Annotated in this window: 36 protein-coding genes and 2 pseudogenes; 11 read left to right on the top strand and 27 right to left on the bottom strand. The window is 60.8% G+C overall.

Annotated elements, in window-relative coordinates:
- Both E1N52_RS38790 and E1N52_RS38780 read left to right on the top strand, forming a co-directional pair.
- Positions 1–254 (top strand): annotated as a pseudogene (locus tag E1N52_RS38790) (IS256 family transposase); the annotation flags it as partial.
- A gap of 289 nt (positions 255–543) precedes the next feature.
- Positions 544–1,383 (top strand): SAM-dependent methyltransferase, encoded by an 840-nt coding sequence (locus tag E1N52_RS38780; RefSeq protein ID WP_133189908.1) that lies wholly within the window; start codon positions 544–546, stop codon positions 1,381–1,383.
- Positions 1,384–1,506: 123 nt separating this feature from the next.
- On the opposite strand, the gene E1N52_RS38775 is transcribed toward E1N52_RS38780, so the two are convergent.
- From E1N52_RS38775 to rfbB, 16 genes are all read right to left on the bottom strand, one after another.
- Entirely contained in the window at positions 1,507–2,226 is a 720-nt protein-coding gene (locus tag E1N52_RS38775) for a TylF/MycF/NovP-related O-methyltransferase (RefSeq protein WP_133189906.1), read from the bottom strand.
- A 388-nt stretch (positions 2,227–2,614) separates the two neighbouring features.
- Entirely contained in the window at positions 2,615–3,391 is a 777-nt protein-coding gene (locus tag E1N52_RS38770; RefSeq protein WP_165979549.1) for a TylF/MycF/NovP-related O-methyltransferase, read from the bottom strand.
- Between the two features lie 271 nt (positions 3,392–3,662).
- Positions 3,663–5,294, bottom strand: coding sequence for a hypothetical protein (locus E1N52_RS38765; RefSeq protein ID WP_133189902.1), 1,632 nt, complete (start codon positions 5,292–5,294; stop codon positions 3,663–3,665).
- A 359-nt stretch (positions 5,295–5,653) separates the two neighbouring features.
- Positions 5,654–6,661: a glycosyltransferase family 2 protein gene (locus tag E1N52_RS38760; RefSeq protein ID WP_246089406.1), complete on the bottom strand. Its 1,008-nt coding sequence runs from the start codon at positions 6,659–6,661 to the stop codon at positions 5,654–5,656.
- A 247-nt stretch (positions 6,662–6,908) separates the two neighbouring features.
- Positions 6,909–9,608 (bottom strand): glycoside hydrolase family 99-like domain-containing protein, encoded by a 2,700-nt coding sequence (locus tag E1N52_RS38755; RefSeq protein WP_133189900.1) that lies wholly within the window; start codon positions 9,606–9,608, stop codon positions 6,909–6,911.
- Between the two features lie 75 nt (positions 9,609–9,683).
- A complete protein-coding gene (locus E1N52_RS38750) occupies positions 9,684–10,937 on the bottom strand; it encodes an FkbM family methyltransferase (RefSeq protein ID WP_133189898.1) in 1,254 nt (417 codons plus the stop codon).
- Between the two features lie 87 nt (positions 10,938–11,024).
- Positions 11,025–12,014: an ADP-glyceromanno-heptose 6-epimerase gene (rfaD, locus tag E1N52_RS38745; RefSeq protein ID WP_133189896.1), complete on the bottom strand. Its 990-nt coding sequence runs from the start codon at positions 12,012–12,014 to the stop codon at positions 11,025–11,027.
- A complete protein-coding gene (rfaE1, locus tag E1N52_RS38740; protein ID WP_133189894.1) occupies positions 12,011–13,000 on the bottom strand; it encodes a D-glycero-beta-D-manno-heptose-7-phosphate kinase in 990 nt (329 codons plus the stop codon). Before rfaE1 ends, rfaD begins: the two co-directional genes overlap by 4 nt.
- A gap of 55 nt (positions 13,001–13,055) precedes the next feature.
- Complete coding sequence (locus E1N52_RS38735; RefSeq protein WP_133189892.1) at positions 13,056–15,992, bottom strand: glycosyltransferase; 2,937 nt, start codon at positions 15,990–15,992, stop codon at positions 13,056–13,058.
- Positions 15,973–17,472: an ABC transporter ATP-binding protein gene (locus tag E1N52_RS38730; RefSeq protein ID WP_205965740.1), complete on the bottom strand. Its 1,500-nt coding sequence runs from the start codon at positions 17,470–17,472 to the stop codon at positions 15,973–15,975. The genes E1N52_RS38735 and E1N52_RS38730 overlap by 20 nt, the downstream gene beginning before the upstream one ends.
- A complete protein-coding gene (locus E1N52_RS38725) occupies positions 17,357–18,136 on the bottom strand; it encodes an ABC transporter permease (protein ID WP_246089405.1) in 780 nt (259 codons plus the stop codon). The genes E1N52_RS38730 and E1N52_RS38725 overlap by 116 nt, the downstream gene beginning before the upstream one ends.
- A gap of 109 nt (positions 18,137–18,245) precedes the next feature.
- On the bottom strand, positions 18,246–19,673 hold the full coding sequence (locus E1N52_RS38720; protein ID WP_133189888.1) for a mannose-1-phosphate guanylyltransferase/mannose-6-phosphate isomerase: 1,428 nt from the start codon (positions 19,671–19,673) through the stop codon (positions 18,246–18,248).
- Positions 19,674–19,837: 164 nt separating this feature from the next.
- Complete coding sequence (rfbD, locus tag E1N52_RS38715) at positions 19,838–20,734, bottom strand: dTDP-4-dehydrorhamnose reductase (RefSeq protein WP_133189886.1); 897 nt, start codon at positions 20,732–20,734, stop codon at positions 19,838–19,840.
- A gap of 7 nt (positions 20,735–20,741) precedes the next feature.
- Entirely contained in the window at positions 20,742–21,293 is a 552-nt protein-coding gene (gene rfbC, locus E1N52_RS38710; protein WP_133189884.1) for a dTDP-4-dehydrorhamnose 3,5-epimerase, read from the bottom strand.
- The gene (rfbA, locus tag E1N52_RS38705) at positions 21,278–22,171 is read right to left on the bottom strand and encodes a glucose-1-phosphate thymidylyltransferase RfbA (RefSeq protein ID WP_133189882.1); all 894 of its coding nucleotides are present in this window, start codon (positions 22,169–22,171) and stop codon (positions 21,278–21,280) included. Before rfbA ends, rfbC begins: the two co-directional genes overlap by 16 nt.
- Positions 22,172–22,182: 11 nt before the next feature.
- The gene (rfbB, locus tag E1N52_RS38700) at positions 22,183–23,244 is read right to left on the bottom strand and encodes a dTDP-glucose 4,6-dehydratase (RefSeq protein WP_133189880.1); all 1,062 of its coding nucleotides are present in this window, start codon (positions 23,242–23,244) and stop codon (positions 22,183–22,185) included.
- A gap of 417 nt (positions 23,245–23,661) precedes the next feature.
- Between rfbB and E1N52_RS38695 the strand changes: the two genes are divergently transcribed.
- The gene (locus tag E1N52_RS38695) at positions 23,662–24,513 is read left to right on the top strand and encodes a symmetrical bis(5'-nucleosyl)-tetraphosphatase (RefSeq protein ID WP_133189878.1); all 852 of its coding nucleotides are present in this window, start codon (positions 23,662–23,664) and stop codon (positions 24,511–24,513) included.
- Between the two features lie 21 nt (positions 24,514–24,534).
- Here E1N52_RS38695 and E1N52_RS38690 read toward each other — a convergent pair whose 3' ends face one another.
- The 9 genes from E1N52_RS38690 to E1N52_RS38650 form a co-directional block, all read right to left on the bottom strand.
- Positions 24,535–25,350 (bottom strand): 2OG-Fe(II) oxygenase, encoded by an 816-nt coding sequence (locus E1N52_RS38690; protein ID WP_133189876.1) that lies wholly within the window; start codon positions 25,348–25,350, stop codon positions 24,535–24,537.
- Between the two features lie 49 nt (positions 25,351–25,399).
- Positions 25,400–26,176, bottom strand: coding sequence for a lysophospholipid acyltransferase family protein (locus tag E1N52_RS38685; protein WP_133189874.1), 777 nt, complete (start codon positions 26,174–26,176; stop codon positions 25,400–25,402).
- A gap of 72 nt (positions 26,177–26,248) precedes the next feature.
- Positions 26,249–27,532, bottom strand: coding sequence for a dihydroorotase (locus E1N52_RS38680; protein WP_133189872.1), 1,284 nt, complete (start codon positions 27,530–27,532; stop codon positions 26,249–26,251).
- A gap of 26 nt (positions 27,533–27,558) precedes the next feature.
- Positions 27,559–28,578, bottom strand: coding sequence for an aspartate carbamoyltransferase catalytic subunit (locus E1N52_RS38675; RefSeq protein ID WP_133189870.1), 1,020 nt, complete (start codon positions 28,576–28,578; stop codon positions 27,559–27,561).
- 92 nt (positions 28,579–28,670) lie between these two features.
- Complete coding sequence (gene pyrR, locus E1N52_RS38670; protein ID WP_133189868.1) at positions 28,671–29,192, bottom strand: bifunctional pyr operon transcriptional regulator/uracil phosphoribosyltransferase PyrR; 522 nt, start codon at positions 29,190–29,192, stop codon at positions 28,671–28,673.
- Positions 29,193–29,211: 19 nt separating this feature from the next.
- Complete coding sequence (gene ruvX, locus E1N52_RS38665; protein WP_133189866.1) at positions 29,212–29,646, bottom strand: Holliday junction resolvase RuvX; 435 nt, start codon at positions 29,644–29,646, stop codon at positions 29,212–29,214.
- A complete protein-coding gene (locus E1N52_RS38660; protein ID WP_133189864.1) occupies positions 29,643–30,221 on the bottom strand; it encodes a YqgE/AlgH family protein in 579 nt (192 codons plus the stop codon). The genes ruvX and E1N52_RS38660 overlap by 4 nt, the downstream gene beginning before the upstream one ends.
- A 233-nt stretch (positions 30,222–30,454) precedes the next feature.
- Complete coding sequence (locus E1N52_RS38655; RefSeq protein ID WP_133189862.1) at positions 30,455–31,960, bottom strand: hypothetical protein; 1,506 nt, start codon at positions 31,958–31,960, stop codon at positions 30,455–30,457.
- Between the two features lie 196 nt (positions 31,961–32,156).
- Positions 32,157–32,327, bottom strand: coding sequence for a rubredoxin (locus tag E1N52_RS38650; protein WP_008342674.1), 171 nt, complete (start codon positions 32,325–32,327; stop codon positions 32,157–32,159).
- A gap of 284 nt (positions 32,328–32,611) precedes the next feature.
- On the opposite strand from E1N52_RS38650, the gene E1N52_RS38645 reads away from it, so the two are divergent.
- Positions 32,612–33,457, top strand: coding sequence for a hydroxymethylpyrimidine/phosphomethylpyrimidine kinase (locus tag E1N52_RS38645; protein ID WP_133189860.1), 846 nt, complete (start codon positions 32,612–32,614; stop codon positions 33,455–33,457).
- 154 nt (positions 33,458–33,611) lie between these two features.
- On the opposite strand, the gene groL is transcribed toward E1N52_RS38645, so the two are convergent.
- Both groL and groES read right to left on the bottom strand, forming a co-directional pair.
- Positions 33,612–35,252 (bottom strand): chaperonin GroEL, encoded by a 1,641-nt coding sequence (gene groL / locus E1N52_RS38640; protein WP_133189858.1) that lies wholly within the window; start codon positions 35,250–35,252, stop codon positions 33,612–33,614.
- A gap of 44 nt (positions 35,253–35,296) precedes the next feature.
- Positions 35,297–35,587, bottom strand: coding sequence for a co-chaperone GroES (gene groES / locus E1N52_RS38635; RefSeq protein ID WP_110857043.1), 291 nt, complete (start codon positions 35,585–35,587; stop codon positions 35,297–35,299).
- 891 nt (positions 35,588–36,478) lie between these two features.
- Here groES and E1N52_RS44400 point away from each other — a divergent pair.
- From E1N52_RS44400 to E1N52_RS38605, 7 genes and pseudogenes are all read left to right on the top strand, one after another.
- Complete coding sequence (locus E1N52_RS44400; protein ID WP_165979548.1) at positions 36,479–37,336, top strand: hypothetical protein; 858 nt, start codon at positions 36,479–36,481, stop codon at positions 37,334–37,336.
- A gap of 60 nt (positions 37,337–37,396) precedes the next feature.
- The gene (locus E1N52_RS38625) at positions 37,397–38,485 is read left to right on the top strand and encodes a TAXI family TRAP transporter solute-binding subunit (RefSeq protein WP_133189856.1); all 1,089 of its coding nucleotides are present in this window, start codon (positions 37,397–37,399) and stop codon (positions 38,483–38,485) included.
- Between the two features lie 406 nt (positions 38,486–38,891).
- A complete protein-coding gene (locus tag E1N52_RS44395) occupies positions 38,892–39,041 on the top strand; it encodes a hypothetical protein (protein ID WP_165979547.1) in 150 nt (49 codons plus the stop codon).
- On the top strand, positions 39,038–39,463 hold the full coding sequence (locus tag E1N52_RS38620; protein ID WP_133189854.1) for a GtrA family protein: 426 nt from the start codon (positions 39,038–39,040) through the stop codon (positions 39,461–39,463). The genes E1N52_RS44395 and E1N52_RS38620 overlap by 4 nt, the downstream gene beginning before the upstream one ends.
- Before the next feature lie 150 nt (positions 39,464–39,613).
- Positions 39,614–41,044 carry a UbiA family prenyltransferase gene (locus E1N52_RS38615; protein ID WP_133189852.1) on the top strand — a complete coding sequence of 477 codons (1,431 nt, stop codon included), beginning with the start codon at positions 39,614–39,616 and terminating at the stop codon, positions 41,042–41,044.
- Positions 41,045–41,414: 370 nt separating this feature from the next.
- Positions 41,415–42,083: a hypothetical protein gene (locus E1N52_RS38610; protein WP_133189850.1), complete on the top strand. Its 669-nt coding sequence runs from the start codon at positions 41,415–41,417 to the stop codon at positions 42,081–42,083.
- 77 nt (positions 42,084–42,160) lie between these two features.
- A pseudogene (locus E1N52_RS38605) lies at positions 42,161–42,333 on the top strand (IS5/IS1182 family transposase); the annotation flags it as partial.

The raw sequence follows: 42,333 nt of genomic DNA, 5'->3' as shown, positions 1-42,333 counted from the left end.
GGCAGCATGTGCGGACCACGAATCCAATCGAATCGACGTTTGCGACGGTACGCCATCGCACGAGCCGCACGCGTAACTGTCTGTCGCGCGCGACCTTCCTCGCCATGGCGTTCAAGCTGATTGAAGCGGCCGAGCAGGGCTGGAGGAAGATTCGCGGTGCCGAGAAAATTGATCAGCTTCTGAAGGGTGTTCCCTTCAAAGACGGAACCCCGGTGATTGATAGCACACCGGCTCCTCAAGCGCTGGCCGCCTGATCATGCCGTCCCGCCCGCGTACACCACTATTGACGATTGCTCGCCTCCGTAGCTGCCCCGACACGCGTCGATATGGATGTCGCCTGTGCCGGTTGCCCCCAGACGCGTCTGTAACGGCACAAACCACCTGCTGGACCGCATCACCGCCGCCCACATCGTGTAGAACCTGTCCAGTTCAAATTTAGTTGGACACGATCGTCGCCTGCGTACCCGACGCTAGCAAGATGCCCTCCCCTGGCGCTTACCGGTAAAATACTATCCTTGGAAATAGGAATTTCGGAGAGGCCAAGTGCAGATCGAACAGTTGATCGAAAATATTCGGGATCCCCTGTATCGGACCAAATTCGTCAACGTACCCGACATCATTGCAGACTGGCTATCAGATAGTGGTGGCCTACATAAAAAGGACGTGCTCGAGTTCGGATGCGGTGAGGGAACAATGGCACTCGGCGTGGCCCTTCGCAAAGAGGCTCAGCGTGTGGTCGGCGTGGAGATTCTGGATGTACACGAGCAGTGTCGGACGCTCGCGCAGTCGCAACTCGGCGTCCGCGAGCTTCCCCGTAACCTGTTCCTGCGCAAAATCGCCCCGGGCGCCGACCTGACCGAATTCGGAGCGTTTGATGTCGCATATAGCTGGTCGGTCTTCGAGCACGTCGCGCAAGACATGCTTCCTCAGGCAATGACCTCAGTTTTCAACGCGCTCAAACCAGGTGGCCACTTTTTCCTGCAGATCGATCCGCTCTACTACTCACCGAACGGATCGCACATGATGCCCTGGCTCGTCGAGCCGTGGGCTCACCTGACGATGCAGGCTGACACGTTCAGGCGCCGCCTGTTCGAGGCGCCTGAAACACCTGCCAAGGTCAGAAATGAGTGGGCCGTTTATATCCCGCTGAATGCCGCCACTGCAGACGAACGCAAGACGCTTTGGGAAACATACGACACGCTCAACCGCATGACGGCACCACAACTCCGAAGGCTCGCGGAATCCGCTGGCTTTGAAGTGATCCGGGACTATCGGACCACGGCCGAACGCGAAATCCCGCTAAATCTTCTCGAGGCCTACGACCGCGAAGCCCTCCTGACCGAACAGATAGTGTTGCTCCTTCGGAAACCCGCAACAGCTTGAAGTTCGGGTCGACAACGAACCTGTGAAATCGCTTATAAAGTGGGGCACTCTTACACTTCGCCAAACGGTTTAGGGTAACTAGTACAACCCGGACCGGCATGCGGCCGGCGGGTTGATGGCAATCTAACTGTAATAAGTCTCTTTGTTCTTTCGCACGACTACCGAGCCACATAAATCCGGCAACGGAACAATGCTTTCCGGCTTATCCGCAAAGAACCTATCAATGGCCGTTTCAGCCCCGTCCCAATATAGACTGTTGTAATCGTGCATGATAATGAAGCCGCCGGGCCGAACGCGAGGATAAAAATAGTGAAGTCCTGCAGCCATGGGTTCGCCAAGATCGCAATCAATATGGACGAGCGAATACGTACCGGCGGCTGGCAACTGCGGGGCGGTATCAGGGAAGCGACCCTTGATAAAAACCGTTTGATCGTCGCCAACCTTTTCGCGAACTGCATCAAGGCTTGTATCAGCGAATGCCCCATTCAACTGCGACTCGTTTTCGGAGAGATCCATCGCATCAAACCCTTCAAACGTGTCCAGCAGATAGGTCGTTCGGCCAAGCCGACGCGCAATCGCCGCCAGGAACTGCGCTGAGTTGCCCTTGAACACGCCGAGTTCCGCAAAGTCTCCGCTGATATTGTCCTTCGCGAGTTGATCGATGATCAAACAGAATGCGAAGAATCTCGCCTGGTCGTTATGGGAGAACTTCAAGATATCCGTCTGCGGATCGAGAATTCCGCCGCGCGCGCGATATTTTTCAATATTTTCCGTATATTTCTGTGGTGCTTTCGGGATAAGCAAATCTGGCCAACTTACTTCCGCTACAGTGCTTTGCGCCATTACAACTCTCCTTCGTAGAAAGTCTAATTAACGTTGCAGAACTGCGTAACATCCTATCCAAGAACTGAATATACCAAGTACCGTGCCGACGATGTGCAATTCTCGCGCCTGTATCAGCGCCCCATACTTGCCTTGGTACGCGGCGTGTGAGTCGATGCGACCAGGGAAGCGCAACGCGCCGCATACCTTGGATCAGATAACTCACCCTCGCTATACGTAAATCACGACCATTAACTGCAAGTCGAAAATTCTCAGAATCCCCGCTTATTTTTTGTCGGCAAGGTGGATATATATTGATTACCCCCTAGATCGTTTTAAATAGGCGACAGTGCAAACGGTCGTGACGACCGCTCTTGTAATCGCATGCAATGCATGCGCGAATTGGAATTTATCGGTAGCGAGCTTTCTTATTCTTCCGCACGACTACAGTACTGCAGAGATCGGGTAATGGCATGATGCCCTCTGCCTTATCGGCAAAGAATTCCTCCACGGCCTTTTCTGCCCCATCCCAACAGAGGCTTCCGTAGTCATGCATGAGGATAAAGCCGCCCGGTGCCATACGCGGATAAAAATACTCCAAAGCCGCAACCATCGGGACGTATAGATCGCAGTCGATGTGCACGATCGCATATTGGCCGTCGTCAGGCAATTGCGATGCCGTTTCAGGAAAGTGGCCCTTGACGAATACGGTCCCCTCCTCACCAACGCGACCTTTTACGGCCTCAAGGCTCGTATCTTTGAACGTCCCAGTCAGATGCTTTTCGTCCTTATCGAGATCTTCGTCCGGAAAGCCCTCGAAGGTGTCGAGCAAGTAGAGGGTTCGTTGCTGCCGACGCGCGAAGGCGGCCAAAACTTCGGCGGTATTACCTTGCCAGACACCGAATTCGACGAAATCACCCGGTACCTTATGCTTTGCTACCAGGTCGGAGATGAGACAGAGCGAATAGAACCGACCCATGTCGCCGTTGTGAGAGTCCTGACCGTTTGCAAACCTCGCGGCATCCTCTTCCGGTTCGACCAGCCCGCCCAAGGCAACGTACTTCGCATAGTTCTGTGTGTATCGCTGCGGGTGCGAAAACTTACGCTCAACTTTCCAGTCTGGTTTCGAATCCGTTACAGGGGCATCGTCTTTCAAGAACTTCCGAGCGACGTTCAAAAGCGACATAACCTTCCTCCACGGTAAGGAAGGCCCATTATAGGTGAAGGAAGGCGCACTAATGTGCAGCCAATGTGACACCATAAGGGTCAGACTCGCTCCAGCGCGCTCGAAACGGTACGCCATCCACGAAACTGACTTTCCGTAGCTGGCGGAGCGCGCCTCTAGCAAATTGACACTCCCCAGTACGACTGGGAAGTGTCTGTCCCAAGGCCGTTTAATTTTCCTGTGCTGACCGGGAGAAAGCATACTGACCGCTGCCACGAGTCAGTTCAAACCGTCATCGGATCATGCAATACCCGGTGCCGGTCTTCGCAAACACATGAATGTTGGGCGTATCGCGATAGAAAGCCACCCATCCGAGCCGCTTATTCCTCGTGCCAACAGCCGCAGCAGCGTCGGGTCGGTACCCGCCGACCACGCCAGAACCAACAGTCTTTCCAGACGCGTCTGTGATCGCCACAGTGCGAGCCCTTCCGTGATCCGCATAGGTCCATCCTTCTGCGCGCTGCCATCCTGGTGTCTCCGTGGGCTTCGTACTGTCATACGCACCTGGGCAGGTCTTAGTTGAATCTATGTGATCGGGCGGTGTGTCGTAGCCGGTTGCATTGGGGCGCAAAATGCTGATCGACTCCTTCTGTGCCTGAAGGACGATCGGCTTGATTGCATCGCCGTTCGGCCCAGCGAACCACAACGCTTGCATGTACTGCCGATCGAAAATATCGTCGCGCATTGCCTGACCAGCTACCAGCCTTCCGTAGAGCACGTCGGGATTGCCGGTAAACGCTGCTGGCTGAACGACCAGAACGGACAGGAGACCGACGCCGATGCCACCATAAACCAATGGGCGCATCGTCTCCCGCTTCAGATTCACCGCCCAGAACAACAGGATCGATGCCCAGGCGAGCAAGCCGTTGGTCGCATAGCGCGGCTCAAACACGCTTTCAAGCCCAAGAGTCAGACGACCAATCCCTGTCGCTAGCGCCGTGATGCACATGAATATGGCCGTCGCGAGCAACGGCATGACCTTCATGTCCCGGTTCTTGCACGCGCAAACAAATCCTGTTGCCGTGCCGACTACAACCAGCAAGCCTGCCAGCGTTGCCAGTTTGAACCGATGGAACGGGTGGTAGATGGGCGAACCGAGGTAGGCGACGGCGTACCGCACGAGGCCCACAGGATCATGTCGCAGCACCCATCCCGGGGTACCGTGCTGCAGAGTTCCCATCGCGCCGTCCGCGTGGTGGAAGTAAAAGAAGACTTCCATGAGTGCTACGACTATGGCGACCGCAAAATATCGGAGCGGGAATCGATAGTAGGCCATCAGCAAAATAAATACTGGCCATGCCAAACTCCCGTTTGCCATCGAAAACGCAGATGTGAGTGCTGCGAAAATGCCTGCCGCGAACCAGCGTTTCGAATATCCGCCTGCCGCACTGAGTGCAAGCGCGTGGAAAGCGAGAATCGCGAACATCCCGACGGCAAACCACTGGTTCTGGAACGCCCAGGTAAAGTTGTCCCTCTGCATCCACGAAAAACAAAACGCCAGGATGATCCCGGCCGTCGCAAGCTTCGCTTCCGCAGTCATTCCGCTTCGGAAAATCGCGGCACGCCATAAAGACAGCGCCATCAGGCCACACATCACGACATTGCTGATGAACGAGAGGACGTTCACGCCGCCGAACCAGCGCATGTCAGGATAGAAGATCAGGCGGGAGAACAGCAGGCGGTGCTCGTTGTGCAGCGACCAGAAAGCCGGCCACCAACTCTGATTGGCTTTCATGTACCAGTCAACGTTACCGATCCACTGGTCCCAATATGGGACGGGAGAGTAATTGAGGACGACGCCTGCTGTTGTGACGAGAGCTACTGCAAGACCCAACAGAAAAAGACCGCGAGATAGTACCTTCATTTGTTTGATCGATATCCCCAAAGCTTTCGCGAGCCCACCGCAATCCTAATCGTCACCAGCAAGCGCATCTCGATATGGCCACTCTGGACGAACTCGGATATTTGCCCTTCAGATGGGCCGGCGGAGCACTGCGGTGTAATCTTCTGTGTCGCGAGTGCGAACACATGAGCGTTGCCATTGCAACGAGTCCAGACTTCGCTGACTGATGCTTTTCGCGAGACTTACGCCGAAGAAAGGTGCATTTTATCAAGGATTCCACCCCACGAATTGGATCATCCTGGGAGGGCCCCCTTGTGAAGGCTGCCTGACTTCCAACAAAGCCGCCTATAGTGAGCAAAGCAACTTTCCGGCTCGCAACACTAGCGGTTGATGAGGTCGCGCACCATACCCGCCACTCCATCGGCAAAACGTTGGTAGCTTCTAGTGCGCGCCTCCCTGACAATCGAAGCAACCCGTTGCACCGGATTGCGTGGGAACTCGCGCCGACGGATAAAGTGCTGCTCGGCTTCGGCCAACAGCGCCAACGCATCAGCGCGTACGAACTGTGTTTCGCCCAGTCGCCGGTGCAGCACCCCAAATCGCGAGATCTTGCGCGCCAGATACCGGTCACGCGGCAACGCGATCGCTCGCCTCACGTAAGCGGCGAGCCACGAAATCCTGCCCGTCGGGACGCCAATTGCATTCCGGCCATGTTGTCGATAGCGGACCAGCTTTTCCGGCAGCATCGCGACCGCTTTCCATGCCGCTGCACAGGCCGCAAGCCACTCGTCATGCAGCCATTCGGGGGGAATAGGCAGCGCGACGTCAAGCAATTCGCGCCGGAAAGCAGCGGCCGTCCCTGTCACGAGATTCCGGCGGCAATAGACTTCGAAGAACCGCTGCTGCTGGACCAGCACGCGTTCTGCTGCGGAAAGGTAAAGCGACTGGAAGAGCGTTTGTCCAAGGTCTCGATCATCCTCGTCAACTAACTCCGCGTCGGAATGCACAAGGAGTGCTGACGGGTGTGTTTCGAGGTAGGCGCCCATAATCGCAATCTTATCGTGCGCCCAAACGTCATCCTGGTCCGCAAGAAAAATAATGCAGGTATCGAGCGCGCGTATCGCTTGTTCGAAGTTGCGCGTCACACCCAGCCGCTTCTCATTGCGAAGAAGCGTGACCCGTATGCCCATAGACGAACGCACATACTCGCTCCACTCAACAAGATGCTCCCAGGTGCCGTCGTCGGAGCGATCATCGCTCACAACGATCTGATCTGGTAGACGCGACTGGTCAGTCAAAGACTGCAGTTGCGCATCAAGGAAAGCGATACCGTTGCATGTACACATTGCAATGCCAACGGACGTCGCGGGAGAAGTCGTCACGCTCATCTGGAATGGAGGAAAGTCAGGGGCTGGGCCAACAATCAAGTGCAGAGGGCGCTGCTACGCAAAGCAACGAACCCTCGCTGGTCGGCCGGATATCCGGGCTCGCACGAGGGCTCATTTCGCGTACGAGCCGTGGCACAGCTAGAGCCCCATACGTCGGTTATTCTATTCCCGAGCGTAACTGCAGAAACAACCGGGCACGCAAAGCTGCCTTGCTCACGCAGGCGACTTTGCGCACGCCGCGGCATGGTCAACGTCGGTCGCTAATTATCCGACGCAACCGATGCTTCACTGCCCCCAACGCAGGCCTGCCCGAATTGGCCGGTTCCTCGTTCACGTTCGCCGATCGCGCGGCCGCAAGCTCGGTGCGCAGCGCCTCGCGATCCCGCCACAGTGCGCCGGATTGCGCGCGCGCCGCCTGGAAAATCCGGTACGCGCCCTCGTCCTTGACACGCTGGACCCGCTCGAGCAACGCCAGCGCCCGCGCGTACTCCTCGCTGCCTTGCAGCGCGAGGACGTTCTTTACGTCGGCAATCGCGTCACGCGTTTCTTCAAGATACCGGCGTCCACGCCGGCCGTCCGGCTCGAGGTAGGTTCCTTCGCACCATTCATTCCACGAATGCAGGAACACGATCCGTTCCTCGGCCGGGTAGCGCCTGTAGGTATCGAGCAATGCCTGTGCGAGCCACAACCGGTAAGAGTCGCCTTCCGTATTGACGTGCACAAGTGCACGCGAGCCATAGCGCGGGGTATTGTCCCAAGGCAGCATCACGGTGCGGAACCGGCGGTACTCCGGCGCGGGCCTACTCATGTGGAATCGCGCAAATCTGTCATAGTCAACGATTCGACCCGTGAAATTCTCCGGCAGGTCGAGCGAATCGGTCTCGCGACTGAGCACGTCGGGCGGCACAACATTCGAAGGAATCTCGTAGCTCGCATCGAAACCAAGTTGTCGCGGTTGCGGCGGCTCAGGCGTCCAGTCGTCGACCATCACCAGATAGATTCCAGGGAATCCGCGCCGAGCCATCTCGTCGCGCCAGATCTCGGTTGTGCTGAGAATGTCCGGGAACAAATGCGCCTTATAGATGCACAGCACCGGCTTACCGTTCACCTTCGTGTAGCGGTCATCCTCAAAAAGGGGCATCAGTTCCCGGATGAAAGCAAGGTCATCTTCCTTCGAGTGCTGCTGGGCGATGATGACCTCGTTGTCGCCACCATCCCAGCGCTTGCTCCAGTTCTCGTTTGCCCAAAGGAAGAAGAACGGCATTTTCAGATCGGAATTGATGTAATTCTCGATCGGCTTGTAAAGCAGCTTCTTGCCATGGAAATAGTAGTAGTAGAAGCACAAGCCCGAAATGCCATACTCCGTCGCCAGCTCGACCTGCTGGCGCATGACGTCGAACGAGCGCAAATCATAGTAGCCGAGTTCCCCGGGAATCTTCGGCTGGTAATGCCCCTTGAACAGCGGCTTTGCCTTGATGACGTTGTTCCACTCGGTAAAACCGGGGCCGTGCGCCCAATTGTTCTCTGGAATCGGGTGGAATTGCGGCAGATAAAAAGCGAACGTGCGAGGCAGTTCGGCATCCGGCACCTGGGCCTCTCGCGACGACAGCACGATGGTGGGTTGCTCCAGGGCGTCCGAAAGGCGCGGCGGATCGGCGTACAGTGACCGGCCATTGCTCTCGAGCTTGAGGTCGTGATGCCCACCTGCCGGTTGCGTCTGCACTGCGCCAGCGCGCCCTTCGAGTTCGCCGAAACGAATGTAATGTAGCACCGGGTTCATGCCCGAGGCGGCTACATCCTCATTGCGCTTCAGGTACTGCTTCACATCGAATTCCGGACCGGGGCGATATCCGAGCGCGCCGCCGATGGTCAGATAATGCTCGGCCGGATCCATTTTCGACGCCTCGACTTCTGGGTGGTGCAGCATGTACCAAGCCGCATCGTAAAGCGAAGACTGGCGCAGCAGCGCGATATCCGTGTCGTCAAAGGCAATAGATTTTGGTGGCGCCTTGGGCACCACCGGGCTGCTTTCCGAATTCTCGCCTCGCCCGTCAAGGATATTGGCCACATAGCGCGTGGCCTCGATGACATCCTGAGCCCGCAACTCGTGCGCGGGACCGAGCAGATTGCGGGCGAGCTTAACCTCCGGCGCGTCGCTGCCATAGAGGCCCGTATACGGCGTGTACTGACGAAATGCGCCCATACGGCCGAGCAGGACGACGCCAGGCGTGCATACGGCGTTCGCGAGATGCGACGGGCCGCTGTCGACGCCGATAAAGAAACGCGCACGGCGAATGACCTCTGCCGTTGCGAGGATGCTCGTACGGCTTCTCAGGTCGGTAGCCAGTGCAGCCAGCGGGGACGGTTCGCCCTCCTTGCTCACACCGACCTCCACGATCGGCAGCTTCAGTTCCGTCGCAATCCAGCGCGCCAGTGCCTGCCAGTTTTCACTGGTCCAGTCTTTGTCGACGTTGTTCGACTCGCGGTGGATCACACAGTACTGCGCCGGAAGCCCCAGCGCGTCAACCGCACGGCGGTCTGCATCGCCGATATAGAGCCGTGGAGCCGCCGAAAGCTTCGGCAGCCCGGCGCCCATCGAGAACGCTTCGAGCAACGCGCCATAGTCCAGCCACTCGTAGGCGTTAATGAATGGATTGCCCTGATCCTTGATCAGCGGAACACGGCAATGCGAACAAACACGGTAGTTGACGTGCAGATCGACGACCTTGTCGTATCCCCCATGCCGGGAGATCTTGATCCAGTCCGTCAGGCAATCGACGGCCACCGTCTCATCGACGTGAGGATTCGAATCAATAAGCTCGCGATAGGCTTTGTTGACAACCCACGCCACCGTGCTGTCGGGGTGCTTCATCTTCAGGTAACGGGCAACCGGCTCACACGCGACGATGTCGCCGATATGCTCTACCAGACCGATAACGATTCTCATCCTTTCATCGCCTCAAAAACGTTCCTGCCAGCCCGAAGGCCCCGATGTATCTCTCAATCCCGCGATCGCATTCGGTCAGCGATCTGTATTCTTTTTGCCTAACGCGCGTAGCGGTGCCGTTATGCGCCAGATCATCGACTGCGTGATCTGGTCGGTAGCCCGCTGTAGTTCCGCTGATGCCTCCCGCGCCGAACGCTCCGACTCCATTGCGCGAGTTACTTCTGCCCGGAGTCGGTCCACCTCGGCCAGCAGCTTGCTGTTTTCTTCCTCCGCCCCAGCAATCTTGCGTTCACGGTCGTCGAGTTCTTGCGCGTGGTGCTCTTTCAACTCTCGCACAATTCGCTCTTCCTTCTCCGCTGCCTGCCGCGCCGATTCCCTCAATGCGACCGCAGCGTCCAGCACAGCAGTACCACCTGAGCGCGCCGCCGCGCTGGCGCGCAGCACCTCATGGTCGTACTGCGGCTTGTTCAGCAGGGCAAGCGCCAGATCGTCAGCGGTTTCAATATCGAGCAACAACTCGCACTGACGAACCTCGTAACCTTCGAGCGGATCCGACGCCTCAGGCGTTCCCACCAGAGCCACTTCGCGCGCGCCCATGAAAACGTTCTGACTGCAGTGCAGAAAGTTATCCTCATTGAAGGCTAGTACGACATGTGCCCGAACCCGATAACCGTATTCTCTCAACAGCCTGAAACAGCGCAGCCCATCTTCGAGCGAGTTGCACTCCGCATAAATGGCAGGTCCATGGCGGCGTATCAATTCCCCGGCGCCGCGCAAGACCATGTCCTCCATGCCCTCCACATCGATCTTGATGAGCGCACAGGAAGCGACGGGCAGTTCGTCGAGGGCGATCGACTTCACGCGGAATTCCGATGCACCGCTGGATTCGTGCTGCCGTGCCCCCGGTACGAACACGTCCCGCAACGATGCGCTGCCATAACTCGCAGGCGTTTCGATATCGATGGCGGGAATGTGTTCTTCCTTCGCCACCGCCGAAGCGATCGCATTTTCCGCACGGACATTGGCGAGGCCGTTGTCGCGGATGTTTCGGCTCAACAAATCAAAGCTGCGTGCCTGCGCCTCGATCGTAACGACCTGTCCATGTTCCCCAACGTGACGGGCGAACGCCAGGGTGTGCGTACCGATATAGCCACCCACATCGATCACAGTGTCGCCCGGGTGCACCATGGACAACATGAAACTTAATTCGTTTTGCGCCCATTCGCCATACAGGCGTAACGAATCGCTGATAGCCCCCGTATCGTTAGCGAATAGTGTTACCTGCCCGTGACGGGTACCAACAGTTTCGAACAAATTGTCCGATTGCATCAGCTTCTCCAACACTTCTCTCGGCAAATTATTTGCCTGTTATTCAAATACTCTGAGTGCGCGACTGCGCAGCAGCGCAATTCAGGCTCACTCCTGCGCGAGCCAACGTACGTAACGATCCACCCCTTCCTGCACCGTCAGGAACGGCGCGTCGTAGCCCGCTGCGCGCAGCTTCGACTGGTCCGCTTGCGTGAAGCACTGATACTTGCCGCGCAGCGCATCGGGGAACGGGATGTACTCGATCAGACCTTCCTTGACCTGCTCCGCGAGCGAGAGCGCGGGCTTGCCTTCCATCGCACGCAGCGTGTTCACCACGGTCGTGGCGATGTCGTTGAACGGCTGGGCGCGGCCGCTGCCCAGATTGAAGATGCCCGTCTTCTCCGGATGATCGAAGAAGAACAGGTTCACCTTCACCACGTCCTCGACGGAGACGAAGTCGCGCGTCTGCTCGCCCGGCGCATAACCGTTGTATTCGCCGAACAGCTTCACGCGGCCTTCGGCGCGGAACTGGTTGAAATTGTGGAACGCCACCGACGCCATGCGCGCCTTGTGCGTTTCGCGCGGACCGTACACGTTGAAATAGCGAAAGCCCGCAATCTGGCTTTGCGCCGTGGGCAGCACGCGGCGGATCACCTGGTCGAACAGGAACTTCGAATAGCCGTACACATTGAGCGGCGCTTCCACGTCGCGCTCTTCGACGAAGCGCGTCGAGCCGCCGTAAATTGCCGCCGACGACGCGTACAGAAACTGCACGCGCTGCGCGAGGCACGCGTCGAGCACGGCGCGGCTATAGCGGAAGTTGTTGTCCATCATGTAGCGGCCGTCGGTTTCCATCGTGTCCGAACAGGCGCCTTCATGGAACACCGCGCGCACATCGCCGAAATCGCCGCGCGCAAAGCGCTCGACGAACTCGGTCTTGTCGATGTAGTCGTCGATCTCGCAATCGACGAGATTCCTGAATTTGTCCGCGCGGGTGAGATTGTCGACGGCGATGATGCGGTCTTCGCCGCGTTCGTTCAGCGCCTTGACGATGTTGCTGCCGATGAAGCCGGCCGCGCCGGTGACGATGAGGGTCATGATTGAGTCTCCAGCGCGGTGTCCTGCATATCGGTCACCGCATCGGGAAAGAGTTCGTTAAATTCGACTGTTGCAGTGCCCAGTTTCCCGACCACGATACCGGCCGCCCGGTTCGCAACGGAGACAGCATCGGCCAGCGACGCGCCGGCGCCGAGCATCGCCGCGAGCGTGGCGATAACCGTGTCCCCGGCGCCCGACACGTCATAGACTTCGCGTGCACGCGCCGATTCGTGCATCGCACCCGCATCGGTAAAGAGCGTCATGCCCTCCTCCGATCGCGTCAGAAGGAGCGCCTCTAGCTCGAGCTCCTCGCGCAAGCGTGCGACGCGTGCATGAAGATCGTCTTCGGACTTCCACTGACCAACGACTTGCTTGAGTTCGGCGCGATTCGGCGTAATCAGCGTCGCTCCCCGGTAGCGCTCCCAGTCGTCACCTTTCGGATCGATCAGCACTGGCTTGCCCGCCTCGCGCGCAGCGGCAATCATCTTCGTGACGTGCGTAAGGCCGCCCTTTGCGTAGTCGGACATGAGAATCACGTCGTGCGACGGCAACAGCGCCTCGAAGCGTGCCAGCCCGGCGAGCAGCACCTCGTGGGCCGGCGCGCTCTCAAAGTCCACCCTGAGCAATTGCTGATGACGCGACAGCACACGCAGCTTGATGGTGGTAGGCAACGAAGGATCGCGCTCAAGATGCGCCTGCACACGACTGTCGCGCAGCAAGGAAACGATCTGCTCGCCAGCCTCGTCAGTACCGACCACGCACAGCAGCCCCGACCGCGCATTCAGCGCGGCGATATTGCGGGCTACGTTTGCTGCTCCGCCGAGGCGATCCTCGGCGCTGGAAACGTGCACGACGGGTACCGGCGCTTCCGGCGATATGCGATGAACGTCACCGAACCAGTACCGGTCCAGCATGACGTCTCCGACAACCAGTACGCGCGCCGCGGAGAGGTCGTCCGACAGCCGGGTCCTCGTCACTGCATTCATGGTCCCTTCGCGATCTGTGCTATAGCCCCGAATCGATGTCATCGTCATTCCGTTACTAGTTGCCCTTACGCCTGTTCCTCAAGCGTCGAGCGAAGCGCCAACAACGACGCGCCAGCGGTTTCATGCCCGGTACACGCAGCACGCGTTCAACGCCCGCCTCGACTCTCATGCCGACCCACTTCCCGGGGGTCGGCGCAACAGTGCCACCGCCGCTGATCGCGAGTCGAAGCTGATCGAACTGGCGCAGGCGATCTACAAGCGTACCGTACCTCACAGTTCGTCGCGCCTCTTCCATCGTGGCGAACACCTCCCGCGCCGAGCGATCCCAGCCTCCGCGTTCACCCGTCGTTTCCGGCGTCTTCCAATGCATACCGTTTTCGCGGATATCGGAGATCAGATCTTCGATCGTGCAAAAGAAATGAATGTTCTCCGCGCCTTCGGCACCAGCGGCCAACTCGCGATATAGCGCAGAATCCCGCACGTAAATCGGCCGTCTGCGTGCCAGCGCGTGCAGGACCGGAAAGCCGAAGCCTTCGTAGTGACTGGGGAACACAACTGCGCGGGCGTTTGAATAAAACTTCTCGAACGCCTCGTCCGAGAGATGTCCGGCCTGAAAAACCTCGACGTTTGCGTGCGGTGACGGCTTATCGCCATAGCCCACAGCAACAATGCGCTCACCGGGAAACGCAGCAGCGATAGCGTCCACTGTCGGGCGTACGAACTTATGGTTGAAGTGGTTGCCAATCACGAAAATGTGCGACTTGTCCTCATCGCGCTTTTCGCTCGGCGAGCCGTATTCGGTGATGTCAAGAGAGTGCGCCGACACCTTCTGGATCACAGCTGAACCTATCTCGAAGCGGTTCGTAATGCGATCGAGTGTGAAGCGCGAGTTCGTGAACAGCACGTCGATATGGCGAAGCGCGAAGTGCCAGATACGCGCATCGAAGTTCAACGACAGATAGCCACAGTCATATGCGATCGTATCCAGCATGAAGATGCCGACTACCGGGGCTCGGTTCACGAGCCGTGACATGGCATCGACATCGAACGGCTGGCCAATACGCACGATGGCGGTGACCTTTTCCGATTGTCCGTCGACCTCCAGCCGTGCCACGCCTTCCAGACGTGAGAGACCGTGGAAGTCCCACGCCGCCTTCTGCATGTACACGGCGATCTTGCAATGCCTGGGCCAGGTGCGTACGGCCGCCTCGAGCAGCTTGATGCCCGATTCGAATGTTCCGTTGAAGTACGGACCAAAGCTGGAAAAATCGAACGCGTAGACGAGTTGTCCGTTCGTGCCGCCAGCGTATTCAATCAACGTTTCCGCCCGGAATTCCGGCGACGCGAAATACGAATGGATGAGTTGCGGATACTCCGGATAACGCGCATGAAGAACTGGCGCGTTTTTCGCCTCACGAGCGGCCTTGGCCCGCGAGGACTCGGCGAACGATTGCTCACCCATGTGCCAGACGAAGGCCCGATTCGCGAGAACCGCACGATAGCCGCAGCGGTTCGCGCGCATGACCAGATCGTTTTCTTCGTTGTATCCGGTTCCGTAGACAGGATCGAAACCGCCTAGCTCGCTATGGACAGTCCACTTGATCAACAGACAAAAACCAACCGCCGTGGGTACGAATGAGTAACGCGGCAAAGTCGGTGCAGTCTGCACGAATGCCGCGTAACCCCGCTGCGGAGTCACGTCCTGATCGAGAAATGAATAAGGCAGCGTTGCGATGGTTGCATTGTTGCTCCGCGGCGAAACGAAGCCGATCATCGGATCGAGCGCAGCTACATCGAGTATCTCGCTCAACGCTCCGGGGAACACGATCGTGTCCGAGTTCAGCAGAACGACCTCCGCACGTGCCGCCTTCGCGCGCGCGAACGCCCGGTTGCAGGTTCCGATGAAGCCCAGGTTATTCTCGTTTGTGACCACCTCGAAGCTAATCGCGGGGTCATCGAAACGACAGATCTCGAGTGCTGCCTGGAGGGGTGCGTAGTCGGGACTGTCGTTGTAGAAGAAGACCTTCGCGCCTAGCCGGCGCAGTTCGTCGCCGATCGCATTGAGCGAACCGAACAGTTGCGGAACGAGCTCCTCTTTCTTGTAGAAAGGGACAACGATGTGCAGTTCGTTCTTTGAGCAGACTGCCTCGTAAGGCGGAGAAAAACCGTCGTTGGGTGCTCCCGCGGCAGTCTCGCGCATCCCGGTCCAGGGCGTGAAGTGCCCGGCAAAGGTTGTCGAGCGTGTAACGTTTGTTTGCGCCACCGCCTCCTGCACCCACGCGCGCAGATCCTCGAGGGATGTGACCGGGTGCAAATCATGAGTAAGGAAACGCTCACCCTGCTCGTCCGGCATGAGGATCAGCATGCAATCGCGTGCGTCGCCATACATATTCTCGGTACAGCGACGATAGTTTTCCGGATTGAACGCGAACGCGGCGTGTCCGAATACCGTGTAGCGCTCGCGCTTCGCAGCAACAAGCCAAGCCTCGCCATCCTGCACAGTAGTGGGATCGACGCATATGACCGGTCGGCATCGGCCGATGGTCCCTGTCGCCGAATCGAACAGCGCTGCCGGCGATACGGCCACTCCACGCCCGATGTGAACGAGATCGACGCTCGGTAGCGCCAGCGACTCGAATGCCCCCCAAAGCGCGTCGCCCGACGAAGCGTTTATTCCGCCGTCAACCTCGCGCGTCAGCACTACGTCCTGCAAGAAATTGCGCTCAACGTTGGCCTTCAACGCATCGGCTGTGGCGCCTCGCATCTCAAGCGCGTGAATGCGCCCCGCGTCGTGGGCGTGGCGAGCGAACGCTATCGCGTACGCGCCGACATCGGCCCCGATGTCGGCGACGACACTACCCGGCACGAAAAAGCGCTGCATCATGACGAGCTGACGCTCGGCGAACTCTCCGTACAGCCGCAGCGAATCCACCGCGAGTCCGCGGTTACCGGATATCTCGAAGAAGCCGTACTTACATTGCATTTGCGCCATCGGACAGACTTTCAGATTGAGTCACATCGAAGGTAATGGAAAGCGACGGTGCGCCAAACTTGCCATGTACGAGATTGCTTCCGAGCGCGGTCAGCACCATGACGTCATGCATCAGATGGTGCTGCACGTGATCGTTACCCGGCCCTTCCGCGAAGGCGACGTCGATCGGGTATTCGCCCCGGATGAGCGCTGGGAAGCACATGGAAAACGTCGCCTCGATTTCCGAGCCTGCACTAGCGAAGATCGCGCGCTCGCGCAGATAACTGTCGGTACTCTCGGCGATCAGCTTTTGCCCATGGTTGTCTTTAAGCACGAATCCGATCGACGGATAAGTCATATCCGACTTCACAGTGGCCCGTATCACGAGGCTAAGCATTTCATCGGAGTGGAACTCGCTTACCACCTCCCCGTCGCCGTTCCGGAAGAAGACCGCGGTGATGGTCGCGCCACCGATACCGAAGCTCTCCGCTTCAGCCCGGAACTGCGATGCGTGGTAGCGCACGGGCGCAACGGATTCGACCTCATACCTGCGTGCCTGCCCAGTCCGCTCGCCCGATGAAGCAGCAGCCAGTAATGCGCCGGCGGATCCGCTCGATGCTCCGATTTCAGCGACTTGCGAAGCAGCCTTCTCCGAGTAAAGATCGCGTAGATAGATCATTGCGATCTCTTTCGGCGTTCCCGTTTCGTAGTGGTACTGTGTTCCTTCGCGGCGCAACAGGATCGCGTGCTCACAAAGCGCGTTCACCGCGCTCATGTCGTGGCTGACAAACAGCAACGTGCCGCCGTTCGCCTTGAAGTCGAGCAGGAAGCGCATGCACTTCTGCTGAAAGAACGCGTCACCTACGCTCAGCGCTTCGTCGACGATCAGGATATCGGCGTCGACGTGTGCGATCACGGCGAATGCGAGCCGTACGAACATGCCGCTCGAATACGTCTTGACCGGTTGGTCCACGTAGTCGCCAATACCCGCGAAAGCACTGATCGCCTCAAACCGCGCATTGGTTTGCTCCCGGCTCAAACCGTGCAGCGAAGCAGCCAGATACACGTTCTCCCGGCCCGTGAATTCGGGATTGAAGCCTGCGCCAAGCTCCAGCAATGCCGCTACCCTGCCGCGAACTTCAATATTTCCCTCGGTAGGCGAGAGAGTGCCGCAGATCATCTGCAACAGTGTCGACTTGCCTGCGCCATTGCGCCCGATGATCGCTACCGTCGTACCGCGCTCCACCGTGAACGAAACATCGTGCACGGCCCAGAACTCGCGAAAGTAGGTGCGCCTGCCGCGAAACAGCATCTGCAGCAAGCGGTCCCGAGGACGATCGTAGATGTGATAGCACTTGCTCAGATTGTCGATCTTGATGGCGTAATCAGAGGACATCGGCGAATCCTTTTCGTGTCTTCTCGAACCACCAGAAGCCGCCCAGCAACACGACGATCGACAGCACCAGCACTGGCACATACGCATGAAGGTCAAGACCTTCATGCCACATCAAAACCCGGCGGACCTGCTCGATGAGTGGAACGAGCGGATTCAACTCTGCGACAGGGCGAAATCGCGGCGGGATGGAGTCTGCCGAATAAAAGATGGGCGAAAGAAACATCAACACAGTCGTGAACAGGCCAGTGATCTGCGCGGTATCGCGAATGAAAACACCAAGCGCGGAGAAAAACCAGGCGATACCGAGCGACAGGAAAACCAGCGGAAGCAGAGCGACGGGAAACAGCAGCACGGTGATAGACGGCACGCCAATCGCAATCAGATAAAACGCCAGCCACACCAGGAAGCTGATGAAGAGATGAAAGAGCGCAACTGCGACGGCCACGAGTGGCAGGATTTCCAGTGGAAACACCACGCGCTTTACGTAGTTCACGTTCGACAGGATGATGCTCGGCGCACGGTTCAGGCATTCGGCAAACATGTTGAACACGAGCAGACCAGAAAACAGCACGAGCGCGAATTCAGCGCGCGACCCTGTGCCGCCCGGCCAACGCGAACGGAAAATCACGCCGAACACGAACGTGTACACGGCGAGCATGAGGACGGGTTGAAAGACCGCCCAGAACATGCCAAGCATCGAGCCACGGTAGCGGCCCAGCACTTCACGAACCGTCAGTGCGGCGATAAGGCCACGGTTCGTGACGATCATGCGGAGCATGCGTTTCGGATAGTCAATTAGACGCAGCATATTTCTTCAGGAAGAGACTGTTGGCTCCCCAGCGCGCAGACATGCTGACGATGAAGGGAGCCGCGCAAAATCAGCGGTTGTGCATCCGGCCATAGTTATCTTCGAAACGGACGATATCGTCTTCCCCAAGATAGGCGCCGGATTGGACCTCGATCATCTCCAGCGGCACCTTCCCTGGGTTTTCCAGGCGATGCTGGGTTCCGAGCGGAATATAGGTCGACTGGTTTTCCGAGAGAAGCAGTGTGGTGTCGCCGTTCACGACACGTGCAGTGCCTCGCACGACGATCCAGTGCTCCGCACGGTGGTAATGCATCTGCAGCGACAACGACGCGCCGGGATTAACGACGATCCTTTTCACCTGGAAACGATCGCCGCTATCCACACCTTCGTAAGTGCCCCAAGGGCGTGCCACCTTACGATGCAATTCCGATTCGACGCGGCCAGCCGCATTGAGCCGATCGACGATCTTCTTGACGTCCTGCGCCCGCTCCTTGCTCGCGACGAGCACAGCGTCGGCAGTCTCGACCACGACCAGGTCGTCGACGCCGAGTACGGCCACCATCCGGGACTCACTACGCACGAACGTGTTGGTCGCATCGAACGCGATCACGTCCCCCTGCAAGGTGTTGCCCTGCTCGTCCCGCGGACTGATTGCGGCAAGTGCGCTCCACGTGCCCACGTCGCTCCAGCCAATCCCGGCCGCCGCGACTACCACTGCGTGAGAGGTACGCTCCATCACGAGATAGTCAATCGAGTCCGAACGGCTTGCCGCAAACGCATCACGATCGAGACGCAGGAAATCGAGATCCTGCTTCGCGAGGCCAACTGCCTGCGTGACCTGTTCGAGGACGTCCGGCGCATGCAGAGCCAGTTCGCGCAGGTATGCGTCGGCGCGGAACAGGAACATGCCACTGTTCCAGTAGTAGCCGCCTTCCGCCAGGAAGGCCCTGGCCCGCGCCTCGTCCGGCTTCTCGACGAACGAATCGACCTCGAAAACATTGCCGCTCGCTCCGCGAGCCGCTGCACGCCGGATGTAACCGTAGCCAGTGTGAGGCTCGGTGGGCTCGATGCCGAACGTGACCAGCTTTCCTTCGGCCGCCTGCGGCAGCGCCTTCTCGACAACCGCGCGGAACACATCGTCGTTTTCGATCATGTGATCCGACGGCAGCACCAGCAGGACCGCGTCAGCGTCATCCTTCGATGCAATCAACGCGGCGGCTGCGATCGCGGGTCCCGTGTTGCGAGCGACGGGCTCGAGCGCCACACAACCCTGCACACCGATCTCGCGCAACTGCTCCGCAACGAGAAACCGTTGCTGCTCATTCGAAATGACCAGCGGCGCTGCGGTGTCAGCGAGACCGTCAAGCCTCCTGGCCGTCTGCTGCAACAAGGTCAAATCGCCACAAAGGGACAGAAACTGTTTCGGATATCCACTGCGGGACAACGGCCACATGCGTGTACCGGAGCCGCCACAAAGAATGACCGGGGTAATCGTCATAATCGTTACTGTTGAGCGTACGAGGGCACCGCCCGTGATGTTGAGGTCAAGGGCGGTAAACAGGTCATTATTACATGTACAAACGTCGCTCCCACCGCCCGTGGGTCCGAGTCGCGACAGCGAACCTTACCCTTGTCGGCAGCGGCGGAAGCAAATTGAGTCGGTCAACGTGCCGCCATACACAAACGCAATGCCTCCCGCCATTCCGGCGCCCGTACACCGAACACCTGCGCAAGCTTGTCGTTCGAGAGTTGGGAGTTGCCGGGGCGTTTGGCCGGCGTCGGATACGCAGACGCCGGAATCGCCATGACAGTGGGCTTCTTCGGCAAGCCCGACGCCTCGAAGATAGCCTCGGCGAAGCCGTGCCAGGAGGTCGTGCCGTCGGCCGTAAGGTGATAGACGCCAGAATGCCGCGCCCACCATTCGGCTCCATCTGGAGCGGCAGTCAACTGCGCCAGCACGTTCGCGGTCACCGCCGCTATCGTGCTCGACCAGGTCGGTGAGCCGATCTGGTCCGCTACGACACTCAGTTCATCGCGTTCAGCGCCAAGGCGCAGCATCGTCAGCAGAAAATTCTTGCCTCGCGTGCCATACACCCAGCTCGTGCGGAAGATGAGATGCGCGCAGCCCGACGCCGCAACCGCCTGCTCGCCCGCAAGCTTGCTCTTCCCATACACGTTCTGCGGGTTGGCCTCATCCGTTTCGACGTACGCACCATCCTTCGTGCCGTCAAAAACATAGTCGGTCGAGTAATGCACGAGGCCCGCACCGAGCTGTTTTGCTGCTTCGGCGAGCACGGCGGGCGCGTGGGCGTTCAGGCGCATCGCTGCGTCCGGTTCGCTCTCGGCTTTGTCAACCGCCGTATGTGCGGCCGGATTCACGATGAGTTGCGGCTTCACTTCCAGCACGACACGCCGCACTGCGTCCAGATCGGACAGGTCGAGCATGTTGCGATCGGCCGCGACGACTCGACCCAGCCCCTGCAGGCTGCGCGCCAGTTCGAATCCGACCTGGCCGTTCACGCCGGTGAGCAGAATGGTGGGGTGTTTGCGTAGCGCCATCGCACCCTCACGCAAACACTTCGGCTTCGGCAAGCCGCTTGCCCGCCGCATCCTTCGCCGCCAGCAGCGGTTCGAAGTCGACCGGCCATTCGATGCCGATATCAGCGTCATTCCACACGATGCTGCGCTCGTGCTCGGGGAACCAGTAGTCGGTCGTCTTGTAGAGGAACTGCGCGGACTCCGACAGCACGACGAAGCCGTGCGCAAAGCCAGGCGGCACCCACAACTGACGATGATTCTCAGCCGAGAGGTGCACACCCACCCACTTGCCGAAATTCGGCGAGCTGCGGCGTATGTCGACGGCCACGTCGAACACTTCACCTTCCACCACGCGCACGAGCTTGCCCTGCGCATGCTGGATCTGATAGTGCAAGCCGCGCAACACGCCCTTCGCGGAACGCGAATGGTTGTCCTGGACGAACACGACGCCAGGTTCGACCAGCTCTTCGAACTCGCGGCCGTTGAAGCTCTCGTAAAAGTAGCCGCGCGCATCGCCGAAGACTTTCGGCTCGATGATCTTGACTTCCGGGAGTGCCGTTGCGGTTACCGTGATGGCCATGCGACCTGATCCATAAGAATGTTCAGCAAATATTTTCCGTAGCCGTTCTTGGCGAGCGGCTTGGCCAGCGCCTGAAGTTGCTCCGCGTCGATCCACGACTGGCGATACGCGATTTCCTCAGGACATGCGACCACCAGCCCCTGACGCTTTTGCAGCGTCGCAATGAACGTCGCCGCTTCAATAAGCGAGTCGTGCGTGCCCGTATCGAGCCACGCATAGCCGCGGCCCATGATCTCTACATTCAGCGCGCCATCGCTCAAGTAGCGCGAATTGACGTCGGTAATTTCCAGTTCGCCACGCGCGGACGGTTTGATGTCCGCCGCGATGTCGCACACGCGGTTGTCGTAGAAGTACAGGCCCGTGACTGCGTAATTCGAACGCGGCTGTGCGGGCTTCTCTTCGATCGACAGCGCGCGAAAGCCCTTGTCGAACTCGACCACACCATAGCGCTCCGGATCGTGCACGTGGTACGCGAACACCGTCGCGCCCGACTCCTGGGAGCTGGCACGTTCCAGCTGCTTGGCGAGATCGTGGCCGTAGAAAATATTGTCACCAAGAATGAGCGCCGACGGATCGTTGCCCACGAATTCCTTGCCGATGATGAACGCCTGCGCGAGACCATCCGGCGATGGCTGCACCGCGTACTGGATGTTCATGCCCCACTGGTTGCCATCTCCAAGCATCGACTCGAAACGTGGCGTGTCCTGCGGCGTCGAGATGATGAGCACGTCGCGAATACCCGCAATCATCAGCGTCGAGAGCGGGTAGTAGATCATCGGCTTGTCGTACACCGGCAGCAGCTGCTTCGACACGGCATGCGTGATCGGATAGAGCCGGGTGCCGGAACCGCCGGCGAGAATAATGCCTTTGCGCGCCATATCGACCGCCTTTACGCGCGCTGCGCGTAGTTCGTTTCGACCCACTTGCGATAGTCGCCCGAAGCAACTTCGTCAGCCCACGCCTGGTTGTCGAGATACCAGCGCACCGTCTTCGCAAGACCGGTTTCGAAGGTTTCTGCGGGCTTCCAGCCGAGCTCGCGTTCGAGCTTGCGGGCGTCGATCGCGTAGCGGCGGTCATGGCCGGGCCGATCGGTCACATAGGTGATCTGGTCGCGATACGAACCGGTCGCCTTCGGACGCAATTCGTCGAGCAGGTCGCACAGCGTGTGCACGACTTCGAGATTCTTCTTCTCGTTCCAGCCGCCGACGTTATACGTTTCGCCGCTCTTGCCGCGCGCGAGCACTTCGCGAATCGCGCTGCAATGGTCGCCCACGTACAGCCAGTCGCGCACGTTCTGGCCGTCGCCGTACACGGGTAGCGGCTTGCCGGCGAGCGCATTGGCGATCATCAGCGGAATGAGCTTTTCGGGGAACTGGTACGGGCCGTAGTTATTCGAGCAATTCGTGGTGAGCGTCGGCAGGCCATACGTGTGGTGGTACGCGCGCACGAGATGGTCCGAGCCGGCCTTGGTCGCCGAGTACGGGCTGTTGGGCGCATACGGCGTAGTTTCCGAGAATTGTGGATCGGTTGCGGAGAGCGAGCCGAATACCTCGTCGGTGGACACGTGCAGGAAGCGGAATGCGGCCTTTTCGGGGTCAGGCAGACCGGTCCAGTACTGGCGAGCCGCTTCGAGCAGCGTAAAAGTGCCGACGACATTCGTCTGAACAAAATCGGCGGGACCATGAATCGAGCGGTCAACATGGCTTTCTGCCGCGAAATGCAGCACCGCACGCGGCTTGTGCTCAGCGAAGAGCGCGTCGAGCGCCGCGCGGTCGCAGATATCCACGCGCGCAAACACGTGCTTCGGATTGCCTTGCAGCGACTGCAATGTTCCAAGATTGCCCGCGTAGGTCAGCTTGTCTACGTTCAGAACGGCTTCATCCGATTGACGCAGCCAGTCAAGCACAAAGTTGGCGCCGATAAAGCCGGCACCGCCCGTCACGAGAATCATGGAACTCCTTTATAGCTCTGTTTGATAGCAACTCTGGCCTAGCGCCCCCGGACGCAGAGTGCTCGAAAGAATGCTGTAAAAATGGCTGTTTGGCGAGCAAATGCCCGTCTTTTAACCACTTTGCATACTCTGGCTCTGATTTTATGCCCGACAATTATAAGGCCAGCGAGAGCGAAAACCATACCGCTAACATCTTGAAACAGCTTGACAAATTCCGATTCGACACCGTCACAGGCATGCGCCTCCGGCTAATGCTTGCGCCTGTCGCGCGATAACGACAAATCGGCCGCATCTCCGATGGTCACTTCGGCCGCATCAATGACTCGCGTCACCTACTCTTCACACCACGCGGCAAAACTATTCCTGTGATACCGTCATTGTCTCTTCCCGCGCCGTACTGCAACTGATTCCGATTTAATGACCAAGCATGCGCCCGTTACAGCCCCCCTCGCCTTCGGCGATCTCCAGGGCTGCCTCACACCGTTTCGCGAGCTGCTCGCCAAGGCTGCGCCCTCTGCCCATACGCCGCTGTGGTTTGCGGGCGACCTGATCAATCGCGGACCCGAATCGCTCGAGACACTGCGCGAAGTGATCGCGCTCGGCGAGCGCGGCGTTGCCGTGCTGGGCAATCACGACCTGCATCTGCTTTCGGTGTCGGCGGGAATCCGCAAGTCGAAAAAGGGCGACACCATCGACGACATCCTGAACGCACCCGACGCCGATGACCTGTTGCACTGGGTGCGCCACCGTCCAGTCGCGCACTACGAGAGCGGCATGCTGATGGTGCACGCGGGCGTGCTGCCGCAATGGGATGTCGATCTCACGATGGAGCTCGCGCACGAACTCGAAAAGGCCTTGCGGCGTGACAACTGGAAGGAGACGCTCGCGGGCCTCTATGGCAACGAACCGAACCGTTGGTCGAAGGACCTGAAGGGTATCGATCGACTGCGCGTGACGTGCAGCGCACTCACGCGCATGCGCTTTTGCGATCGAGACGGCACGATGGACTTCACCACGAGCGGCGGCCTCGATTCGGCGCCGCCGGGTTTTATGCCGTGGTTCGATGTTCCCGGGCGCAAGACCGCCGACATCACGGTCGTGTTCGGCCATTGGGCGGCGCTCGGCCTCACCCTGCGCAAGAACGTGGTTGGGCTCGATTCGGGCTGCGTTTGGGGCGAACAGCTTTCAGCGGTGCACCTCCACGCAGATCCGTCCCAGCGCCTCCTCACTCAGGTGCCGTGCGAGAGCTGCCGCGCGACAAGCGGCTGAACGCCACGCAGCCGCGCCATCTCAGCGCTTCTTGTTGTACACGTGCGTGGTGCTCTTCACCCCTTTGGGAAAGACGCGGCGTACGAGTCCGCGCGCCGCGGCGTCGGCCTGAAGCACGACGTCGCGTACAGGCTCGTCGGGTCGCCCCCGAAACGAGGTCGGGTGAAAGTATTCGGCGTCGCCCACCGGGTGATCCGAAAAGTAGTAGTTCGATACGCAGCAGCGCTGCTCCGTGCTCGCGTTCTTCGACACCGAATGCCACGAGTGCTGGTTGGTCACCATCACGGCGAGGCGGTTGAAGCGGCTCACGATCGTCGTGGGTTCGGCTTTCGTGCCCTTCGGCCAGACTTCCAGGTTGCCGCCCTTCTCCAGCGACCAGTCCGGCGAAACGTAATAGAGCAGATTCAGCACGCGGTAACGTTCGCGGTCCTTGTCGTGCGAATTGTCGAGATGCGGGTTGAGGAAATGGCCCGGCCCCATCATCGAGATGCCGCCGGCATAGAGATGCTCGTCCGGATAGAGCGAGCGCAGGCCGGTAATCTCCTTGATGAGCTCGACCACACGCGGCATTTGGAACGCAAAAATGATCTCTTCGAGCAGGGGCGCGTGCGCGTCCATCTGCGCGGACACGTATTTAAGCTCGCGCAAACTCTTGCGCAGCATCATCTTCGACGTGTCGGGGAAGGCCGCGCGGATTGCACGTGCAACGTCCTCCGGAAGTACGTCGTCGATATGGAAGTGGTTGACGGGCGCCGTCTGTGTCCATTGTTCGCGCAATCGCGCGCGCTCTGCTTCGAGGCGCTCCGCAATATGCGCGCCGAGTTCCGTGCGATCCATGATGACTGTCCTGCTTTCGATGTTTTATTTTCGATAACGCGTCGATGCGTCACGATACCTGAACGGCCCCGGGTCCTTGCATATGCTCCGGTTCCGCCCGCATCGTCTCCAACGCCTGCCCCACCGCTTCCTGCGCCCGCGCCGCCAGCTTGCGCCGGTCATCCCCCGCTTCGATCGCCTCACCAACATAAACGTGAGCCGTCAGCGGCCCGGACTTAAGCATCGCGTCGAGCGAATCTTTCAGCGAAAGGTCGTCGATATACGCCGGCGCCACCGACTGCCGCCCCTGTGCATCCTCATACAAAATGCACAGCGGCTGTACGGGCCTCCCTGCCGATACCGCCGCCTGGAACATGTTCGAGTGAAACGGCTTGAGCGCGAGGCCATCCGAGGTCGTGCCTTCGGGAAACACGCACATCAGCTCGCCGCGCTCGAGCCGCGCCGCCAGCTCATGCATGATGCGCTTCGCGTCACTGCGCTTCTCGCGCTCGACGAACACCGTGTCGAGGTTCTGCGCGAACCAGCCAATGAGGGGCCAGTTGCGGATCTCGGCCTTCGAAACGAACGGCGTGGGACGCCACGCGTTGATCACATAGATATCGATCCACGAAATGTGGTTGCTCACGACGAGCGCGCCCGCGTCGAGCCGCGCTGCGTCGTTGTGCACGACGAGCTTCAGGCCGCACAGCTCGAGCATCTTAAGGGACCAGGCGCGGTTCATGGCGTGGCGCTGATCGGCGCTCGCACGCGGAAAGCGCATCGCGACGGTCAAGGCGCCGCGCAGCAGATGCGCGAGCAGCCGGGTCTTGCGAATGAAAAGGCTCATGTTTGACGATAGGCTGAATCGCGAAATCCTAGCAGACCTGCATGACACAAATCTGTCATGCGCGATCGCAACTCAATCGAACCCGCGCTCGAAGGCCACACGGCCCGCTACGAGCGTCGCCCGCACCACGGCGGGCAGTTCGTAACCGAGGAACGGCGTGTTGTGTCCCTGACTCCTGAGCGCGCGCGGCTCGACGCGCCAGTGCGCATGGGGATCGAACACGCAGAGGTCCGCGCTCGCGCCCACGGCGAGCCGCCCCGCGTCACGCTGCATCACGGCTGCCGGCGCCGCCGTCACATGGGCGAGTGCCTTCGCGAGCGGCACGCGCGCTTCCTGCGCCCATTTCACGGTCAGCGAGAGGAATAGCTCGAGGCCCGTCGCGCCCGGCGTCGCTTCGGCGAAGGGCAAGAGCTTCTCGTCGTCGTCCACTGGCGTGTGTTGCGAGCAGATCGCGTCGATCGTGCCGTCGGCGAGACCCGCGCGAATCGCCTCGCGATCGCGCTGCTGGCGCAGCGGCGGGTCGAGCCGGAACTGCGCATCGAAATAGCCGATGTCCATGTCGATCAGATGCAGATGGTTCGCCGTCACGTCGCAGGTCACGGGCAGGCCTTCGGCCTTCGCGGCGCGCATGAGCGCCACGCCCGCCGCAGACGAAAGATGCTGCACGTGCACGCGCGCACCCGTCACGCGCATCAGTTCGAAGAGCGTGTGCAGCGCGATCGTCTCTGCGCTCACCGGCACGCCGGAGAGGCCGAGGCGCGAAGCCAGCGCGCCGCTCGCGGCCACGCCGCCCTTCGAGAGATACGCGTCCTGCGGCCGCAGCCACACGGCGTAGCCATAGGTGCTCGCATACTGCAGGGCGCGCAGCAGGACCTGGGTATCGGCGACCGGCGTGTCGGCCTGCGTGAAGCCGATGCAGCCCGCCTCGGTCAGCGACACCATCTCGGTGATCACCTGCCCTTTCAGGCCCACGGTGAGCGCGCCCAGCGGATGCACATGCGCACGCGCGAGCTTGCCCGCACGATGCTTGAGCATCTCGACCAAGCCGGCCTCATCGAGCACGGGATCGGTGTCCGGCGGGCACACGAGGGTCGTCACGCCGCCCGCGAGTGCCGCGTTCATCTCCGAGTCGAGCGTGGCCTTGTGCTCGTAGCCCGGCTCGCGCAGGCGCGCGCTCAGGTCGACGAGACCCGGCGCGACCACGAGGCCGCGCGCATCGAGCGTGCGGTCCGCCTGGAAGCCCGCGGGCGCCGCGCCAAGCGCGGCGATCTTGCCCGCTTCGATGTACACGTCCTGCTGCTGTTCCGTCCTGGCCGCTGGATCGATCAGCGTGCCGCCTTGAATATGGATCTTCATCTGCTGCCCTTGTCGTTCTCGCCGCTTCAATCGTTGTTACCGGCGACGATGCCCATCACAGCCATGCGCACCGCAATGCCGAAGCTCACCTGGTTGAGGATCACCGACTGCGGACCGTCGGCGACCTGCGAGTCAATCTCGACGCCGCGATTCATCGGCCCCGGATGCATGACGATCGCGTCGGGCGCGGCGAGCGCGAGGCGCTCGGGCGTCAAGCCCCAGCTCTTGAAGTACTCCTGCGCGGAAGGCAGCAGCGCCCCGCTCATGCGCTCGTTCTGCAGACGCAGCATGATGATCACGTCGACGTCTTTCAGGCCTTCATCGAGGTTATGAAACACGCGCACGCCCATCTGCTCGAGGCCGCCGGGCAGCAACGTACGCGGGCCGATGGCGCGTACCTCGGGCACGCCGAGCGTGGTGAGTGCGTGGATGTCCGAGCGCGCCACACGCGAGTGCAGGATGTCGCCCACGATCGCCACGCGCAGGTTCGTGAAGTCGCGCTTGTAGTGGCGGATCGTGTACATGTCGAGCAGGCCTTGCGTCGGGTGCGCGTGGCGGCCGTCGCCGGCGTTGATCACGTGCACGTGCGGCGCGCAATGCTCGGCGATCAGGTACGGCGCGCCGCTCGACGCGTGGCGCACGACGAACATGTCGGCGTGCATCGCCGACAGGTTGCCGATGGTGTCGAGCAGCGACTCGCCCTTGCTCGTCGATGAAGCGTTGATGTTCAGGTTGAGCACATCGGCCGAAAGACGCGTGGCCGCAATCTCGAACGTCGTGCGCGTGCGCGTGGAGTTCTCGAAGAACAGGTTGAACACCGACTTGCCGCGCAGCAGCGGCACCTTCTTCACGTCGCGGTCGGTCACGCTCACGAACTGCGTGGCGGTGTCGAGTACATGCGTGAGGATCGCGCGCGACAACCCCTCGATCGACAGCAGGTGTTTAAGCTCGCCATTCTTCGTGAGCTGCGGATTGCCCTTGAGGAAGCCGTAGCGAAAACGCTTGTCGTCCGCTGTGGACGCGGCGGGCGTGGGCTGTGTGTTCATCGCGTGAATCCTGGATGTGATAGGCGGCGTGTGGACGGCGTGAATGCCTGTGGGACCGCCGTCGCTGCCGCCGAATGTGTTCGATGCGCGCGTCAGCTACCGCTGCCCTGCTCGACTTCAAAGGCGAAGCGGCCGTCGGGGTTGTGCGCAAGTACGAGCGTTTCGTGTGCACCGACGCTCACTGCGCCGCCGGTGAAACGCGCGGACACCGGCAACTCGCGCCCGCCGCGCTCGGCGAGCACCGCGAGTTCGACGGAGGCCGGCCGCCCGTAGTCATAGAGTTCGTTGAGCGCAGCGCGCACGGTGCGGCCCGTGTACAGCACGTCGTCGACAAGCAGGATGTGGCGGCCTTCCACCGCGAACGGCAGCGCCGTTGGGCTCGCTTTGCTGTGCAGGCCCTTTTTCGCGTAGTCGTCGCGATGCAGTGCAACGTTGAGCACGCCCCACTCGAGCGCACCGACGTCCTGCGCGAGCCGCTCGGCGATCCACGCGCCGCCGCTATGAATGCCGACGATCGCCACGCCGCCGGGCGCGCCAAACGCATCGGCGTGATACGCCGCGCGAATCTCGTCGAGAAGGGCGAAGTACAGCGCTTCAGCGTCGGGAATGATCATCGGGCAACTCGCGGGCTAGTCAGAGCGGGAGTTCGTCGAGGTACTGCTGGAGAATCACGGAGGCCGCTTCGGCGTCGACATGCTCGACGCGTTCGCCACGCTCGCGCAGCCGTGCTTCGGCATCGACGGACGAATAGCGTTCGTCCACCCACACCACCCGCAGACCGAAGCGGCCGTTGAGCTGGTTGCCGAAGCGCTTCGCGTGCTGCGTCATGATGTGTGGCGTGCCATCCGGATGGCACGGCAAGCCGACCACGAGCACATCAGGCTGCCATTCACGCAGCAACTCGCCTATCGCTTCGAAACGGTAGTCGCGACTCTTGTTGGGAATGACGGTGAGCGCCCGGGCGCTGCGCGTGAGGGCATTGCCGAGCGCCACGCCGATGCGCTTTTCGCCGTAATCGAACGCAAGCAAGGTGGCCTCGCCGGCCCCTCGCCCAGCGGCCACGCTCATGCGTGACCCGCCTCGCCCGACAGCATCGTCGAGGAAATGCCGAGCAGCGCGAGCGCGGCTTCGAAGCGCTCTTCGGCGGGCACGTCGAATACGATCTTCGGATCGGCCTCGACCGTGAGCCAGCCGTTCTTCGAGATTTCGTCTTCGAGCTGACCTGCGCCCCAGCCTGCGTGGCCGAGCGTGAGCAGGAAGCGCTCGGGGCCGCTGCCGTTGGCAACGGCTTCGAGCACATCCTTCGACGTGGTCATCTCGAGGCCGCCCGGCACCGACATCGAAGACGTATAGCTCGTGCCCTCGGCGGGCGCGTGCAGCACGAAGCCCCTCTCGGTCTGCACCGGGCCGCCGAAATAAACGGGCACGTGCAGGAGCGGCTCGATTTCGAGCTTCAGGTCGATGCGGGAAAAGAGTGCCTCGAGATCGATGTCGGTGGGCCGATTGATGACGAGACCGAGCGCGCCGCGCTCCGAATGATCGCAAAGGTAGACCACCGTTCCTGAAAACGTGGGGTCCGCCATGTTCGGCATGGCGATCAGGAACTGGTTGGTCAGATTGATGCGATCGTTACTCTTGGACATGGTTTGAATTCTAGCAAAGACGATGCGCAATGGCGGCACGCTGCCAGGCCGGAGGTCGGGCGCCCGATGGCTGCCTCGCACTTTGCCAGCCGCTACGCGTCGCGCATTGCAGGGAATGGCTCACTCTAACACGCGCATGCTGTGCCCTTGCAAGGCAATGGACCGACGGCGCAAGGCCGATGCCCGGCGCCTGGGCGGCCTCGCGCACGCCGCTGATCCGCCCGCCCGTCCATTCAGTGCGCGGTTGTTTGCGCTGCGGTTTGCGCCACGCCGCTGACGATCGCCGCCGCAAGCCCGCGCACCGCGGGCGTGGCGTCGGGCTGCGCGATGCCCGCCGCGACCTTGTGCAGCATGGCGCGAAGCGCCTCGCTGGCGTGCTCGATCGCCTCGGCGCCGGGCGGCTGAACCGACGGCGCGCCCTTCGCCTCGAGCGTCGCGAGCGTTGCCGCGTGCGCGGTGCGCCGCCAGGCGAGGCCCAGCGCATCCGCGAGCTGGCCGACGTGACCGAGCCCGAGCGCCCAGGCCGCAGCGCCGATGCGGTACGCCGCCTCGGCCGCGACCAGCGCGTCGGCGGGCTCTGCGGCCCCGCCCGCACCGCGCATCGTCAGCGTGCGCGAGTGCGTGCCGAGCGCGATCATCGCCGCATCGGCAGTCTGCAGAAAATCTTCATACGCGTTGCCATTCACGACCAGCGCGCCCAGCTCGCGCGTGGGCGCCACGCGCGCTGCGAGCGCGCCGGCCTGCGCGCTGCCGGCTTCCCACAGCGCTTCCGAGGCCTGCGTGCCGGCGATGTGCCATTCCACGGTCAAGCCATAGTCATGCAGCAGATCGACGTCGGCGGTGTCTTCGGCTGCGGCCCCGAAGAGCGCGTAGTCGCGCCATAGCAACGCCAGCGTCGAGCGCACGAGCGTTTGCGGCGCGAAGCGCAGGCCGTGCGCGTGTTCGCCGATCAGCAGATTGCAGCGCGCGTAAAGGCGCCGCACACCCTCGTCGCCCCACGAGGCCACGCCGCGCCGTAGCGCGCGTGCGCATGCGGCAGCAAGCCGCCAGAAGTCGTAGGGGTCGGGACTCGATAGCTCGGCCATGCAGGCGTCCATCTCGTCGAACGCCGCGAGCCCGAGCGCGCTGGCCGCACGGCTGCCGTTGCCGACATGCGATTTCAACGCATGCAAAAGCGCCTGCTCGAAGCGCGCGCGCACCTGGCCAAAGCGCTGCGCCGGCTGCGGATGCAGCGTGGCGGGCGCGAGCGGCCTGCCCTGCAGCGCCACATCCTCGTAGGCGAGCGCGATGCCCGGCACATGCTCCGCCAGTGCAGCCACGAGCGCATGTTGCCGCGCGAAAAGCGCGGGCGAGCACGCCAGCTCGCGCAGATTGCGGCGTTCGAGCGCGGCGACGAGTTCCTTGAGCGCCTGGCTGAACAAGACGCGGAATTCAGCGCCCTGCGCTTCCTCGGGCGCATGGAGCGGCCGCGCGGGCAAGCCCGGCGGCGGCTCCACGGGCACCGGCGCGGCAAGCGCGAGCGGGGAAGCGAGGAGCAGCGTGTCGGCAAAGCGCGAGGCGGCAAGCCAGCCGGCGTCGTGCAGCGTGCGGGCGGCCTGGCGCAGCGGACGGGCAACGTCACGCTGCTCTTCGAGCGCGGCAAGCGCCTGGGCGAGCGCGCCGTGCGCGAACGGCACCGTGCCGCCGCGCGGATTCGGCAACGCTTCGAACCGCACATCAGAGCTTGTAGGATGACTCATAGGGCAGCGCCGAAAACATTAGCGGGCCGACCAGGCGGGCGATCTCGACAATAGCGTCGACGCTGACGTCGACAACCGCGACGGCAAGCGCAAATACGGTGCCCGCCGTTGCGACACCGCACTCCACACCCGCCACACTTCTGGAATCTGCAGCCAGACTGCGCGCCGGCTATCGCCAGCTATCTGAGCAACGCGCTCAGATCTGGACCATCTCGAAGTCTTCCTTGCGCGCGCCGCACTCAGGGCAGGTCCAGTTGATCGGGACATCCTCCCAGCGCGTGCCGGGGGCAATGCCTTCGTCTGGCAAACCGGCTTCTTCGTCGTAAATCCAGCCGCAGATCAGGCACATCCAGCTTCTATATTCCATTCTTATGCCGCGTCGAAAAGTCCGAAACCAGTCGGGGAAAAATTCAGGGGAACGAGAGCCATGATGGTACCTTGTTGCCGTTTCCATGCCTAGCAAGAGGAAAACTGGCCTGCACGGGATCAAACGGAGCGCGTTGCCGCGAGCAGCTCGCGCAGCGCGGAAAAATCCTCGCGCGCGCCGGGGTCATCCGTCCCCCGGATTCATCGATAGGCCGCATAATTGAAGCATTCTCTTATGACGGCACGGTACGCCGCACCCGAAGTCCAATCCATCTCGCCACGTTCATGCCCAGCGACACCCCTCCCATTGTCCTCGCCTTCGGCCTTTCCGACCCGACCGGCGGCGGCGGACTTCAAGCCGACCTGCTCACGCTCGCCAGCATGGGCTGCCACGGCGTCACCGCGCTGACCGGCTACACGGTGCGCGACTCTGCGGGCTGCGACGAAGTGACCGGGCTCGATCCGGAAACCGTCGCCACCCAGGCGCGCATGCTGCTCGAAGACATGCCCATCGCGGCATTCAAGGTCGGCGCGGGCGCGCGCGCCGAGGTCGTGAGCGCGATCGCCGAAGTGGTCGCCGACTACGACGACGTGCCGCTCATCCTCGCCCCCGACTTCACGCTCGACGACGAACATGTGCTCGCCGCCGACGAACTGCGTGAAGCGATGGCCGACCTGCTCGTGCCGCAAACCACGCTGCTCGTGGCTGACTCCGCCACGCTGATCGCGCTCGCACAGCCGGACGGCGACGCAGAGGCGCCCAGCGTCGACGCCGCCATCGCACACCTGCTCGCCACCGGTTGCGAGTTCATCCTGGCGATGGAAACGGGCACGCATCGCGTGGTCAACACGCTCTATTGCGAAGACGGCCAGTTGCGCCAGGATCTGTGGGACCGCTCAACGCAGCCGATGATGGGCGTGACGGACACGCTCGGCGCCGCTATTGCTGCACTGCTTGCCAATGGCCAGGAGCCACCAGAGGCCGTGCGCGAGGCGCAGGAATATGTGTATCAGGCCGTGCAGAACGCGTTCAGGCCGGGCATGGGCGCGTGGCTGCCCGACCGGTTCTTCTGGGCTCGCAGCAACGACACGGACGCGGACGAAGCCTCGCCCGGCGAAGCGAAAGAATAAGACTGCTGCTTGGCCTTCTGCGCGGAGGCCAGCCGCGCGAACCGCATAGACGAAAAAAAACCCGCATCGCTGCGGGTTTTTTCTTTTCGGGCTAGGGCAACACCCCTCGCGGGGTGCTGCCTGCACGTCGATGTAATTTCGGCAAAAGCCTACATTACATGTCCATGCCCATGCCGCCCATGCCGCCGGGCATGCCGCCAGGCATCGGAGCATCTTCCTTCGGCACTTCAGCAACAGCTGCGTCCGTCGTCAGGAGCAGGCCAGCAACCGAAGCTGCGTTTTGCAGTGCGGTGCGCGTGACCTTCGTCGGGTCGACCACGCCGGCTTCGACCATGTCGACGTACTCGCCGGTCGCTGCGTTGTAGCCGTAGTTGCCTTGACCAGCAGCAACTGCTGCCACGACGACCGAAGCTTCTTCGCCGCCGTTCGTGACGATCTGGCGCAGCGGCTCTTCCATTGCGCGCAGGACGATCTTGATACCGGCGTCCTGGTCTGCGTTGGCGCCCTTCACGTTGGCGATCGCCGTACGTGCACGGATCAGCGCAACGCCGCCGCCCGGGACGATGCCTTCTTCAACGGCAGCGCGGGTTGCGTGCAGCGCGTCTTCCACGCGTGCCTTCTTTTCCTTCATTTCGACTTCGGTCGCAGCGCCAACCTTGATCACTGCCACGCCGCCTGCCAGCTTGGCAACGCGCTCTTGCAGCTTCTCACGGTCGTAGTCCGACGTCGCTTCTTCGATCTGCGTGCGGATTTGCTTCACGCGCGCTTCGATGTTCACGGCTTCGCCAGCGCCGTCGATGATCGTCGTGTTTTCCTTGCCCACTTCGATGCGCTTCGCTTGACCCAGTTCGGCCAGCGTTGCCTTTTCGAGCGTGAGGCCGGTTTCTTCAGCGATGACTTGACCACCGGTCAGGATCGCGATGTCTTCCAGCATGGCCTTGCGGCGGTCGCCGAAGCCCGGAGCCTTGACGGCGACGGTCTTCAGGATGCCACGGATGTTGTTGACGACCAGCGTTGCCAGAGCTTCGCCTTCGACGTCTTCAGCGATGATCAGCAGCGGACGGCCAGCCTTCGCGACTTGTTCCAGAACCGGCAGCAGATCACGGATGTTCGAGATCTTCTTGTCGAACAGCAGGACGAACGGGCTTTCCAGCACGGCGACTTGCTTGTCCGGGTTGTTGATGAAGTACGGCGAGAGGTAGCCGCGGTCGAATTGCATACCTTCGACGACTTCCAGCTCGTCTTGCAGCGACTTGCCGTCTTCGACGGTGATGACGCCTTCCTTGCCGACCTTGTCCATCGCTTCAGCGATACGGTCGCCGATCGACGTATCGCTGTTTGCCGAGATCGAGCCGACTTGAGCGATTTCCTTGTTGGTCGTGCAGGGCTTGCTGACCTTGCGCAGCTCTTCGATTGCTGCTGCGACGGCCTTGTCGATGCCGCGCTTCAGGTCCATCGGGTTCATGCCCGATGCGACGTACTTCATGCCTTCGCGGACGATCGACTGGGCCAGAACCGTAGCCGTCGTCGTGCCGTCACCGGCGTTGTCGCTGGTCTTGGAAGCAACTTCCTTGACCATTTGCGCGCCCATGTTCTGGAGCTTGTCCTTCAGCTCGATTTCCTTTGCGACCGAGACACCGTCCTTGGTGACCGTCGGGCCGCCGAACGAGCGCTCGAGGACCACGTTGCGGCCCTTCGGACCCAGCGTGACCTTCACTGCGTTGGCGAGAATGTTCACGCCTTCAACCATCTTGGAACGGGCGGAATCGCCGAACACGACGTCTTTAGCTGCCATCTTCTAACTCCTTGGATTCTTGAATAGTGAGCGGTGGAATGAACTTACTTGTTCACCACGGCCATGATGTCTTCTTCGCGCATCACGAGCAGTTCGTTGCCATCGACCTTGACGGTCTGGCCAGCGTACTTGCCGAACAGGACGCGATCGCCGACCTTCACGTCGAGCGCGATCTGGGCGCCCTTGTCGTCGCGCTTGCCCGGGCCGACGGCCAGGACTTCGCCTTGATCCGGCTTTTCTGCGGCTGCGTCCGGGATCACGATGCCCGAAGCGGTCTTGGTTTCTTGATCCAGGCGCTTGACGATCACGCGATCATGCAAAGGACGAAGGTTCATGGATGTTCCTCTGTTGATTGGGACTTGAAGAGACTCAAGAAAACCTGGCTGCCGGTAACCGCCAGCCAGAGATGTTGATAGCACCAGAGTTGTTAGCACTCTCATGCGGTGAGTGCTAATTATATCGACGGGCAGTGACAAATTCAAGAAGGGGCGGAATGGGGAATTTCCGTTGAGATTGATTCAACCCCGGAGGCACTTTTGCTAGCTCAAGTTAGAACTAGTGGATGTTGGGCTTGAGTGCCACATCGAAATATTATTCAATGAAAACAACGCGATAGATCGCCACAATACCTGACTCGACAAGAAACCGCATGACTCTGGAAGCAACGGCATTCGGCAAGCGGGCCCCGGCCTGCCGAGTCATCCGGGACGCTTCTCGGGGAAATCCCCAATCTTGCTATGATCTGGCGCCATTTATCCGCACAACCGGTTTGTTGGCGGACCACAAACCGGCAAATCGTGACGGGCAGTCCCCCGCGCCAGATGACTTAAGTCCAGTCGACCCGCGGCAAGCGCATATGTGCGGTAGGCAACACCGGCAATCAGCGTATGAACGGAGAATCACTCATATGATCTTTCGAGCGGCTGCGCCCGGTCAGGCACCGCCGCTCTCCTGCGCATGCAGATCGTGGGTTCCGCGAGGCCTCGCCGATCGCTTCAACGACGATCCTGAATGCCGAAATGGCGTCGCCATGACGGTGGAACGACAGCATGTTCGCTCAGATGACTCGTAAGCAGAGTTTCCCCACACCGTGCAAGTTCTGTGGCGGGGCGCTCTATCAATACGCCGATTCCTGCCCTTACTGCGGCAAGGATCGCCCGCTCGACACGGCTGCGCACGCGCGCCCGAAAGCCACCTTAAGAGTCATCGGTTCCGCGGCAGCACCTATGCCTGCCGTTGCAAAGGTGTCACTTGCCGGCGCGGCCGCATCCAATCGCCCGCCGGTGCACGCGGACTATTTGCACCACTATCAACTCGAAGAACACCGCCCGTTCTGGCGCACCGTCAAAGGGCGCTTCGTGAAGGGCGTTTTGCTCGCCTGGCTCATTGTCGCAATCGCATACGCCGCGTTTCTGCTGTACGGCGAAAGGCGCGGCCAGGAAAGAGAAGTACGCGTCACGCGCGCGAGTCCTGCGGAGAAAAGCTTGCTAAACGGGAATGCCGCACTTCCACGTGGCGCGAACAATCAGGAAGCGCGCGAGATGCAGCGCGACAGCGCACCAGCGGCGCAACGCCGCGATGATGCGTTGCAAAGCGCGGACCGATGTGCCTCGCAACGTGCCTGGGATTGCGTGCGAGAACAGGCATCGGAGGCGCTCGCGATTGATCCGGGCAGCCTGCGCGCGCGATCGCTGATGGAGCGCGCCATCCTGGCGACGGGCTGGTCGCCACTCCGTACGCCGAACGGCGCCGCGCAGGCGGACGCGGCCGCACCGCCGCCGCGCGACGCAAGCAGCGTTCCGCTGCCGTCGTCGCGGGATTGGGGCGCAGCCACACCAGCCGCACCGAACGCCCCGGCCCCATTCGCGTCAACGCCCCCGCTGCCGAGCGCGACCAGCACGTCAGCTAACGGACATCCAACGGACGTCGAAGGTGCCGAGAGCGTTACGGCGGCTGCTGCGAATCAATCCGCTGCCGCCGACGCCACCGTCCCGGGCAGCAACGACGACGGCGTCGATACCCAGGAGCGCGCGATTCGCCAACTTGGGTGGAAGGACGCCCCATCCTCCGAAGGCACGCATTGAAAACGATTACAGATTAAATCGAAGTCTGCCGTACAACGTATCCAAGGCGGGAGAGAGACCATGCTGAAAACGATGCTCGCGGGGATGGCAGCGCTGACTACCCTGCTCCTTTCGACACTCGCGCTCGCTGCCGCGGCAGGCGCGAACTACAAGATCGTGACCGGCCAGGAGCGCGGCACATACATCCAGATCGGCCAGGACCTGGCGAAATGGGTCGCGCAGCCGGCGGGCATCGATCTCGAAGTGATCCCGTCGAAAGGCTCGGCCGAAAACGTGCAGCGCATGCGTTTCGAGCGCGGCGTGAAGCTCGCGCTTGTGCAGTCCGACGTCTACCAGGCCTACGTCGACATGGCCAATTCCGGCAACGAAGAGGCCGGCACGCTGATACGACCGCTGCGGCTCATCATGCCGCTCTATGACGAAGAAATTTACTTCGTCGTACGTAACGACTCGCCGATGAAGACGATCAACGAGATCAAGGACAAGGTGATCAGCGTGGGCCTGATCGGCAGCGGCACCGCGCAGTCGGCGACGACGCTGTACCGACTCATGTTCGGCCAGCCGATTCCCGAGCAGAACGCACAACACCTGAGCAACGAGGACGCACTAGCCGCGCTCATCGTCAAGAAGATCGATGTGGCCATCATCGTCGCCGGGCAACCCGCCAAGCTCTTTACCGACATGAATCCCGAGCTGCTGCAGCAAATCCGCTTCCTGCGCGTCGATCCGAACGCGCCGGAGACGGCGCGCGCAAAGCAGACCTACTACCCCGCGACGATCCACGTGTCGAGCTACCCGAACTGGCTCAAGGAAGACGTGCCGACGTGGACGGTCAAGGCGTTTCTCGTCACCTATGACTACAACCTGCGCGATACGGTCGGCAAACTAAAGCGTTTTGCCGACTCGCTCTGCGCGAACTTCGACAACCTGCAGGAGCACGGCCACCCGAAGTGGAAGCAGGTGAAGCTCGAACTGCCGGCCCTCGGCAAAGGCTGGCAATACTATCCGCCCGTTGAGCAACGTCTGAAGGCTTGTTTCGCGCATCGCGCCCCGATGCAGGCGGCCGCGCCGCCGCGCGCCGTCGCCACAGAACAAGTCAATGCACGGGCGTGCTCGGACCAGGAGCGCCTGCTGCTGCTTTGCAAGTAATTTGACACGGAATGGACATCTTCCACTCGGCCGCGGACCGCGCACATCGAACCACGCGACGACCGCCGCAGGCGCAATCGCGATCGTCTGCCTCCCGACAAATGGCAGGCTTGTTCCGCCACGTAACGCAGCTCCACTCACGGATGCGATAGAAATACAGCGCGCTGACCACGAAATCGCCGCGCATTTCGCTCGTCTCGCGGCTTACGTCGCCACGCATGGCTTTTCCTGAATACGCATCCTGTTCGAATGTCGCGCCACTCTTATTCAAGACGCTGCCGACAAGGATGAGCGCGCGCAAGAAGACGAGCTTTGTGCTCTGGCGAACGGTGGTTCCGGGGCCCTTTGCCTAACATGCGTCAACCGCCATCCCTTTGTCCGGCGAGCACACGTCACCAACGTCTCGATGCCTGCTTTCTGGGGCCATTACGACCGCTTCATCGCGATGGACTGGAAAGGCGGCGTCGTGCTTGGTAAGGCGAGCGGCTCCCGGGCCGAGCACACGCTGGTCATCCGCGCGCTGCCCTGTGCGGCCTTCAAGAGGAGTACGCTATGAGCAGCACCGTTGCTAGCATGTCACTCAGCCGCACTCGGCTCGTGTTCTGGTACGCGACGTTCGCCGCCATGTCTATCGGCGCCAATCTGGGCAGTCAAAGCCTCGCTTTTCACCTGTACCAAGGCCCGTTTTCGGTACCACTTTCGGTGTGCGTGGGCACAGGTGTTGGGCTTGTCGTCAAATATCTGCTCGATAAGGCCTGGATATTCCGCTACGAACACCAAAGTGTTGCGCACGGCGTGCGCACATTCTCGCTGTACGTTGCCATGGGGCTCGGCACCACGCTCCTTTTCTGGTCCGTGGAATTCACCGCGAACGCACTCTTTCATGGCGAAGCCGGACGGCTTGCCGGTGGCGCAGTCGGTCTGGTGATCGGTTACGTTACGAAATACCAACTGGACAAACGCTTCGTCTTTTCTTGAAAACGCGTGCGTTTCAACACAGAGGCCGCACGCCGCCGTAGCTACGATTCTCTCCCGGATTGCGGACCGCGTACCTCCCGCCAGCGTCGCGCTCCGACCAACACGTCAGCAACCGATTCACCTGCTCTTGTGCCGGCACGGAGAATGAACATGGCCACGCCCATAGCCCAATCTGTCCCGCTGTGCGTGGACCTGGACGGAACGCTCACGCGCACCGACCTGTTGCTTGAAGCCTTCTTCGTGCTCATCAAGCAGAGTCCACTGTCGATCTTCCTGTGCTTCGTCTGGACACTGCGGGGGCGTGCCTACCTGAAGGAGCAGATCGCGAAGCGCGTGAACATCGACGTAGGCGTCCTGCCCTACAACACCGAACTGCTCGCATGGCTGCGCGACGAGCATGCAAACGGGCGAGAGCTGTATCTGTGCACGGCCACTAACCAGCGCCTCGCCACCCAGATCGCCACACATATTGGTCTCTTTACCGGTGTGCTCGCGAGCACGGTCAGCAACAACCTGCTCGGCAAAAACAAGGCGCGAGCGCTCGTTGAGCAGTTCGGCGACCATGGCTTCGACTACTGCGGCGATGCGCGTGCAGACTTGCCCGTCTGGCGCCAGGCACGTCAGGCGATCGTGGTCGGCGACAAGCACATTGCCGCCGCGGCCCGCAAGACAAATGCTGCGATCATCTTTTTCGAGGAAAAGCGCCGGCTGATTCCGCTCGTGCTCAAGGAAATGCGCGTGCATCAGTGGGTGAAAAACGTCCTGATCTTCGTGCCTCTTCTCACCGCACACCAATTCACGGACCGTTCCGCACTCGCTGCCGCCTGTATCGCTTTTTTGTCGTTCAGCCTGGCCGCTTCGTCGGTGTACCTGCTTAACGACATGCTCGACCTTGACGCCGACAGGCGGCACGCGCGCAAGCGCAGCCGACCATTCGCGTCGGGCAAGCTGTCGTTGAAATTCGGCATCGTGCTCACTGCAGGGCTGCTCGCCGCCGGGGGCGGTCTCGCAATACTGCTGCCGCGCGAGTTCGGCGTCGTAATGGCCGCCTATTTCGTGACCACCGTTGCCTACTCGTTCGCGCTCAAGCGCATGACACTTGTCGATGTGTTCACGCTTGCGTGCCTGTACACCGTGCGTGTGATTGCCGGCGGCGCGGCAACCGGCATCCCGCTGTCGTACTGGCTAATCTTGTTCTGTGTGCCGATTTTCCTCTCGCTTGCAATGGTCAAGCGTTATGTCGAACTCGACATGATCGTGCGCGAAGGCAAGACTGAAGCCGCCGGCCGCGGCTACATCACGCAGGACATCTCGATCTTGCGCTCGTTCGGCACGGCTTCCGCGTACCTCGCCGTGCTCGTGCTCGCACTTTATCTGAACACGCCGGAAATGAAGGCCCTGTATCACCACCCGAAAGCATTGTGGGCCACATTTGCACTCACGCTCTTCTGGGTGAGCCGGATCTGGATGTGCGCGTTTCGCGGCATGATGCACGACGACCCGATCGTATTTGCGTTCAAGGATCGTGCGAGCCTCGCCGTGATTGCACTTTCCGGCCTGAGCATGCTGCTCGCTATCTGATATCGCGCCAGCGACGAGAAGCGGGGCGCGGTGCACTTCCCGTTATGGCGGCAGGCCCAGGAGCCAATGCCCTCGGGCCGACTGAGCGCATCGATGAAGCATTCCGACGTGTTCCGCTACGACACACAACACACCAGCAAGTCGATACGCATCTTCGCATTGGCGCGGGTCGGCGACGTACGGTGGCGTACAGACCCACGCACCACCATGCCCTACGGTTGTCCTTTCAATCCAGTAAGGTGCGCGTGCGGTCTTTCCAGACAACCTGTGGACAGTGTTTGCGTCTTCGCTATTCGAGCGAAGCCACACTGCGGCCCTTCACGCTTTACCGCCGAATTTTTGACAGTCACTGATCGAGATGGGGACGTAATTGAAGCTAGAGACGACGAGCGTTAACGACGACAGGGCATGGCTACTATGGAGTTTATCTGCGGCCGTTTGCTTCTTACTGGTTCTCGCGTTCAGCAGTAAAACCGGCTCATTTTTCTGGGACTACCACGTCTACGAGAAAGGTTTGAACTGCTATTCTTCTGGACCGAACCCCTACGCTTGCGCGGCAGGCGACTTTCCTTTTGTGTATCCGCCCGTCTTCCTCAAGGTATTTTCGGCCATCGATTTCCCGATCTCCTTTGCCCTCCTGGTTCTGGCCTCGGCAGTCGGAATTGTTTGCGTTTGCATCAATCTCAGATCGTTCATTCCATACCATCGCCTGGCTCCCTGCTTGATTCTTGGTTTCCTGATTGGGGGCTCTGGCTTTGCTTCGATCCAAACAGGCAACATAAGCGTCTTCGCGCACCTGCTGCTCGTGTCACTGTCATACTTTCTCTACAAACACCGGTCGTTCTACACGCTGACGCCGCATGCCATCGCGATCATATTTTTCGCGGCCATAAAACCCTACTTTCTTGCCTACGCCCTGCTGTATCTCATTCTGCCCCGACGCAGCTTGTTCGCATTCGTCGCGGTGCTGATATCAGTCGCCGGCATCTACATAGTCGGCCTTGAACAATCCGCGAAGGCTTATGCGGCAAGGCTCTGAGGCCGAATTGGTGTTGTGGGAATTGCAGGGACCAGGCATATTGACGCTTGAATCCTGCAAATCCTGACGAGGTGCGGATGGGTCCGAAGACGCCTGTGACAGAAGGAGATTTCTTCCGGCAGCCGCTGCGTGAGCAGATCAATCTGAAACATCCGCTGGTGCGGCTGGCTGAACTGATCAACTGGGATCGGCTGGGCGTGGCAATGAGCGAGAGCTTCGTGTCGCGCAAGGGACGGCCGGCAACATCACC

The sequence above is a fragment of the Paraburkholderia guartelaensis genome (genome assembly GCF_004353905.1).
GTDB lineage: Bacteria > Pseudomonadota > Gammaproteobacteria > Burkholderiales > Burkholderiaceae > Paraburkholderia > Paraburkholderia guartelaensis.
Note: the sequence above shows the minus strand (reverse complement) of the source record. Positions and strands in the feature narration are given on the sequence as shown.

What these genes read in the sequence shown, in the direction of transcription:
- rfbA (WP_133189882.1), bottom strand. Translation starts at nt 22,171, where the DNA reads ATGGCGCGCAAAGGCATTATTCTCGCCGGCGGTTCCGGCACCCGGCTC.
- E1N52_RS38625 (WP_133189856.1), top strand. Translation starts at nt 37,397, where the DNA reads ATGCTGAAAACGATGCTCGCGGGGATGGCAGCGCTGACTACCCTGCTC.
- E1N52_RS38770 (WP_165979549.1), bottom strand. Translation starts at nt 3,391, where the DNA reads ATGTCGCTTTTGAACGTCGCTCGGAAGTTCTTGAAAGACGATGCCCCT.
- ruvX (WP_133189866.1), bottom strand. Translation starts at nt 29,646, where the DNA reads ATGAGCGTGGCCGCTGGGCGAGGGGCCGGCGAGGCCACCTTGCTTGCG.
- E1N52_RS38685 (WP_133189874.1), bottom strand. Translation starts at nt 26,176, where the DNA reads ATGAGCCTTTTCATTCGCAAGACCCGGCTGCTCGCGCATCTGCTGCGC.
- rfaD (WP_133189896.1), bottom strand. Translation starts at nt 12,014, where the DNA reads ATGACCCTCATCGTCACCGGCGCGGCCGGCTTCATCGGCAGCAACATC.
- E1N52_RS44400 (WP_165979548.1), top strand. Translation starts at nt 36,479, where the DNA reads ATGCCTGCCGTTGCAAAGGTGTCACTTGCCGGCGCGGCCGCATCCAAT.
- E1N52_RS38655 (WP_133189862.1), bottom strand. Translation starts at nt 31,960, where the DNA reads ATGAGTCATCCTACAAGCTCTGATGTGCGGTTCGAAGCGTTGCCGAAT.
- E1N52_RS38680 (WP_133189872.1), bottom strand. Translation starts at nt 27,532, where the DNA reads ATGAAGATCCATATTCAAGGCGGCACGCTGATCGATCCAGCGGCCAGG.
- E1N52_RS38690 (WP_133189876.1), bottom strand. Translation starts at nt 25,350, where the DNA reads ATGGATCGCACGGAACTCGGCGCGCATATTGCGGAGCGCCTCGAAGCA.
- E1N52_RS38735 (WP_133189892.1), bottom strand. Translation starts at nt 15,992, where the DNA reads ATGGCGCAAATGCAATGTAAGTACGGCTTCTTCGAGATATCCGGTAAC.
- E1N52_RS38615 (WP_133189852.1), top strand. Translation starts at nt 39,614, where the DNA reads ATGGCCACGCCCATAGCCCAATCTGTCCCGCTGTGCGTGGACCTGGAC.
- E1N52_RS38765 (WP_133189902.1), bottom strand. Translation starts at nt 5,294, where the DNA reads ATGAAGGTACTATCTCGCGGTCTTTTTCTGTTGGGTCTTGCAGTAGCT.
- rfbC (WP_133189884.1), bottom strand. Translation starts at nt 21,293, where the DNA reads ATGGCCATCACGGTAACCGCAACGGCACTCCCGGAAGTCAAGATCATC.
- pyrR (WP_133189868.1), bottom strand. Translation starts at nt 29,192, where the DNA reads ATGATCATTCCCGACGCTGAAGCGCTGTACTTCGCCCTTCTCGACGAG.
- E1N52_RS38760 (WP_246089406.1), bottom strand. Translation starts at nt 6,661, where the DNA reads ATGAGCGTGACGACTTCTCCCGCGACGTCCGTTGGCATTGCAATGTGT.
- rfbB (WP_133189880.1), bottom strand. Translation starts at nt 23,244, where the DNA reads ATGATTCTCGTGACGGGCGGTGCCGGCTTTATCGGCGCCAACTTTGTG.
- E1N52_RS38725 (WP_246089405.1), bottom strand. Translation starts at nt 18,136, where the DNA reads ATGATCGTCACGAACCGTGGCCTTATCGCCGCACTGACGGTTCGTGAA.
- E1N52_RS38730 (WP_205965740.1), bottom strand. Translation starts at nt 17,472, where the DNA reads ATGAAGGTCTTGACCTTCATGCGTATGTGCCAGTGCTGGTGCTGTCGA.
- E1N52_RS38695 (WP_133189878.1), top strand. Translation starts at nt 23,662, where the DNA reads ATGACCAAGCATGCGCCCGTTACAGCCCCCCTCGCCTTCGGCGATCTC.
- E1N52_RS44395 (WP_165979547.1), top strand. Translation starts at nt 38,892, where the DNA reads ATGCCTGCTTTCTGGGGCCATTACGACCGCTTCATCGCGATGGACTGG.
- E1N52_RS38645 (WP_133189860.1), top strand. Translation starts at nt 32,612, where the DNA reads ATGCCCAGCGACACCCCTCCCATTGTCCTCGCCTTCGGCCTTTCCGAC.
- E1N52_RS38775 (WP_133189906.1), bottom strand. Translation starts at nt 2,226, where the DNA reads ATGGCGCAAAGCACTGTAGCGGAAGTAAGTTGGCCAGATTTGCTTATC.
- groES (WP_110857043.1), bottom strand. Translation starts at nt 35,587, where the DNA reads ATGAACCTTCGTCCTTTGCATGATCGCGTGATCGTCAAGCGCCTGGAT.
- E1N52_RS38650 (WP_008342674.1), bottom strand. Translation starts at nt 32,327, where the DNA reads ATGGAATATAGAAGCTGGATGTGCCTGATCTGCGGCTGGATTTACGAC.
- E1N52_RS38750 (WP_133189898.1), bottom strand. Translation starts at nt 10,937, where the DNA reads ATGCAATCGGACAATTTGTTCGAAACTGTTGGTACCCGTCACGGGCAG.
- E1N52_RS38755 (WP_133189900.1), bottom strand. Translation starts at nt 9,608, where the DNA reads ATGAGAATCGTTATCGGTCTGGTAGAGCATATCGGCGACATCGTCGCG.
- groL (WP_133189858.1), bottom strand. Translation starts at nt 35,252, where the DNA reads ATGGCAGCTAAAGACGTCGTGTTCGGCGATTCCGCCCGTTCCAAGATG.
- E1N52_RS38620 (WP_133189854.1), top strand. Translation starts at nt 39,038, where the DNA reads ATGAGCAGCACCGTTGCTAGCATGTCACTCAGCCGCACTCGGCTCGTG.
- E1N52_RS38675 (WP_133189870.1), bottom strand. Translation starts at nt 28,578, where the DNA reads ATGAACACACAGCCCACGCCCGCCGCGTCCACAGCGGACGACAAGCGT.
- rfaE1 (WP_133189894.1), bottom strand. Translation starts at nt 13,000, where the DNA reads ATGAATGCAGTGACGAGGACCCGGCTGTCGGACGACCTCTCCGCGGCG.
- rfbD (WP_133189886.1), bottom strand. Translation starts at nt 20,734, where the DNA reads ATGGCGCTACGCAAACACCCCACCATTCTGCTCACCGGCGTGAACGGC.
- E1N52_RS38720 (WP_133189888.1), bottom strand. Translation starts at nt 19,673, where the DNA reads ATGACGATTACCCCGGTCATTCTTTGTGGCGGCTCCGGTACACGCATG.
- E1N52_RS38660 (WP_133189864.1), bottom strand. Translation starts at nt 30,221, where the DNA reads ATGTCCAAGAGTAACGATCGCATCAATCTGACCAACCAGTTCCTGATC.